Raw genomic sequence first — 57671 nt, forward strand, 5'->3', positions numbered from 1 at the left:
GGAGCACCCCACGAAAGCCGCAGCTCACCGGGCCGGCCTACGCTGCTGACACCCACTACCTTAAGGTTCGACCATCGTCAGTTGGATGCGCTCGCGTTGCAAGTCGACGGACTCAATCCACACCGTGACGATGTCACCAATCGCCACCACGGTCTTCGGGTCGCGGACAAACCGCTGTGCCATCTGCGACACGTGTACTAACCCGTCATGCTTTACTCCGATATCGACAAAGGCGCCAAAGTCCACCACGTTGCGGACGGTTCCCTCCAACTTCATCCCCGGCTGGAGATCCTCCATCGTCAGAACGTCCTGCCGTAAAATAGGTGCGGGCATGCTGTCACGGAGGTCGCGGCCGGGGCTTTGCAAGCCTGCCACGATGTCGGCCACCGTGGTTGCACCCACGCCGGTGGCAACGATGGGCGCCACGTCCACCGCCGCAACTTTCGCTGCCGCCGCGTCACTGCCCAGGTCAGACTCCTGCACACCGGCCGCCGCCATGATTTGCTTGGCCACTGGGTAACTCTCTGGATGGATATCCGTGTTGTCCAAGGCTCGCTTGCCACCGATAATGCGCAGAAATCCGACCGACTGCTCGTACGCCTTCGGTCCCAACCGCGGTACCTTCTTCAACTCGGCGCGGCTGTTGTACCGGCCGTGCTCATCGCGATACTTCACGATATTGACCGCAATCGTCTTCGACAGGCCCGATATCCGCGTCAGCAGCTGGTAGCTAGCCGTATTCAGGTTGACCCCTACCTGGTTGACGGCACGTTCAACCACCGCGTCGACTTCCGTTGCGAGGTCTTTGGCCGGCAAATCGTGCTGGTACTGCCCCACGCCGATGGATTCTGGATTGATTTTGACCAGTTCCGCCAACGGGTCCTGCAACCGGCGGGCGATGCTGATGGCACTACGCTGCTCCACGTGTAGGTCGGGGAACTCATCGCGCGCCTCCTGGCTTGCAGAGTACACCGACGCACCGGCCTCGTTCACAATCACGTAGTAGATGTCGCGATGGATTTGTTTCAAAGTTGCGGCGACAAACTGCTCCGACTCGCGGCTGGCCGTCCCGTTACCGATAGCAATCATCGTCACTTGGTACCGTTCAAGCAGGTCGATCAATTCCTGCGTAGCCGCACGGCGCTTGGCCTCTGGGGCTGGCTTGTGCGGGTAAATAACCGCCTTATCGAGAAACTTCCCGTTTTCGTCCACCACGGCTAGCTTGCAACCAGTCCGGTACGCCGGGTCGAACCCCAGCACAACTTTGCCCTTAATCGGGGCCTGCATCAGGAGGTTGTACAGGTTCTGGCCAAAGACCTTGATGGACTTAGCCTCGGCGTCCGCGGTCAACACGCCCCGCAGTTCGCGCTCGATGGCCGGTCCGATGAACCGCTTGTACGCGTCCTCGTACGCCTCCGTGATGAACGCCGTTGCCTCGGAGTGTGGGTGCTGACCAATAAACCGGAAACGGCAATAATTCATGACGGCGCCGGTATCAACTTTGACTTTGACGGTGAGAATCTTCTCCTTCTCGCCGCGGTTAATCGCCAGCGTGCGGGTGGAGGTCATCTTGCTGATGGGTTCCTCAAAGTCGTAGTACTGCTGGTACACACCCTTCTCGTCGAGCTCCTTCCCCTTGGTCTTCACCGTGACGCGGACGCTCCCAGTCCGCTGCGTGTAATTGCGCACCCAGTTACGCACGGTCGCCACCTCACTGAACGTCTCCGCCAGGATTTCGTGGGCGCCGGCGAGGACGTCGGCCACCGTCGCCACTTCTTTGGCTGGGTCAACGTACCCCGCGGCCTCAGTGGCCAAAGGTGCGGTGGGAAACGTCATGATCCATTCCGCAAACGGCTGAAGTCCGTGCGCGCGGGCGACCATGGCTTTGGTCTGCCGCTTCTGCTTGTACGGCAGGTAAATGTCCTCGACGTCTTGTAGCTGGGTGGCAGCGTTAATCTGCGCCTTCAACTTGGCCGTGAGCTTCCCCTGTTCGTCGATGCTCTTAATCACCGCGGCTTTACGATCCTGGAGCTTGGTGACACGGGCGTGCGCCTCCTCGATGGCCTGAATCTGCACTTCATCCAGGCTGCCCGTCATTTCCTTACGGTAGCGGGCAATGAACGGAACCGTGTTGCCGTCGTCCATCAAGTTCAGTACCGTGGTAATCTGGTGCGCACTGATGTCGGGCAGGTCGGGACGCATCAGGGAGACGGTTTGTGATTGTGCTTCAGTCAAAGTATGTTCCTCACTTACTGTTAAATTCTGGTTGAACGATAGTTACTATCATAACACTGGCAAAGGAATTGGTTGGGGGGTGCGGATACTCTAGCTCAACCTCTACCTACCAACACTACAAGAACGCCATGCAGGGACCAGCGCGTTGCTAGCCCCAGTCGCTGCCATTAAGACACGAAATGCCCATCACATGGTTAGTTATTCGCCAACTTGTGATGGGCATAGCATAGTTGAACCACCAATATCAGTAAGACGATACCACCAGCAGCATAAACAGGTACTAAACCGGGTAGAGCACCAATTTTTTGCTTATTCGACCATGACCCCATCAACTCGTCGCGGGCACCCCCACCGGGCCGCAACAGCTAATCCTGCATTCGGCCACCGATACCGTCGTGAACGGCTATATCTACTGGTTCCGCCACCCCGATGCCCTCGCGTACAAAGACGTCGTTGCAACCAACACGTGGTTGCTCGACACGCTGAGTACGTGTCTTTAAGGTGTAAAACACCCCCACACATAGCTGTCGAGGGTGTCACTATATAGTTTCCGGCCCACATAGACGCAAGGTTTAACCGCCACGCTTCTGGCTTTTTTAATCCATAACCACCCGCATTCAGGTTCACTGACCCATCCGTTTGTTGTACAACATGTGGTACAATTAAATTAAAAAAGGGGGGCATCAAGATGGACGCAGTTAGCTATAGCAACTTTCGCCAGCACTTAAAGACCTACATGCAACAGGTCAATGAGGACGCCGAACCAATTATTGTTACGGCCAGGGACAAAGAGGATAACGTTGTGGTCATCAGCCAGCATGATTATGACTCCCTGCAGGAAACGATGCACATTATGAGCAATCCGGAGTTAATGGCCAAAATCAGAAGAGGGGATGAACAGTTCGCGGCGGGCAAAGCAATTACACACGAATTGCTCACGGATTTCGACGATGATTAAATCCTGGTCTGACGATGCATGGACCGATTATATGTACTGGCACGATCATGCCGATAAATACATGGTTAAACGTATTAATCGGCTGATCAAGGCCATTGATCGCACTCCATTTACTGGTATTGGTAAACCAGAGCCACTCAAACACGACCTGACAGGTAAGTGGTCGCGTCACATCACGCAAGAACATCGCATCGTGTACTCAATTGTGGGTGCCAACGCGGGCAAAGCAATACAAATATATTCTTGTCGCGATCATTACTAGCAGGCCTAATTAAACGCACCCTTACTTTGGGTGCGTTTTTTTGACGAAAAAAGCCCGGGTCCCAGCCATCAATGCGTTACGACTTGATCAAATATCCGTTCTTCACTACAACTACACCAGTCCCGAAAATGTACATTGCTCCAATCGCCAGGGTGTGGCACCATTGGCCTTGAAGAAGATAAAATAACCTCAGGTAACGTTATTCTGGGAGGAAATCGAGCATGAAGCATAAAAAGATTCTCGCATTATTCGCCACGTTAATTGTCGCCGTCACCCTGTCGGCCTGTTCAGCCAAAGGCACCGCCGCACCCGCCAACGCTACGACCAGCACCACACCCACGTTCTACTTCCACGGTTACAGCGGGTCGGCCAACTCCACCAACCACCTCATTCAGTACGCGGTCACGAACTACCACGCCCACAAGGTCTACCAGGCTGTAGTCGATACCAACGGCGAGGTCACGCTCAAAGGTCGTTGGCCTAAGTCCACCAAGAATCCTATCGTTCAGGTAGTGTTCAAGGACAACAAGAACGCCAATCTCCAAACGGACGCCAAGTGGATTAAAAACGTGCTGCAGGCCGTCAACCGCAAACACCACTTTGCTAACTACAACGTCGTCGCACACTCCATGGGCAACCTCGGCTTCATGTACTACGTTCTGTTCCAGCAGCACACGTTCAACGCGCCCAAGCTGCACAAACAGGTCAATATTGCCGGTCACTTCGACGGTATTGTCGGTATGGACGATGAACCCAACCGCAACACGCTGACCAAGTCCGGCCGCCCCACCATTCTGGATGCGCGGTACAAAGAGATGCTGCGCAACCGCGATAACTTTCCCAAGCAGCAGGTCGACATCCTCAATATTTACGGCAACAAGGATGATGGTACCAACTCTGACGGCGACGTCACCAATGTTTCCAGCCGGTCGCTGCGTTACCTGCTGCGGAGCCGGTACAAGAATTACACCGAGATGATGTTCACCGGTGCCAAGGCGCAACATAGCCAACTACACGAAAACGATGGGGTGGCAAAGGCAGTGAACGATTACCTGTACTAACCACGACCACTTAACGCAACAGGGCACCACGGCAGCGTTCCCCTACGCAACCGTGGTGCCCTAATTATATTATCCGGCGTTACCTACCGCATCAACGAGCAACTTCGCCACCGCCCGCACGGAGAACGGGTTCTGCCCCGTCAGCAGCCGGCCATCCTGCACGGCATACTCACTGTAGAAACGCTTCTGATCAAAGTGGGCACCGTGCTCCGTCGCCACCGTCCGGTTCAAGAACGGGACCACCGACTTCTTACCGGCGATAATCTCCTCCGCGGTGGTAAAACCAGTCACGTGCTTGCCGGCAATGAGGTAGTTACCCGCCGCGTCTTTGATGTTCAGCAACCCCGCAATGCCGTGGCACACCGAGGTAACGTAGCCGCCCTGGTTGTAAATACTCAGGGCCAGCTGTTGCAACTCGGGATTGTCCGGAAAATCCCACATCACGCCGTGACCACCCGTGTAATAAATGGCCACGTAGTCAGCTGGATTAACCTGGTCCGGCCGCAACGTGTTGCGCAGGGCGCGGTCCACAAAATCGGCGTCCTCGTACACCCGCATAATGTCGGCATCCGTATACTTCATGCTACGGGGATCGAGCGGAACAAAGCCGCCGCGGGGGCTGACGTAATCAACGCCAATGCCCGCCTGCTGCATTGCGTCCACAAACTCGGCCGCCTCGCCCAGCCACAAACCGGTGGGGTCGTTGGTGCCGGCGTAGCGCGTCACGTTGGTTTCCACTACTAGTACTTTTTGCATAATTAGGCCTCCTGCTCTGCCAGTTATCGTGTTTATTTCACACTATTAAAGAATAGACGTTATTGTCTGTCAAGAGTCAATAACAGGCATTATTGGTGCCATAATTGTCCGCAACTCAACGTATAATCGTGCGCAGTTAACTACAACCATGCTCATATTGAATTGGTCGGCCATTATCCGTCTCAGTAGTCAATTCAAAACCAGGTCAACACGTATCGGCACCACCGATTGCTTTCCGGCCAGCAATACCGTATAACGAGAATAAGCTTGATTGTATGGGCCGGTCCAACGCCAGCCACCTTTGATCAGTTAAAACGCAAGCATGTACGGCCGGTGTTTAGGGCCATACATACTTGAACGAGGTGCATTGTATTGAGTAATCCCAAAGTGCCACTGGCATATTACCACCAACCGGACAAACGCCTACGCGCCACCCAAGAAAAATTGTTCACCGCGCTACGCCAACTGTACACCGCACAGACTCCTTATGCGGACGTCACCATTACTCGGCTTTGCCGACAGGCCGGCATCCCCCGCCAAACATTTTATCGCCATTACCAAAATGTGGGCCAAGTAATCGAGTACGACATGGCCGTGATGGTGAATGAGTTTCTCCAACAAATCGACCACACCGTCGGGGGTACGGCCCAGTCCGCCGAAATAGCGGTCAAGCTAATGCTGGCCAACCGTACTACCCTAGAGATGATGTTCTGGGGCGACGTGACCGAACAAGTGATTCAATACATCAAGAGGGATATGCACCGAGTACACGGCTACATCAAAACCGCCAAGCGCGACGACACCCTCCGTTTGGAAATGGATGCGCGGATCCTCATAGCATTCGCCAAAACGTTAACTTTGCATCCGGAATTCACTCGTGCTGACTTCGTTTCTTTGTTCAAACAAACCATACCGTCGCCACCCGCGGATATCTAGTGGCCAGCCGAGACGATGCATGACAAATACCGCGTTTTTGTAGCGTAACGGACCTGCCGCAGCGTTCCCTAGGCACCTATAATTGGTCTCATCAACTAGGAGGCCTCGAAATGAAATTAATTACACTTGAAGAGCATTGGGAATCTGACCGCGTCAACCAGGCTGCTAAGCCATACATGTCGGCACCATCCTACCCACACCAAAACCCCGACGACCATAGTATCGCGGAATTTGCGGCCAAGTCGCAGCGGGATAACACCGAACTGATTAGTGCCGGGCAGCAGCGGCTGGACTTCATGGACGCCAACAACATCCAAATGCAAATTATGGGTTATGGCGACAACACTCCCAAAAATCTGGATCCCAAAGTAGGCATCGAGCTATGCCAGATGGCCAATGATGACCTAGCAGACGCCATTAGCCAGCATCCGGACCGTTTCGGCGGCTGGGCAACGTTACCCGTCGGTGATCCGGAGGCCGCGGCGGCTGAACTGGAACGCGCGGTAACTCAACTAGGTCTCAGTGGGGCAATGATCCACGGCTATTACGACCACCGCTTCTTTGACGATCCCTTCTACGAACCAATTTTGGCGGCGGCCGAAAAGTTGGATGTGCCACTATACTTCCACCCCGCCTTTATTCCCGCAGAAATCAGTGAATACTACTACGAAGGCCAGGGTTGGTCCGAGCTGACCGCCTTCACGTTCGCTGGTGCCGGTTGGGGTTGGCATGAGGATCTTGGCGTGCAAATGATTCGCTTGATTCTCGCCGGCACCTTCGACCGTCACCCCAACCTCAAAATCATCACGGGCCACTGGGGCGAACTGGTCCCCGCATTCCTTGAACGCATGGACCAAACACTGGGCCTGACCGTCAACTTACAACGGAGCATTAGCCAGACGTACCGTGAAAACTTTTACATCACTCCAAGTGGCATGTTTTTCCCAGCACAGCTCCAGCTCATCTACACTGAAGTTGGTGCCGACCACCTGATGTACTCCCTCGACTACCCATACAACCACCCGGCAGACGCCGCAAAGTTCTTGACGGATTCCATTTTGACGCCGGACGAGCAAGCAAAAGTCGCGTACCAAAATGCAGAAAAATTATTACATCTCCGCAAATAGAATCGCAAAAGCCACCCCTACCTTGACAATGGTTGGGGTGGCCTTTATATACCGCAAAGGGCTGGCGTCGGACCAGACCATGTTGGTCCCAAGTGGACAGCCACTTGTCGGTGATTGTCATCTACGGGCAAAGCCATACTTTTCATACGGCCAAAATACTCAATCCCTCGGCGACGTCACCAAGCGCATGTTCTGCGTCGTCGGAATCAACCATACGAGGCTATTCACGCCCAGCCCGACAAACAGTAACGGCGGGGCAAAGATGACGGCTACAAGCGTGACAAAGTTGATGCCAAAAGACATGACCTCCATCTTGATTGCGAGGTTGATCAGATGCGGGTTCGAGCGTCGAACCACCGCCCGCAACAATAAGAACGAGAGGTTAACCGCAATGACGTTCAGCTGAAACAAAACCGCGGCCGGCACCGAATGAATATCCGTGCCGAACCAGGCGGTGACGGCTGGTGTGAGCGAGAGCCAGAACAAGAAATGCAGGTTCGCCCACAAAGCTTGTACGGTCACGTTTTCCGTTTGCAACATCAACGTGTGGTGCGATATCCAAAATCCAGCAATCACCAGAAAGCTGAGTACGTAGGCCGCGAACACGGGGGCCATACGCCACACCACCGTCCACGAATGCTGGGTATCAGGTAAATGGATTTCCAGAACTAAAATTGTGATGAGAATTGCGATGACACCATCGGTAAATGCCTCTAATCGTGCGCGACTCATGTTGCCCTCACCTCGAATAAATAGATAACGTTATTATACCGCAAATTTATGGTACGGATGAGTTATGCCGGGCAAGCAATGTGAATAAGATGGCGGGCCCGACAAAATAATCCGACATCATCGTAAAGGCCCGCAACCATAACAGTTGCGGGCCTTTGCGTTACCCTCTACAAAATATTCAACATCAACATTAATCCCGTGAGCAACCGGTGCCCACCCCACACAATGAGCGCGGGCACACCCAGGTTACGGCTGCGCCGGTAGCTCCATAGCAGTGGCAGTTGCGTGAAGATGGTGACCACCACGTTGGACCAGAGATCTGGCGACGACGGCGTGGTGGCAAACGCCCCGGCCAGAATACCCGTGATGAGGTACACGCATAAATTGCGCCAGTGGGGATGATGCTGCATCCGCCCGTCCAGCACCTGGATGATGGCTAGGAAGATCATCAGGGTCACCAAAACGTTAGCGGTCGTCGTGAATACTCCCTGCCAAGACATCAGCCGGTACGCCGGCCACGAGTATTGCTGCCACGAAGCGAGGCTCTCCTTAATGTTGGCACTCGGACCCGTTGCCACAAAGATGGTAGCCACGTGGCCAAGAATCCCGAACACGGGGTACAACAACCCGTACCCACAGTAAATTCCAAAGTCTCGCCACCGAATGCGCGGAAACAGTTGCCGGAATGCGCCGCGGCCACCAGCCCACCACAGGCCGGCGAAGATAATTGCGGCGTAAATGGCACCTCCGCCAATCACCTTCAATGCGGCCAACCACGGGGTGGTGTGAAGGTACGCCTGTTTCGTCAAGAACAATACTTGTGCTAAGGGATTGTTCGTATTGAAGAGTAGGTAAGCTACCCAGGCAGCCGCAAAGAAGCGGAGCCACTGATTAAGAGTCAAGCGCGGCGCGAAGGGCCACGGTAATGATTTGCGACTACTTTGCATGGCGCACCTCCTTCACTAGTGTTGCGAGGTCGAGCGACAGAATTCGGTCGACGTGGTCCTGGCTGGTCTTCCGGTACGCCGCTGCGCTCGATTCAAAGATGAGGTACATACGGCCTTGATACGTACTAATCTGCTCGAGGTGGCTCGGCATCTTGAGCACCAACACGGCATCACGTTCACTAAACGATTCCTTCAGTAGGTTCTCCTTGAACACGTACAGCTTGGATGGCCCCGGGCCAAACGATTGCGACAGGAACGCGTAGCCACCGTAGAACACCGCCCCCTGAACTTTGCTGAGGGTGTGCTGCTTAAACAAGGCCGTCGAAACCACGCTCACCTGGTTCTGCAATTGCTGGAGCGGCCCGGCACCAACAATCTGGCCCTTCTTATTCACGTCGTAATGCTGCATGTAGCCACTACTCTTTGGGTTGAAGAATCCGACGAATAGAATACCGGAGTGATACGTTATGAAGGAGGCGCGACTTTGCGTACCCAACGAAGTCCGGCTGTCATATTTAATCGGGCGCGCGCTCTTGTCGTCGTATGCCAACAGGCGCTTGAGCTTGATGCCAATGATTTCGGCCGTTCCCTGATACTCACCACACACAAACAACTGTTGGTGGTCGGCATCGTACGTAATGCCACCAACGTGTGGCCGCCCTTGCAGGACAACGGTTTTCACTAACTTGTTGGTCCGAATATCCTGAATGTACAGGGTCGAGTTGTACTGCTCCCCGTGATCGTACGCCGACGAAATCAGGTAATGCCCCGCAACGTCCACCCCTTGTGGCGTCATCATCGTGCTCATCCCCAGGGTGCCCTGGGCGTTACGCGTACGCGTGGCGCGCAGCCCCGGCACGATGGGCATCTTGGCCATATCCACGGCCCCGCCATCCATCGGCGAGGAGCCAGCCAGCACCGCGCCTTTGAGGTCAGGCGAAGAGTCAACGGCCCGGCTGACGGTTGCCAGAGAGTACACGCTACCAGTACTCGTCGTCGTCCGCGACGTTTCCGGTTCGGGATGAATAACGCGGACGTCAGGCTGCCCCCAGCCAAAGCCGCCCCAGAGAATGACGGTCAACGCCAGCACGACGCCGATAATCACCCAGTTTTGTCGATTTTTCACAGCTTCCAATTCCTTTCGTGGTACACAGTTATGTGTGGTCAAAATTGATAATTGCGGTAACGGGTGCGGCTAGGTAGCCTGACGCCGCTTGCGCCGGTCATCGGCCCAGTAGACCAGCTCACCCGCCGCGGCAAAGCCAATCCCGATGGCGTAAGTCACCGGGTTGAACTGCAGGATGAGGTACGCAAGCAGAACCAGCGACAGCGCTGGGATCGTCCGCCCGCCCCACAACCGGACGCCGCGCGGCAACGTGGTGTCATTGCGCAACTTGAAGGTCGCCAGTACGGTGGAGATGTACTGCACAAAGGAGCTCAGGACAATCAGGTTGACTAGGAACAGGTAGCTACCACTCAGCACCAACCCAGCGGCCAGCACCATGGTGGCCAACAGGGCGACAATCGGCGCCCCAAAGCGATTTTGCTGACCAAACTCGCGTGGGAGCAACTTCTTCTCGGTGGCGAGCGAGGCCAGCTCCACCGGAGTGTCGAAGGAAACCGCGATGGCGACCCCCAGAGTGGACACCAACATCCCCGCCAGGATCACGCCGCGCCCCACCGGTCCGACTACGCGCATGAACGCGGCCGCCACCGGCAACTTTTCCGCCACGATTTGCGACCCCAGCAACGTGACGGTTAGAAATTGCGTCAGTAAGTACAACACCGTCACGATGACCATCACCACGATGAGCGCGCGGGGCAACGTGAGCTCGGCGTTGCGCATCTGCTTTGCCGCCACCGGGAGGAACGAAAAGCCGGTGAACATGTAGAAAGCCGTGGTGAACGCCCCGACCAAATCGTGTCCGGACGCCCCCACCACGGGGCTGCCGATGTGCCCGTGGACGGCAATCATGAGCCCACTCCCGATGATGAAGAGCAGGATGAGGCCGACTTTGACGGCACTAGACAGGTCGTCGATCACCTTCATCGTGCCGGGGCCAAAGACGTTGAGGATGGTGATGCCGCCCAAAATAGCGAGCGCCACGCTAATGTAGATTGAGCGGTGCTGCGCTGCTGGCCAGAAGCCACTCAGTGTGGTCAGGAACGCAGCAATTTCAGTACTGATGGTGATGACGCCGAGGAACCAGCTGAACCATCCAATCTGGAAGCCGGCGTGCGGCCCAAAGGCTTGGTTGGCGTACACCCACGCCCCGCCGTCCTCATCAATTTTGGATGCCATCACCGCGTAGTTCATCGCAATCATCAGCGTGGCCAGGCCCGCCAACCCGATTGTTGCCAGGCTGGCCCACCCCGCCGCTTTGAATAGCGTACCCGGCAACAGGAATATCCCGGAGCCAATGATGCCGTTAATGCCCAGCAGCAGTACGCTACCGAACGAAAGTGTGGTGGACTTGGCCATGGCAGCGGCCTCCTTAGTGTCGTTATTTTTAATCCATTATACGGTATTCGGCCCCGAAAATGTAGGGACTAATTGACGTTGATTATAGGGTATGGGGTTAACTAGCTGACTTGGCATTGCGTGTATAGACACGGTTGGCGGCGTTATCGTTGGGTAAAAAAAGGACCGTGCTGACTGAGCATGGTCCTGCGGTTGTTGTGGGGATACTTTGCGTTGACAAGCACTCTCGTCATTCGGCACGCCTGCGCGTCGCCCACTCCTCTCGACTCAGGGTATACTGTGTCGCCATGATTTCCTGTCCATCCTTCGTGGTGAACGGCCCGATTTCACCAGCAAAGTGGAGTCCTAGCTTGGCCAGCACGCGACCGGACGCCTGGTTTTCGTTGGCAAATTCACCTTTGACCATCGTAATGGGCTGCGTCGCGAACATGGTATCCACGAACGCCCGGCCGGCCTCCGTGACGTAGCCATGGTTCCAGAACGCCTGGCGCACCGCATAGGTCAATACGCCACCGGTGTGCATCTCAATCAAGCCGATGACGGCGCCGGTCGTGGTGAGCTCAATCGCCGCCGCGGTGGGGTTATTCAAGAAATGGTCGGTGAACAGCTGGTCAAAGTCGCCGCGGAGTTTCACGTCGTTGTACCGCGTAAACCGCAACGTGTCGGGCTCCCGGAACAGCTGGAATAGCGCCTCAGCGTCGTCCGGACGGAAGTTGCGGAGAGTGAGGCGTGCAGTGCGGATACCGGTTTGTAATTCTGTCATGACATTACCTCAATTCTAACTACTAATCGCCAAAATCATGCTTTCGGGTGGACCAAAATGGCGCGGCAGGACAACATTTTGATCCGGTCGAAGGGAACCGTTTGCGGATCGATCAAGCCGTTAGCCACGGCCACGGCATACTCCACCACCGGCGTATATGCGTACGACATTAATACGTCGAAGACAACTGGCATGAACACCCCGGCCGCGACACCCCGCTCCGTTAACTGCACGATGGGCTCGTACCCTGCATACGCTTCTGCGCGGGTGACACCGAGTTGTTGAAGCACTGGTGACTGGTTAAACTCGCGGATGAGTAGCATATCCGCAAGGTGTTGTTGTGCGTAAGCATAGACCAAGTCCATGTAGTGGCGCAACTCACGCTCGGGGTCACCGGAAGGATCAAATTGAGTGGTTGCCTTTGCCATCGCCTCTTTGTGGTGTAAATACAAGGCCTTCAGCATGGCGTTCTTATCCTTAAAGTACGTGTAAAGCGTGCCCGAAGCGATGCCAGCGGCCTGCGCAATTTTGCTCAAAGAAACGGCGGCAATGCCCTCATCCATCACGATCTGACCCGCCGCAGCCAAAATTCGTCTTTGTTTATCATCGTCCCGTTCACGCATTAGTTACCTGCCTCCGTATGCTGTTGAATAAATTGCCATGCCGCACGCCGCGTTGTGACGGCCTCCTCCAGTTGGGGTTCCCAGTTGAAGCCGTGCCACATTCCTTCCTTGATGATGGCAGTGTATTCCACGCCAGCCGCGCGCAGCTTATCGCTAAATCGCGCCACGTTGCTCAACATCAGGTCCCGCGTACCAGTGCTCATAAAGGTTGGTGGAAACCACGCCCCCACCTCGCCGTACATCGGTGACACCAATGGGTCGCGCGGATTATTATCACCAATATACCGCTCTGCCAAACGTAGCGCCATCTTAGCGGAGCCAACGTCACGTTTTTCGTTAAAAATGGCGGAGTCGCCGTCACCCGAGATGTCCAAAGCTGGGCAAAACAAAATCATGGCGACGGGCAACGGTTCCTGTAAATTGTGCGCCTGCTGCACCACAGCTGCAGCAATTCCCGAGCCGGCGGAGCTGCCACTCATCACGATGGGGCGATCACCCACTACTGCCCGGACACCGCGATAAAAGTCCAATACTTCCTGGACCACCAGCGGGGCCTGCCCTTCAGGAGCTAGAGTATACTCCACTGAATAAACGGGCAGATTTGTCTCTGCCGCAGCCAGCAAGGCGGTCCGTTCCCGCGCGGTGCCCATGATGAAGCCACCGCCATGGACGTTCACAATAACGGGTCCCGCGTCGTCAGTATGGGGGCTGGTTATTTTCATTCCCGCCACGCCATTCACCTTAATGGGCTCCGTCGCCAGGTGTCCCGTATCGATAAGCCCTTCCTCTACCACGTTTTCACCGGCTTGAAATTGCGTACGAATGCGGTTAATCATTCTTGCTGTAATGGGCACAAAATTGGGCAGGTTAAAGTATTTAAAATCAGCAAGCATGCGCCGCGCCGCCGCTGAAATTGTATTACTTTGGGCTGATTGTAATTTAGTCATGATGTATCCTCTTTTATAATTGATTGGTCAATTAATTAACTTTGCTCAATATTAATTGGTCAATCAATTAAAGTCAAGAGTAAATTACATACGAATAGTGATTTAATGACCGCAACCGCTATAATGTAGTTATCACGAGGAGGTTTCGACGATGACGACCAAACTGGAGTTATTATTCACCCTTGATGCGGGCTACATACAACCTTTCAAAGTGGCCTTGAACTCGATTCACATGAACAGCAATGACGCCCCCATCCGCGTTTGGCTGATTCACGACGGTATCGACGAGGAGCTACTTGAGGAAGTGCGGCAACAAGCCGCCCTGTATGGCTGGGGCTTTGAGCCCGTTACGGTCAACGGCAATTTGTTTAACAATGCACCCACGGAAGCCCGATACCCGCGGGAAATGTACTTTAGATTGCTCGCCGGTAACATTTTACCCGATACAGTCCATAAAGTTCTGTACTTGGATCCAGATATTTTGGTCATTAATTCGTTACTGCCACTGTGGAACACCGACCTGAATGGGTACATGCTGACGGCGTCGACCCATACCGGTGTGATTGACGTCACCACGGCTTTGAACAACCTCCGTTTAAACACGGAGCACGGCTACTTCAACTCCGGCATCATGCTCATGGATCTGGACCAAGCGCGCAAAACCATCAAGTGGGACGACATCAAGCGCACCATCGACGAATACGGCGACTACCTGATGCTGCCGGACCAGGACATCCTCAATCACCTCTACGGTTCAACCATTCTGGAGGTGCCCGACGAGGTGTGGAATTACGACGCCCGTAATTACGTCACCTACCTCACCCGCTCATTGGGCAAGCAGGACATCCACTGGGTGATGGCCAACACCGCCATTTTGCACTTTAACGGCAAGCCCAAGCCGTGGTCGGACAAGCATGATAACCGGTTTACCGCGCTGTATTTGAACTACGCAAAGTTGACTGAGGAGCTGGGGAAGTGAAATTCGGTTTCAATCCAAGCGTCGATTAATCCAATCCAATATAAAGTATGAAGGTCTTCAGCCTGCCCACAAAAAACTTGCAAATACCATTCCGCCACTCAATAGCTCAGCCTTTGTCGGTTTTGGTTATGAACCATTTGACAGCGGATACAACGCCTGCTACCATGAAAGCAGTTACGATGTTATTGCGTCGGCTCTCACTAGGTGTGCGCAAGCATGAGTGACAAGCATATATTGAATCGATAAGGTGTTATCAAGTAATTGAGCATGACTTATCTACACGGGTTAATGTGTGGACAAGTCTATTTTTTTGGAGGGATTTACTTGCGAATCAAACGCGTTCTCAACAACAATACTTGTATTTCCACCAATCGCGAAGGTGTCGATGTACTGTTGATGGGCCCAGGAATCGCGTTTGGCAAAAAGCAAGGACAATCCATCGACATGGCCAAGGTCGAAAAAACCTTCTTCCTGAAGGATCCCACGACCATGAGTAAATTTACTGAGCTAGTCATTGACGTTCCGTTAGCCGAGATAGAGGTCGCCGAGCGCATTATTAACTACGCCAAAATCAAGCTCGGCCGTCAGATTAACGAAATGATCTACGTTAATCTCACCGACCACTTGTCGATGGCAATTAAGCGTAAGCAACAGGAAGGTATCAACCTATCTAACCCGCTAAAGTGGGACATCGCTCGCTTCTACCCAGACGAATTTGCGGTGGGTAAGAAGGCAGTCGCCGTCATTCAAGATGCCTTCAACGTTGATTTGGGTGACGACGAGGCAGCGTTCATCGCAGTCCACTTTATCAATGCGGAAAGCGATAGTCCCCGGGAACAAAACCTAGCCGTTGGAATCACCACGATTATTAAGGAAGTCGAAGACCTGGTTAAAGATTACTTCCACACCGAATTCGACGAACAGTCACTAAACTACTACAGATTCATTACCCACCTAAAATTCTTTGCCCAACGTATTCTACTGGGTAAGCACTATGACGACGATGAGGACGAAGAGCTATTAACAGTGCTGAAGTCCCGTTACTCTAAGTCTTACGCCTGTACGCTCAAAATCCAGTCGTTCATTATGGACAAGTACCACTTCGAAATCAATAATTCCGAACTGTTATACCTAACCGTGCACATCAACCGGTTAGTCCGCAATTTATAGGGTGTTATCGGGACAATCCCGAGCATGACCTAATGGGTGCCGTTATGGGCATTCGTTAGGTTTTTTTATTCAAAAAGGAGTGATCATCATGAGCACCAAGGATTCTGCTGAACAGATTTATAACGCCGTTGGTGGCGAAAGCAACATCAATTACTTAACCCACTGTGTCACGCGGCTACGCTTCCGCCTGAAGGACGAAAGCAAAGTTGACGACGCCAAGGTAAAAAACATTGCTGGCGTCATGGGCGTTAACCACCAAAACGGCCAGTACCAAGTTATCATCGGTAATGCCGTTTCTGACTACTACAACGCAGTCGTTAAGCTTGGCGACTTCCCCACCGATGAGGACGCGTCCGCAACCACAGCTAACGCAGACACAAAATCGGGCAATTTATTCGACCAATTTGCCAACTTCATTAGTTCCTGCATGTCGCCCCTAATTCCTGCACTAATCGGTGGTGGGATGATCAAAGTCATTTTGATTCTCCTCACCACTGTCGGCTGGATGAGCGACAAGTCGCAAACTTATACCTTGCTATCAGTATTCGGCGATGCGCCCTTCTACTTCCTGCCGATTGAGCTAGCGATTACCAGTGCCAAGTACTTTAAGGTCAACACCATTCTGGCAGTCACCGTTGCCGGCATCATGATTCACCCCAACTTTACCGCCCTGGTAACCGCCGCCAAGCCAGTGCATCTGATGGGTCTACCAGTCACGCTGGCAACCTATTCCAGTTCCGTTATTCCGATCCTGATGGTGGTTTGGGCCATGAAGTACATCGAAATTGGCATTGATAAAGTTTGTCCGGCCAGCTTAAAGAGTATCCTGAAGCCGCTGCTTGAAATTCTCATTGTTGGTATCCTCGCCCTGATCGTTATTGGCCCAATTGGCACCTATGCTGGTAAGGGGCTATCGTGGTTAATCCTCCTGATTCAAAAGCACGCCGGTTGGTTAGCGATGGCCCTAATGGCCGCATTCATGCCGCTAATCGTTATGACCGGGATGCACTGGGCATTCTCCTCAATCTTCCTCATTGCGAGCGTGGCGACCCCAGACTCCTTAATTTTGCCCGCAATGTTGGCCGCCAATATTGCTCAGGGGGCTGCCAGCCTCGCCGTAGCCGTTAAAACTAAGAACAAGCAAACCCGCGAAGTTGCGTCAGCCGCTTCCATTTCGGCATTGCTTGCAGGTGTGACCGAACCGGCGCTTTACGGGGTCACCCTCAAGTACCGCAAACCACTATATGCAGCCATGATTTCTGGTGGTATTACCGGATTGTTCATGGGTATTGTTAACCTCAAGGCATACGCCTTTGCGGTGCCATCCGTGATCGCACTACCGCAATTCATTTACAACGGGGCACCGAAGAATATTGTTTACGCCGTGATTGTTGCCGTCGTTTCAGCAATTCTATCCTTTACTTTGACCCTGATTCTCGGTTTCAACGAGGATGCTCCGGAAGCCGCCAAGGATAACGCACAACCTGCGACTACTGCCACCACCAGCATGGCCAATATTGACGGCGGCGCGAAGGATACTAAAAAGGTCTTCGCCCCCGTTGCCGGAGAGCTGATCAACATTGAAAGCGTCTCCGATCCCACCTTTGCCCAAAAGATGATGGGTGACGGTGCCGCCATCATCCCAACCGACGATCACTTATACGCGCCCTTCGACGGTACCGTGGAGACGGTCTTCCCGACGAAGCACGCGATTGGTCTGAAAAGCAAAGACGGTGTGGAACTCTTGATTCACGTCGGGATTGATACGGTTGACCTCAAGGGTGCGCACTTTACCGCGCACGTTAACCAGGGTGCCACCGTTAAACAAGGGGACCTGCTACTCGACGCCGACCTGGACGCCATCAAGGCTGACGGGTATGACACCACGACGATGTTAGTTGTGACCAACACCAAAGACTTTGTTGATGTCGTGCCTAACGAGGTGACCACGGTCGACAAGAATGCAGTCGCCCTGTATGTCATCTAGCGTGTGTTGGCGCTAATAAATTTGGTCACGTTTTGATGATCACAACACCATACACAGTTATTCATCACAGTGAAAGGAGCATTTATGATGCAACAATTTCCCGAAGGATTTCTCTGGGGCGGCGCCACCGCCGCCAACCAACTTGAAGGTGCCTATCAAGAGGGCGGCAAGGGCCTATCTATCGCCGACGCCCTCCCCGGTGGCCCTGAACGATTCAAAATTGTCGACCAACCCGACTTTGATTGGTCCATCGATGAGGACAAGTACACCTATCCTAACCACAAAGGCATCGATTTTTACCACCACTACCAGGAGGATATCGCCCTTTTTGCCGAAATTGGGTTCAAGTGCTACCGTTTCTCCATCGCCTGGTCGCGTATTTTCCCGAACGGGGATGAAACGCAGCCCAACGAGGACGGCCTGCAGTTCTATGACCGCGTCATTGACGAGTGCCTGAAGTACAACATCGAACCCGTCATCACCATCAGCCATTACGAAATGCCGCTAAACTTAGTAACCACTTATGGCGGGTGGAAGAACCGCGCGCTGATCGGCTTCTATGAGCGGTACGCTCGTGTGGTGCTGACTCGCTTTGCCAGCCGGGTTAAGTACTGGATGACATTCAACGAAATCAACTCGGCTTTGCACTTCCCGGTCATGGGCCAAGGGCTCGTCGCATCAAACGGCGGCAACGAGATGCAAAACCGTTATCAGGCTTGGCACAACCAGTTTGTTGCTGGCGCCAAAGCCGTGGCTATCGGGCACCAATTGCGATCCGACCTGCAAATTGGTTGCATGTTGCTGTACGCAACTACCTACGCGTACGACGCTAACCCTGTTAACCAGCTGGCGGCGCTCAAAGAAAATCAGGCCATGAATCACTTTTGTGGGGATGTCCAAGTACGGGGCCAGTACCCGCTGTACACGGAGTCGTTGATGAACCACTATGGTTTCTCGTTCAAAGACCTGGAAGTGACTGACGAGGACCTCGCCGTACTCGCCGCGAACCCGGTAGACTATATCGGCTTCTCCTACTACATGTCTACGGCGGTCAATGTAACTGACAAGTCGCTGGCCACTGCCAACGGCAACCTCGTGGGCGGCGTGACGAACCCATTCCTCAAATCGAGTGATTGGGGCTGGCAGATTGATCCAACTGGACTCCGCATCGCGCTGAACGAATTAGCCAACCGATACAACAAGCCGGTCTTCGTGGTTGAAAACGGCCTGGGCGCAGTTGATCAACCCGACGCCAACCACTTTGTTCAGGACGACTACCGCATCAACTACCTGCGCGAGCACATCGAAGCCATCCGCGGCGCTATCGCCGACGGGGTGCAGGTGATGGGCTACACGCCGTGGGGATGCATCGACCTGGTGAGCGCGTCGACCGGGCAGATGTCCAAGCGGTATGGGTTTATCTATGTGGATCTGGATGATGAGGGTCACGGGAGCATGAAACGGTACCGGAAGGCCTCGTTTGAATGGTACAAGCGGGTGATTGGGTCGAACGGAGAGAAGATGAAGTAGAGCCAACACGAGAAACGCCTGACATTAGGGGAGTTATGGTTTCCCCTTATGTCGGGCGTTTTTTTTGTGGATTAATGTGTGGAAAAATTACTACTCAGGCCGTCAAACACAATTCTTCAACCTTATAATCGTTATACATTCTTCCGTGTCACCTTATGAAAGTGCTGAACTTTCTTCTCATAGTCGTCAACAACTGCGCGAACATTCTGCTGACCTTTCCATCCCGAATAGCCAAACGCCAACATTCCCAATGCACCCAAAACCAACAGAACAGTTCCGAAGATTTGCAACCAAATTATCTTTCCATGGAAGAAGTAAATCAAAACAATACCAACGCCACTAAGAATTGTGGAAAGTTGAAACCAGTATCCTAAATTTTTCAGCATGTGCTTCTGATAAGCTACTTCCTGTTCGTACCCCTTAGTCATTTCGTCAATAGTCATGTGATTCTCCTCCCTCCACAGACTTTTTCTTTAGTAGGACAGGCCCGGGTTGAAGAAGCCAACGATAACCCCGAGAAGAGAGATAACAACTAGTATCAGCATGGTCCAGATTGCAGAAACATGCTTCTTTGTCATCAACCACCAGCAGAATAAGGTCACGATAACTGTTAGCAATCCAGGAAAGATACTGTCCAGTTTTGCTTGTAGATTGAGGAATACTTTGCCATCTGCTCCGTGCAATTTAAGCGATGTTGTCACGTTAACCCAAGACGCCAAAACACCACCAACAACCATACTACCCACAGTACCAATCGCACGACGAACTGCAGCCCCCTGCTTGCCAACCAAAAAGCTAACTGCCTGATCACCAAAGCGATAACCACGGAAATACAAGAAACGTTGGCCAAAGTAAGCAATTAATACCCAGGCAATAATGTAGAAAATGGCCCCCACCGGCGAACCACCCGTGGACATCCCCAGGGAAATTCCTAACAGAATAGGAATTAGAGTTCCATCAATCAGCGAGTCACCAATACCGGCAATGGGGCCCATAAGGCCTGCACGCATATCGTTAATGGTTTCCCCGTCAATTTCCTTACCGTTCGCACGCGCCTGTTCCATGCTGGCAGTGATGCCAACAATCACCGTCCCCAGCATGGGGTTAGTGTTAAAGAACGCAGTATAAGCATGAATTGCCTTAACCTGATCATCGTGTTTGGGGTAGAGCTTTCTGAGGATGGGCAGCATTGATGCCATGTAACCAAAGGTCTGCATATGTTCCTGTGAGAAACAGGTCAGTGCGCCCCAGAACCAACGGTGAAACGATTTTGTCAGTGTTTTACGATCAAGTTTTTTCATTTCGTTTGTTGTTTCCATGATCAAATATCCTCCTCGTCATCATCGCTTGGGCCTTCTGCAACAGCCGTAGTTCCACCCTTAGATGAAGAATTTCCAGACATCTCAATCTCATAAATAATAACCGCGAACAATAGCGATACGACCGTGACGGAAACTAGGTTTAAATGAAGTGAGGCGGCGAGTGTGAACCCAACTAAAAACGGAATAAAGTCAGCCGCCCGGCCAATAATCTGTCGAAGAAGAATTGCAATCCCCACACATGGCAGCATACCGCCAACAGTGAACAGAGTCTTCATTGCCAGGCCGTCCATTGGTAGTGCACTCCGCAAAGCGGAAACCGCGGTTGCACCATAGTACGTGAGCAACATTGTTGGCAAGAATGAGAACAATGCGTGTGAGATCCAAGGCCAACCAAAGTTAACTGCTGTTAATTTATCTAGTTTGCCATTGTGAACGTCCTTCCAACCAAACGATTGCCATACAAGATTCATTGTTGCAACGGCGTAGTACAGAACAGTACCAACCGTTCCGACTAGGGTACCAACCGACTTAGCCAAATTAGCGGCGCCACCACTCAGGGGATTCAGTCCCTGCGATGTAATCGCGACCATTGCCAGCGGGATGCCGATATAGGAAATAGCACGAACGTCTGCGGAAACAGTCCCACCAGGAGTAACTAATGCAATATAAACAAGTTGCATCGCGACCCCACACGCAATACCAAGCTGAAGATTCCCTAAGATAATGCCACAAACGAGTCCACCAACTAGCGGGCGGCCAATTGTATAATTACCAACTGCTTGACCAGCCATACAGGAGTTGGAACATAAGCAAGCAAATAGCCCTAAAATAGCTGCTTGAAACCAACTAATCGTCATTCTCCTTACCTTCCTTCTTAAGTAAGAACCATTGCTGATTTAATATTTAACTTTCAATACCCAAAACGTGATTTAAACTTATCCCAACTACCAATGCGCTGATCAGGCAACAAAGCAAACTCAACTTTGTAACCCGCCTTCTCAATAGCTTCGAATGAAGCAGCCTCTTCAGGCGTGAACGACTGATTATCGCCAAGCTTAATTGCGTTCTCCCTGTCATTACCCGGACCAACGACAACCGTTTTAATATCACCAGGCACAAAACTTAAATCAACCAAAATCTTTTCCATATCCTGTGGATTCTTAGTAATGAGGAAATACCTAGTACTTGAGTTCAAAACCTTATCCTTAACGCTATTGAAGTGGTCCAAGGTCCACACAAAGGTTTTCTTATCAGACGCAGCCATGTACGCTTCCTTTAAAACTGGATTGTTTGCTGCTTTATCGTTTACAGCTATAATTCCATCCATTGGGTATTCTTTGCCCCAGCGAACGGTAATCAACCCGTGAATCATACGGTCATCAATACGTACAAATGAAATTGCCATGTTACCCACCCCCTTAAATATCTTCATCCTCGGAACCCGCTTCTGGGTCCGTCTGAAATTCCTTAATTGCTGCAGTAGCTTCTGTAAAGGCCTTTTCCCTTAATGCCGCGTTATCCAAAGTATCCTTCGACATTAGAATTGTCAGTGCCATTGAAAAATTCATTCCGCCCAGAACCAGGGCGTTTTTCAACTTACCGTGCTCACTCAAAACGTTGCACACAGTTGTAAGTGGACTGCCGCCAACGATGTCCGCCAAAACGACAAACTCTGCATCCGCTGGCAATGTCTTCAACAATGCATTGAACCGCTCACCAAATGTTGAAGCAGCTTCATCGGTTCTCAGGCCAACTGCAATCAGAGAACCCTGCATATCATTACCCGCAAACATTCCCAGTGTTTGCTTTAAGCCAATTGATAGCTCCCCATGACTGACAAGAAGCAGATATTTCATCTAAATCATCCCTTTATTAAAAGTTTTGAAATATGGATTCGCCGTGAGAGACGACAGTCAACCAAATCACACCTTAGTTCAATCCATTTTCGTTATATCATCAACGCGTCTGCTCAGCCGTGTAAACTACCCTCCTTCCTATAATTTCAACGCCAACCGCTTTGTATATTCTGCTGGACGTCATAAAGGCTAGCGCTTACAATGATTATGTTAAGCACAGAAGCATTAAAAGTCACGAAGTTGTTGTGCTTAAATTACGTAAATAGTGATTAAAACGAGGTGACTTTCTTGAACGCAATAGACAGAATTTATGGTCAGCTTTTGGAACAATTTCCAACTGAGCGAATTACGACCACGCAGGCAGCCGAGGCAGTCGGCCTGACTCGTGGTGTAACCAGTAATTATTTGTCCAAACTGCATAAGACAGGCAAACTGATCAAAACTGGTAGTCGTCCAGTTTACTGGCAAATTAAGCGAGAACATTCAGCATTTGACGACCTAATCGGAAGTAATGGCAGTTTGAGCACTAACATCCAGCTAGCCATTGAAGCCATCGTTTATCCCAGACACGGTCTGCCAATCTTTATTACCGGACCATCGGGAAGCGGCAAGCTGCCATTTGCGCAGGCAATCTACCACGAATCTATTCGTCGAAATGTATTATCCACAAACGCTGTGTTCAAACTTATCGACTGCGCAAACTATAAGGATCAGGTGGGTACACTAAAAAAGAAGTTGCAAAGTGTGAACACTACTACAGCTTCAGATATCGCGACCGAGGCGGTTTACATATACGTTAAAAACATTCAGATGCTAAGCACATCGGATCAACACTACCTTTTTACACACACTAGCCAGCAGCAGAGCGAGAGCTTCCGCTATATCTATTCGGGTACTGATGATATTTTCGAGACCGCTCGTGTTTGGTTCAAAAGCGCGGCGGTCCAACTAAAGCTTAATTCATTCAGTAGTCTTCCGCTCAACGAACGCGTTGAGTTCGCTGCATTTTATCTTCAACAACAGTCTGACCAACTTAATACGGATATTCAGATTACACCAAGTGAATTAATCAATTTAGCTAATTTTGAGCACATCAACAACATTACGGCACTAAACAACCGTGTACAGTTACTCTGTGCTGATGCATATGCAAAGGCTCCAGATCACACACACTTATTGTTAGGATCATCGTCTGATGCCGCAATTTTGGTGACCCCGCATCAACAAAATTTACGAATAGGAATCAAATCGTTAGTAACAAGCGCGCTGCAGCTTGGTCCAACGACCGATTCCATGCTAAAAAAGCTTAATGATTCGCTAACCAATGGCGAGTCAATAACCGAACAACAATTTATTCTTAGTAAAGTGCTTAACCAAATCGATACTATATCGAATGACAAGATTCTATTTTCGGTTGCACAAACTGTGCAAAAGACAATTACAAAATGTATTAGTCACAACTATGGAATTAAATTTCCTAGAGACGAGACCTTCTGGGAAAACGTAGCACTGGGATTCGTCTTTGCTGGGATTTGCCGGGATAACCTGACCGATACTCAGTCAGCTAGGCAAATGCAAAAGGCCATTAAGCATCGCTATCCAAGAAGTTACTATCTTTTCACACAGCTTTTAAACAATTTAAATGAACAACAAGAACAAAATCCATACTGTTACTTACCTTTTTTCATGATAATGACCAACTGTGCAAGCTCAATTGAGTCTGTAAAGTATAATGCAATTTTGCTTTCGCACGGCGAAAATACTGCGTCAAGTATTCAGCAGGTAGCAAATTCATTGTGTGGTAATTACGTATTCGAGGCATTTGATATGCCGATTGATGTAACAATTGATCAAATTAGTAGTCATGTTAGTGAATATCTATCTAACCAAAGCCCATCGGCTAAAGGCAACATTGTTTTATTTGACATGGGTTCTTTACGACAAATGTTTAGGGAGATTAAGTCCGTTTCAGATCAAGAATTACTAGTAGTGAACAACGTGACAACGGCAATGGCCTTAGATATTGGTCTGCGAATCCAACGTAACGATGAATTCCAATCTATTGCTGAAGCAAGTGAACATTATGGAGAAACAACGGAAACACAATATTTTGAAGGTCTATCAAACAAGAAGAATATTATTGTCTCCTGCATGTCAGGCGTAGGTCTTTCTGAGGAGATTAAAAAGTTAATTAACACAACACTTTCGTCTGATATTGAAGTGATTACAGTTGATTACAAAGAACTAAATACTCTGCTCACCAATCATGATCAAAAGTTTTTTTCCAATACCCAATTAATTATGACAACCACTGATGTCGCCAGCGATATTGGTATCGAAATAATGAATGTGTACAATATCTTCGATAAATCCGCCGCTTTAAAAATCCAAACTATTCTTCGCAATTGCGGTGAAAGCACGCATTCCATAAACGAGCTAGTGGATCGTCTAGTACGCTTTCTGTCAATTGAAGGTATTCGTGGTCGTCTTCAAATACTGAATCCTGATATTGTTATTCAAGAAAGTCAGCGCATTGTTGACCACTACGAAGACTTTTACAGCGTCAAATTCAGTTCTAGAATCAAACTCAACTTGTACATGCACCTATCCTTAATGATTGAACGTATGATGACCAGTAGGCCGAGCAATAACTCAATTAGCCGAGCGACGTTAACAAAGCAGGAACAAGAATTCTTCGCTATATCTAGTGGCATCTTTCAGCCAATTGAACAGAAATTCAATATCCAGGTGCAAGACTATGAGATTGCTTTGCTTTACGAACTAATTAAGGACTTTGTTCTGAAATAGTAATCAATTATATATTCAAATCATTCTAACCCATCCCAATGAAAGTCAAAATAAGCCCTCCAGCTAATGCCAGAGGGCTAGGGATACCTATTGAATTAACATCAAATATCTACTTGTTAATCACCCGATACCCCTCACCAGTCTTCATCACGTGGCTCTTAAACACGAGTGCACCGCGGTAGTCATGCCCGGAAACGGCCTGCCAAACGGCACCCACACTTAAAGTGTCATCACCAATATTAATCAATCGGTGGGCAACATTGCCGGGAATGTAGCGCACAATGCCAGGGCCAATGGGTAACAACTTTTCGTTACCGTCGTCAAAATGCAACAGTAGTAGCCCGTCACCGGCTAATCCCCAGTAGTATTCGCCCGTATCGCGGGCCTCGTGGTAGTGTCCGCGGGTAAAGATAAACTCATCCCCCACCGTTCCCGCATGCAAGTGTGATACCCCAAAGAACAGCCCGCCACTTTGGCCCTGCTCAACACCGTTGTGGTCAGACTCCACCCAGTAGGCAATGTCATCCTGTTCACCGTCACGAAATGATTCGGGGGCCAACATCAGGTCGCGCAACGCACCTTTGTGAGTCTCGCCAGTAGTCACGTCACCCACTAAATCACCATCCGTATTCAGTCTAGTATCCATGAACTTTTCCCCTTTTATGGTTCATAATTCCGCCACACATCCATGTATTCTTGCGGCCGGGTGACAAAGTTGAACTGGTCGTGGTTCTCACGGTACTGCTGATAAATCGGAGTGCCCGCGACCATCCCCAACGCGTGATAGTCCTGTGGCCGCTTTTCAATGAGCTGGACATCATCATAATTGTCGTTATGTTGCCAGCTGATAGCACCACCATCATCTAAAATAGGATAAAACGCCAAGCCGTGGTGTGCCCGTACATCGGCATATTCAAAGCCATAATCACGAATACACCAAGCACCAAAGGACAGCGGGGTATCAGGATCACCATTAATGGTCGCGTGCGCCCACCCAGGCGGGACAATCAGCACTTCCCCCGGGTTAGCCGTGACGGCGTACACACGCCCCGGAATGTCCTGCGCCGTTTCCTGCATTAACACAATACACTTACCCGACCACACCTCGTAAACCTCGGCCGTCGAGTAATTACATGACGGCGAGATGGCGTGGATATGGCCCTGACTGCGCACGGGTTCACGCCCGATTCTACCCGCCGCATAAGTGACCGCACCAAACAGGAGCATCCGTTGCTCAAGGTCCGCACGGTCTGCATCCAGGCCGATATCCATTGCAATTGAGTACACCACATCAGGGCCCTGGGCATGCGGATCCAGCAGACTCGGCCGAATATCGTCCAGGTGCCGTTGTTCCACTTGGGGACCAAAGACGCCTGGCCCGTACTCAAACGTCATTAACTGGTGGTTCACACTGACTGGAAATCCCGGATTAAACACATTAACACGTCCTTCACTTGACGAATGCCTGAATGACCTTGATTGGTCGTTCTGGATACATATTGCGAATCTCATACTCGTTGACGCTGGCCGGCACGATGAACGTCTCGCCAAAGTGCACGGTAAAATCATCAAACGAGCCGTCCTGACTAACCACTTTGGCCTCCTGCCCATCAACCATATTCAACATGTTGACGCTATGGTGATTACTCAGGTGCGCCACCGTATTGATTTCGTGTCGATACGTCTCAATAAACTCCGTGTCCGTCGCCAGACCAGTCTTATCCACCCGTTCGTACTGGTTATGACCCACCGGTACGAACTGATTAATCAGGTTGTCCTGCACCCACTGCGTGTCACGTTCAAGCCGAATATTGTCCAGCCCCTCCTCAACGTGGAGTGGCCGCGGCTTACCATCCAGTCCAATCCGCCCCCAGTCCCACATCTTGAAGGTAAAGATGTACGGTGTCGCACTAATTTCCAGAATGACCGTGTTACCACCGCCGCAGTGCACCGTGCCGGCGGGAATCAGAAAGTGGTCACCCGTCTTAGCGGGAAACTTATTGATGTACTTATCGTCGGGAAACTGCTCGTCGCCTCGCTCCGCCGCACGGAGAACTTCGGCCAGCGCTGCTTTGTCCACGTTGGGCTTGTTGCCCAGGTATACGGATGCACCCTCTTCAGCGTGCAGAATATAGTAACTCTCATCCTGGGTGTAATTCATGCCGTACCGATCCTTGATGTACTGCGTGAGCGGGTGCACCTGTAGACTCAGATTGCCACCACCAACGGTATCGAGATAATCAAAGCGGATGGGGAACTCCGCCCCAAAACGCGCATACACCTTTGCACCCAGGATGGGTTCCGGATCGTTCAGTAGTAAATCCGTCGCCGGCACCTCGATAGGCACATCGCCATAACGCAGGATGATGCTATTCTCCTCCGGTACCCCGTCAAATGCCCAGCCGTAATTGGGTACGTCGTCTGGCAGGTCAAAGTGTTCCTTCATCCACTGCCCGCCCCATACGCTCTCATCAAAGTAGGGTACGGTGCGGTAAGGCTGGGCGGTTAACTGCTCCAGACCAGCCACGAGGCTCGGCCCATCAATCATTTTGGGTTCGTGAACCACGTTCGAATCGACCAGATAATCAACGTGCGGTAGTAGTTGCTTCTTCAACCGGTCAGCAATGCGCCATTCGAAGAAGTATCCCCGCTTGAACTTACGCAGTGCGTCCTCGTCAGCATTATCTTGCCGCCAGTTGCTCAAGCCCGCACGGTAGCGGAGCTGAACCTCCCACCGCGTCAAATCAAAGTACACTAGCAGGTCGTGCCGTGGTGCCAATAAGCTAGCACCAGTACCGTACACCACTGTCAGTCCGTGCTGGGCACCAATTGCGGCACGGTCACCGTCCAAGTTCGGGAAGAATTCGTGCATCCTGTATTGCGTCATGCGGCCCAACACCCGGTCATCCGTGATGGAATCAGCAATCTTAGCGTTGACCCGCTCTGCTGGCAAAGCGTAATCATCAGCATAAACCATGTTATCCGCGCCCAACTGACTAATAATGGTGTCCTCAACTTCGTGCCGGTTGACGCCAGGATAAAACTCCAGCACCACCGTTACGTCACGAGCATCCACTTTGGCAATCCGTTGACGCAGCGTGGTCACAATATTTTCAGCACCCTGAATACCAACCGTTTGCCCGGCCACCTTGGTTTCTGGCCTTAAATTATACTTCATCCGTTTCACCCTCAAATCATTGTTCCGCCTAAAAATCTTCGTCGTCCGCGCCATCATTACCGGTATCACTAACGATAGCCAAAGCCTGCTTCCCGGCCTGTACCGCCTGCTCCAAGTCTCCAGTCAGCACAAACTCCAGCAGAAACGCCAGGTTAATGCCAGACACATAGGTGACGTTAAATCCACCACTTTGCAAAGCCGCATAGGCCGCACTACCAGCAGAGCCCGCCGGAATATCCGACAAGAGCGTGACCGGCTCTGACCGTGAATAGGAATCAAGCACCCGCGCCAAGCGGATCTGGTAATCGGCCAACCCCGCGTCGTCCATTTCGAGGACGTCGGCTTTGACAACGTCTCCCGCGACGAACTGGGCAGCACTCAGCATTCCGGACGCCAAGCCTTTATGACTCACCATGAGTAATTGCATAATTAACCTCCAACTACATCATTGCCTTGATGCCGTACGCAATCCCGTAACCCACAAAGGCGAGGACAAAGTACGCTAGAATCAAGCGTAATGGCGAAACGTGCTTCTTCGACATGAAGTACCAGGATACAACGACCACCAACAGCGGCATTAATGCAGGGAAGATGCCATCCAAAGTTTTCTGGATATCAATAGTGGAGTGCGACATCTTGATGACGATTGGTAGTGGCACCTTGACGTAAGACGCCGCCACACCACCAGTCACCACCGTGCCCAAAACCGTAATGGCGGCAGTTACCTTCTGCGCTGTCTCACCAACGAACAGGTCGACCGACTTCGCACCCAGCGAATACCCTTTGTAGAACAAGAACCGTGAGCCCAACACCATAATGAGGTTGTAGGCCACAATGTAGAACAACGGGCCCAACACACTCCCGCCACTAGCCAATCCCAGACCGATGGATAGCAGGATAGGAATCAGCATTTCCGGGATCATGGAGTCACCAATCCCGGCTAGGGGACCCATCAACCCAATCTTCATGGAGTTGATGAAGTCGCCATCAATATCAGAGTTGCCCTGTGCGCGCTGCTCTTCCAAACCAACGGTAATCCCGTTTACCAAAGCACCCAACTGCGGCTCGGTGTTGTAAAAGACTGAGTGCCGCTTCATCGCGTCCTTGAATTCCTGAGGATCCTTGGCGTATAACTTCTTGAGCACCGGCTCCATCGCGTAGGCGAACCCGAATGCCTCCAAAAATTCATAACTAGTGGAAGCCAGGTTGTACATCATCCACCGCACGTAGGACTTGTTGAGGGTCTTTTTGTCTAGAAGTGATTTGTTCTCGTTTTGAGTCATCAGAATTCCTCCTCGTCGTCATCATTACCGTCCTGACCGTCATCTTTGGAGTTCGACTTGCCGTTGCTAGAAATGGCAAAGAAGTAAATCACCGCGACCATAGCTGCCACCATGGCGAGTGCAATCATGTTGAGCTTCATGAACACTACCGCCACAAAGCCGAACAGGAAGAACACCCACATGTAGTTGTTCTTGATGACCACGTTCAGCAACATCACAATCCCCAAGGCCGGTAAGGCGCCACCAAGGAAGGTCATCACGTCCAGCAGGTACTGTGGCATTGCAGCCAACATCTGCTTGGCAAAGCCAGAGCCAAAGTAGATAACCAGGAATGACGGCACAAAGCGGAGCACGAAACTGAAGATTTGTGGACCCCATATGGCGTTAAAGTGGAATGACCGCTCGTTGCCCTCCTCGATTGCTTTTTCAGCCCGGTGGTTCCAGTACGAATTGGCCACCTGAAAGAAGTTGAAGATGACCGTACCCACAATCCCAATCGTGGTAGCCATCGTTACGGCCACACCAGTCGACGCGTGTGACAGCACCGCCAACGCAATTGCTGGGTAAGCAATGTAGTTCAGGTCGGCAGGCATCTGGCCACCAGGCGTTACCATGGCGATGTATACCGCCTGAACAGCCGCCCCGATGATAATCCCCTGCTGCACGTCACCACAGATAATCCCGATTAGTAGCCCAGACACCAGTGGTCGGGAGATTGTGTACCAACCACCAGTTAACCCGAATAGCCACGGGGTTCCTAACGCCCCTAAGTAACACAAAACTGAAATAAGAAACGCTTGTATAAATAGCATGCTGTTCCCTCCTCACGGAAAATCAGCCAAATACCTTCTGTGCCTCTGCCCAACTCGTTTTTTTGGAATCTGGAACCAACTGGAAGTATATTTCCATGCCATGGTTGCTGAGAAATTCAAAGGCATCCATGTCGTCAGCACTGACGTTCGCACCCGGACCAACGCTCTTGGCTTCGGCCTTTTCACTCATCGGACCCACGTTGATCTTGGGGAAGGCTGCCTTCATATCAACACCCGCCTCAATTAACCGCTTGTACGTCGCTGGCGTCTTGGCTACCACCATGTACTTCTTGTCGCTACCAACAATGTCGTCCCAGCGTTTGGCCACACGTTCCACCGGCATGACGAAGCCTTTAAGGCCATGTGGCACGGCTCCCTTCAGCACCTTGGAAATGATGGGGTCGTTCGCGGCTTGATCATCAATTGCGACGATTCCCTGTGCGTCCACCTCCGAAAGCCACCGTGTGATGACTTGTCCGTGAATAATACGTTCATCTACCCGAAAAAATACAATTGCCATACCGAACATCTCCTCTGTCAGATTGTTATAACATTATTACAAAACTCAGTATAGGTACACGGGGCGCACGTGTAAAGGCTTACAATGTTATGTTTTTAGCGGTCTTGGTATGTTCCGTTTGTATTTGTTATACGTAAAGTTATAATTGTCATATCAATATAACCAAGAAGCTGGAGGCACGCCTATGCTTAATAACGGTCAACCACTATATTCGCAAATTGAAGATGAACTACGCTTTAAAATTGAGAGCGGCGAATGGGACGTCGGCAAGCGGATTCCCACGGAACAGCAACTGGGTCAAACGTACGGTGTCAGCCGCATTACGGTACGCCGCGCCTTAAGCTCCCTCGTCGAAGCCGGCTATTTGGAACGGTTACGGGCCAAGGGCACCTTTGTTAAATCCACCAACGATAATGCCAGTAAGTCGAGCTTCACGATTGTCAAAAGTTACACCAACGAAATGCTGGAGCTGGGCCGCAAGCCTGTCACCATGTGGGTCAAGGTCGAAAGGATTCCCGCCGATGAATCGGTGCGGCGCCACCTACACGTCGAAATCGGCACCCCCGTCCTCCACCTATTGCGTCTCCGTGGTGCGGACAACGAGGTCATTACCCTTGCGGATACGGTCACCCCATTTCGGGCCGGTTACAGCCTCAAGGAAGAGACCTACATGGGCTCGCTGTACGAATACCTCAGCAACTTTGGCATTCACGTTTCGGACCAGTCCGAGTACGTTGAGGCCATCGAGCCGGACAGTGAGCTAACGCGCCTGTTGCGGATTACTAAGCCCGAGCCGCTGCTCAAGCGCGTGCGGAAAATTTCTGATAAGGCGTCGGGCTACGTGGAGTATAGTGTTAACTACTATGTGGGCTCACGGTACCGGTATTATGTGGCGTTTTGATATCGCATTGTCCGCACGACGTATCCCTGGTGCCTCTGATTCACTTTTAGTCCTAGTACCATGCAGTTTACGGAGGTAACTCGCGCAAAGCGGCGGTACACTAGCAAAAATGTGGAATCAACAAACACACTAGGTTACACTTACCTTGAAAACGTTGTGGAGGGTGTCCCAAAATGGGTGAGCCAAAGTATGCACGCATTATAAAAAAAATTAAATCAAGAATTGCCAATAAAACCTACAAGCCGGGAGAATTGTTACCCAAGCAGGAGGAGCTGGCCAGTGAACTGGCGGTTAGTCGGATGACCATTAAGCGGGCGATGGATATTCTTGCTGAGGACGGTGTGGTGATCCCCCAGCGCGGAATCGGTACGCTGGTCAGAAAGCAACCTGGTCGCCCCGCCGGTCAGTTGCCAGTCAACGCCTATGAGGGTCTCAGTAAGGACCTCGGCGTGCCGGTCACCAGTAAGGTCTTGTACTTCGACATCCACTTTCCGGACGCCAAGGTACAGGAGGCGCTAGAGCTGGAAGCAAATGAGCCGGTGTACGAAATCAAGCGGCTACGCATTGTCAATGGCGAGCCTTACGGTTTGGAGCATACATTCCTCACAATGAAAATCATCCCCAACCTGGATAAGGATGCGTTACTCGGATCCTTTTACACCTTCCTCAAGGAGGAACGCGGGCTAAAGGTTGGTAGTCAGTACCGGATAATTTCAGCGGAAAAAGCCGGCGATGATGACGTTAAATATCTCGGCTCCGCTCCGGACGAGCCCGTTCTGCAGGTAGAGCAGACGACATACCTCGAGGACGGCCGCCCCTTTGACATGTCCATTGATCATCATCCGTACAGTGTCCACCATAAATACACGTATCTAAGCGGTAAGAGCATCTAGAAGCTGGCAAATCGCCGGCTTTTTATTCATTCCTTCATGTATATACCTGACGATGTTCATGTATTGACATGAAAGTAGAACGAGCATACACTATCCTTGTAAGCGATGCCAATAGAATTAGTTGAACGAGGGTTCTCACATGGAGGAAATGCTATGACCAAAACAATTATGCTCGCATGTGCTGGCGGTTTTTCGACCAGCCTCATCGTAAAACACATTCAAGCAGCCGCAGCTAAGGAAAAACTGGACTACAAAGTGTTCGCAACTGCGGCAGTGAATGCCGAAGAGGAGCTCGAAAGCGAGCATCCATCAGTATTAATGCTCGGGCCGCAAGTACGATACATGCTACCAGACCTCAAGAAACAGCTAGACATTCCGGTACAAGTGATTAACATGCAGGATTATGGGCTAATGAACGGGGCACACATTCTGCATGACGCCATGAAGTTGATGGGGGATGAATGATTGTGCAGACCCTGGTCAAAGATACCCTGCTTGCGCCACTGTTTGGTGACGGCGCAATTTTGCAGGCCAATACTACCGTCAACATTTTCGGTCACGCCCACCCCTACCAGCAGGTGCGGGTGTCACTGGCCCAGGCAAACGTACAGACAGAGGCCAGCGAAGATGGAGCCTGGCTCGTATCAGTGCCTACTGGCAAAGTTGGCACAAGTGCTCAACTGCACGTAGAGACCTCGGACAATACCACCAGTACGGAGGTACGCTTCGGCACCGTCATACTGGCCGCGGGTCAATCCAACATTGAATTCACCCTGGACGAGGAAAAACACGCTGCCGAATTGCGTCAGGCTTTCCCAACTACGGAAATCAGTTGTTACCAGGTGGCGTCAATTGATACGGAGGACGAGCCGGCATACAACGTACCTGGCTCCCCTGCGCCTGCATGGCACCAGCTATCCGCCAGCAATTTTGGCTCCCATTCCGCCATTGCCTTCTACGCGGCTTTGGAACTACTACGGAATGGGCAACGTGGCCCTATCGGTATTGTGGAATGCTATCGCGGCGGCACCTCAGCGTCATGTTGGCTACCCGCGGATGCGTTAAACCGGGAACCAACGCTAAAGGCCACATACATGGATGCATATCACCGAGCAGTTGATGGTGTTGCGCAAACTACTTTTGACAAGGAGAATGCTGAGTACGACGCCGTGTTCAATGCCTACCAGCAAAAGAAGGCTGCCTACATGCGTGCACACCCGTATTTAGGGCAAAACATCGTTAAACAAAGGGTTGGGCATACCCCATGGCCACCGCCGATGACTCCAGCCGCCTTTTTCCGACCATCAGGGCTATACCATACTGAGTTCAGTAAGATTGTGCCGTTCACATTTGGTAGCGTCATCTGGTATCAGGGCGAGAACGATGCTCCCCACCCGCACGCGTATACGGCGTTGTTGAGTGGTCTGATCAATCGCTGGCGGGCTGACCTGAAACAGCCGCGGCTCCCATTTTACGTGGTACAGCTACCCCAGTATAACGACGAACCTATCGATGCCTGGCCACTGCTACGTATGGCGCAGGCAAAGGTAGCACGGGAATTACCTAACGTGCACTTAGTCTCCATTGTCGACACGGGTGAGCGCCACAACATTCACCCGACTGACAAACGTACTCCCGGCACACGGATTGGGGCGGTGATGGCAAATGCGGCAGGATACTGCGATACTCCTCAGGTTCAACAAATAACCACGGAAGACGGACCCACAGACGGATTACGCCACGTAACCTTCTGCGTTGGCCAATCACACCAGCTGCAAGTTAACGGTCAACTCGAAGTTCAAGTATTAGTTCAAAAAGGTTGGCGTACGGTCACCGCAACAAAAGCCACGGTTACCAGCAACGAATTGACAATCGACCTACCGGCAAATGCAGCCGCCGTCCGGTACTGCTGGGACAATGCGCCGGTACCGACCTTGTATAATGATGTTGGGTATCCCGTGTCACCGTTTAGTTTGCGGATTCGTTGAGGGAGACGGAGAAACCGTAGATAGTGAAATTAATCGCCATTTTAAAACCGTCGTACACATTGGTTGTGTGCAACGGTTTTTATCCTTGATGACGCATTTAACGGTCAAAAAGTATGATGCTATTTTGCGAGTCCACCTTGCCTAAGTTAAATGTGTCAATGATATATTTGCTAGAGCTAAAATCAACGACTCCGCTAAAACCAAATCACTTAACATTGTGAACCCACCATTAGTTACAGCCGGCGATAGGATTATTCTACGTGGTATCAATAATCCACATTACATCATAGAGTTATTTATCCTTGCCGCTCAATGTACATGATGTAAACTATGACTATATCTGTAGTATAACGACAACATTTCTACTAGCGGGGTACAAAAATGATTACAAGTAAAAAATTAGCCGATTACTATCTACAAACCCTTCGACAAAGTGTATTAACTGACAGTCCCGCCAAGCCGCAAGGATCCGTCGACATTGAACCAGAAGATTTTTTTGCAGGAAAGATTCCATCCCAGTCCGTGGGAAAATTTTTTGGTAGTCACACTCATCCAAAAAAACAAACAGATCATACCCTAAGCGTTTTAATAATGCCCATAATTCGCAATAACACTAGAAATCCTGCGCCGATGGTTATTCCAGCAAAAATATCATCTGACGGCGAGCTCACACCAATAGAACACAATTTCCCATGGATTCCCAGAAAGTTATTAAGCCCCGTGTTAGAAGATTCTGAACAAAATCAAGGTCAGCCTCCTATCGCGGACCTAGCGCAGTTTAATACACAAATTGAGGTTAATCCTTTTAGCACTGATGATTGGAACACCTTTGCAGTACAATCAGCAGAGCTGTTTGAAAAACTCACTCATCAATCACTTGTAAATTTTCACTTTAATAAAAATCACTCATCAGACGACAACGAAACCAATAAATTCAGAATTGTATTAGGCGAGCAAAATTCGGGTATGTCCTTTAGCATCCAACGCACATATGAAAAGATTATTGATACCAAGAAAAACTTACCGTTATTCTCCTCAATGGTTCCTAACTCTTCACATAAAAGCCAACATGTTCTAACTGCGCAACAACTATCTGAGGAACACGTGAACCATCTCGGTCAAATGAACCCAGAGCATGGACTCACTGACACTCAAAGACAAGCATTGGCAAACTATACTGCTCTAAAGCCGGGACAAGTGCTTGCCATTAGCGGCCCTCCTGGGACAGGAAAAACATCATTACTGCAAAGCGTTATAGCCACTGAGTGGGTTAAGTCAGCTGTTATGGACGAATACCCTAAAGTGTGTGTAGCCTCATCAACCAATAATCAGGCAGTTACGAACATTATTAGTAGCTTTACCCATGCTGCCAGCCTCCCCGAGGACAGTCAAATTATCTGGCCAGCAACTAAGATATACAAAAATTTTACGGACAAGCAAGCTATGTTTGCTGACCATTGGTTGCCTGGTAATAAAACATTTGGGCTCTACCTGGTATCCCCTGAAAAATATAAAAGCACAAGTGGTATAGATGCTAAAATTACAGCACGGGAGCATCAGTACCTCAATAATTTAAGCACACCAGAATCCTTAGCGGAAAATACTAAGGCATTCCTTTCAAATTGCCAACAATTGTTTCCAGAGCTCAACGCATCTGTTGAAGTCTATCGTGACGAACTGCACCAGGCATTAATGGATGTTGTTGACGATATCCAGCTAATACTAGATGGTGATAAGCGTGACTTTGATGGTCAAGTTAAGAAAGAAGAATCTTTACTGGTCCAAATAAAGGAACATCTTCACCAACAGCAAACTCTATTCGCTACTAACAAACAATTGTTGGAGTCTTGGTATGACTACGATCATAAAAACACCACAATACTCGACTACTTACCAGTCATAGGCAAAAAGCAGGCCAAAAAGCGGCGTCAAAACTTTTGCGAACTACACGGTCTAGACGAAAAAGTAAACTTGGTGGCACAATTTAGGCGTTCAAGAAAAGCCGTGCCAAAGGCACAGGACAAGTATGCCCAACAAAAGGAGAAGCTTAATCGACTATACCAAGCGAAAGGTGAATATACTGATGCGATATTCAGAAACCACATCGTGAAAGGCGAGCCACTAGATGCCCAAATTGACACTAACATGAGATACCTAGCGTTCATGCTATCCACTCATTACTGGGAAGCACGATGGTTGTTAGAACAAGAGGATTTACCTCAAAAAGAAACCAGCCAAATTACTAAAAAGAGAGATTGGCAAATCATTTCAATGCTGATGCCTTGCATTGTTGGAACATTTTATCAAGTGGATAATTTTTTCAAAGAAGACAGTAAACGGCCGATGTTTAACGATATCGACCTGCTAGTGGTCGATGAAGCAGGCCAAGTTAGTCCGGAAATAGCCCTAGCCAGCTTTGCTCTAGCTAAAAAGGCACTTGTAGTGGGGGACACTAAGCAAATTCAGCCAATTTGGGCCCTCGAAAAGAATATTGATCGGGTCAACATGCGCCACCTAATTAACTTCAGCGAAGATGACATAGAAACCATCGAAAATGATGGATTCTCTGTTGCTAGCGGCGACCTTATGTCAGCAACTCAGCATCAATCATCTTTTATCGCTAATGAGAATAACAGACAAAGCATAATGCTGAAAGAACACTTCCGCTGTCTGCCCGACATCGTTGACTATTTCAACAAAATGTCCTACGACAACCAATTAATTCCCAAACGTTCCACGCCAAAGGGCTCATCAGGATGGTCATTGCCACAGTTCGGATATGCTACTCTGCTTGGTAAAGCAAAAACAAAAAATGGTAGTCGCTACAATGAGCGAGAGGCACAGGCAATTGCAAGGTGGATTCGCGAAAATAAAACCCGGATAGAATCTATGGATCATGGCCATAAAACTCGGTTAAAGGATACAATCGCAATAGTGACCCCATTTAAGGAACAATCGAACACAATCAAACGTGAATTACAAAAAGAAGGGCTCAAAGATGAGGAGCTCACGTGCGGAACAATTCACGCTCTACAAGGTGCTGAACGGAAAGTGATCATCTTTTCCCCCGTTTACGATAGTGATAAAACGGAATTTTTCTTTGATAGAAACACCAATATGCTCAATGTTGCCGTTTCTAGAGCCAAGGATAGCTTTTTGTATTTCGGTAATGTAGACATTTTACCTGTGAAGGAATCCCTGCCATCCGGACAACTCGCGCGAAAACTGTTTGCGCATAAAAGCAATCAAATCGTGGGAGTATCAAGTTTCCAACCCGACGAAATAATTGCAAATTTAACAGGTGCAAAGGCTCATGATGACTGGCTAATTAGACAACTCTCTCGGGCCCAGGAAAGAGTGGATATCAGTGCTCCTTACATTTCCAATCTTGTACTTCAAGATCAAGCAAAACCGGTACTTGTGGCCATGGAAAGCTGTATTAACCGAGGCGTCTCGGTGGTTGTTCACCCAAGTGCAGAAATGAATACTGAAAAAAATAAATTGCAAAATTTCCAGTCTGGTATTAATACTCTTTCGTCACTGGGTGTGACTATCAAAATGACACACAGGCGTATACACTCAAAGCAAATACTGATTGATCACCACATTCTTGCAGACGGCTCCTTCAATTGGTTGTCAGCAAAACGCAACAAAGAAGATAAATTCTATAATATCGACACCACAATGGTTATAGATAATGCAAATCTAGCTGAACAGTTTGCTCTGGATGTTTTTCGAGACACACCTCAAAAACAAGCATAATAAAAGTAGGTTCAACCCTCTGCCCCCACCGGCAACTGGGTTGAACCTATTTTAGTACTGCGTAAAATCAGCTTCCGTTGTTTCAACAAATTCGATCGAAATCAATATCTGCCTACGCTTGATTAATCAAACCAAGCGCGGTCTGCAAAACCTTTTCGCCATTCATAGTCCCGTAGTCACGAATATCAATTACTTCAACGGGAATATCCAGCCTGCCCTTCAAATCCTTCTCCATAAACCGGACTTGAGGTCCAAGCATCAGGACATCCGGGTTCTGTTCCTCCATTGCGTCATCAATACCACTCGATGCCGTAGCAAAGATATCAACGTCAATATTGTCACTGGCCGCGGCCTTCTGCATATTTGCGACCAACATGCTGGTGGACATACCTGCGGAGCAAGCTAACATAATTACCTTTTTTGCCATAATGAACCATCCTTTCAAATTCCAGTGTCCATGCATTAACTACGCTTGTTGTTCTGCCTGTTGCTTCTGAAATACTCGGTTAGATGCAATTACAAATGGTGCGTAAATGAGTGTACCGATGACAATCGTAATGATTTGCATCAGTGATGCACGCCAGTCACCACCCGTTGCCAGATATCCAGAGATAACGGGAGGAGTTACCCAAGGAATCAGAATATAGGTTTTAGCAACAAGGCCAGCTGCTGTTGATACATAAGCAATCAGCGTTGCTACTAGTGGCGATAACACAAACGGAATTGCGTAAACCGGGTTAAAGACAATTGGAACACCAAACATCATTGGCTCACTAATGTTAAACAGACTAGCAACACCACCGATGTTAGCAATCATCCGTTCATCCTTACGACGAGAGAAAATAATGATTGCTAACACCAGGCAAATCATTGTGCCACCGCCGCCCATGTACACATACGCATCCAAGAATGGTTGAGTAACGATGTTTGGTGCCGAAGACCCAGCCTTAATTGCATCAATGTTCTGCTGCAAGGAGGTTAATAGAATTGGTCCAGAGATTGCGCCAAAAACAAAGGCACCATGGATACCAAAGATAAATACAACGGTAGCAAGGAATACGTATAACAGAATACCTGGTAATGACTGGAAACCACCAACTAGTGGTGCTTGCAGTACCTTCACGATAACATCGGCCGGGGACATTCCTGTTAACGTCTGCACCAGTACTTCAATAATAGCAAAGAACGTAATGGTTAAAAATGCTGGGAACAGTGAGCTGAAGGCCTTCGATACTGCTGGTGGAACACCGTTGGGCATCTTGATCTGTAGTCGTTTACTCTTCGAAAGTTTTACCAGGATGGTCGTGCCAACTAGACCTGCGATGATGCCCATCATCATGGCGTTAGCCGATGTTTCGTTCTGGCTCAGTGCACCCAAGACGGATACACTTTTACCAGTTGCACTCTGAATGGTGAGTTGATTAGGCACCAACGCGATGTAACTAGCTACCGAAACCATCCCTCCGATTGACCCATCGGCCTTGAGGTACTTAGCGAGTCGGTAACCGATGAGAAAAGTAATCAGAATCGTCAAGAACCCCAAAGTACCGTTGTACGCCTGAGTCCCAATTGCCATAATCTGCTCATGACCAGGCATTGACCGTAATAATCCAGTTTTCGGCGCCAATAGAACGTTGTTTACCAAAAGGAAAAACGCTGCTGTAATGGTTAACGGAATGCTTCCGGCAAAGGCATCACGCACGGCCATGATGTAATTGTTAGATGACAGCTTACCAGCGAAAGAAGATAAACCGTCGATAAATTTGTTAGACTTCATTGTTGTTTCTCCTTTGAGGATGATTTGAGGAGTGTGGCAATCACCGATAGCCACCGACCACTATTACTAATCCAAACTTCCTTGTAAGTTGCATTATTAAACTGCGGCCAGTATGGTGCATCTTCGTCATCACGAGTTTCAATACCAACCGGCAAAGCTCCAACTTGGGGGCCGCTAGATACCGCGTACAAATCATCAAACTTGTGACCCAAACCAAGCATTAAAGATTTACCGAATGGATTTTCTCCGGCTATCCAGTAAAGCTGGTTTTCAGCTAATTGTCTTAATTGTGCGTCGTGTAAAACGTCGCCTAGGGTTGCGGCCCCTAATGCAGTCGATAGAAGAATTCCGTTATTACCACGGAAGGAGAACCAAACCGGAAAACGCTTGACGTACAGATGATCGGCTATCTTTATCCCCTTTTGCAATTGTTTGCCATACTCAGATTCGGCCGTTGCGTCGGTCAGCAGATGCTGAATGTGAAAACTGTCTTTATCTTGTTGCTCATCGTCAAAGTACAATCCGGAAGATATCATCGGGTACGGGGCTGTATATTGCTGTAGCCACAGAAGATAATCGCCGTACATCCGTGCACCATCTTTAAACAATTGCTGCTCATCAGCAGTAGTAATCTTGATCAGCTCTGCTAACGCAAAGGCAAATAAGTGTTCACGTGACTGGTGGTTAAAATGCTGAAAAACAGTGTGTGTTTCATCGCGATAAAACACGCCTTTAACCACTCTACCGTTAACGGTAATTCCACCACGTTCCTGATAAGTTAACAGCCTTTTACCGGCACTAATGGCTTTTTGTTGGTAGGTATCGTCATGGGTTAATTTAAAAAGAACTGCAGCCGTCCATGCAATAGTGGAATCATAAGAGGACTTTGACGTGTTATAGGTGTGCTCCCACATAATTGGTTCGCGCTTATACGGGTGTTCCATGAAGACGGCACTCGCAAATTCAAAGTCGCTGATTGCGGCCTGAGTAAGCACCCGCTTTAATTGAGTGTTGTTGGTGACCAACGCGGCTTTGCCCTCAATACCCGCAAACAGGAAATTATCATACGCGCTGTTGTGTGTACGAGCACGAACGTCATCAAAGTTGCCGATTTGGTTATCCGTCCACCGGGAGGTACCAGCACTAGTAGCGCGGTATCCATCCCCAAAACGCGTCTTCAGAATGAAGTCCAGACCCCATTCGGCCTCTTCCTCGAGCCGAGCAGCAAATGCCGGTTGTTCTTTTTGATATACACTCGACACCTCCAACAGGCTCAATGCGACTTCACCGGTCTGCATGCTCTGTTGTGATAGGTCGCCAGCATCGTGCCAGCCACCGTTAAACGGAACTGTCATGCCGTTATGCTCTGCAAACACATCCGTATGGCACGTTCCGTGTACTCCTGGTACCGGAGCACCGCAACGTTGACTATAGATAAAGTTCAGGCTATCAAGCACTGATTCAGACCAAATTTTGTTACTAGGAAGAATCTGAACGGTTTCCGGTCGGCATCCCGATACCCTAATCTCATATTTTCCGGGCTGACTTAGCTCCGAAAAGTCACCACTAAATAATTGCCGCCCGTCAACACTCTGCTTGGTTAATTTACCGTCCAGAACAATGCGGTTCGTACTTTGATCGATAACCTCAAAACTCGCTTCTGGGACGTTATCACTAACGAGGATGGATTTACGACCATGTTGGTCATACCCCAGTTGCGATGCAATAATCACGCCGTCCGTTGGCCGCCAGCCGACATTTTTTGATGAATTTTGGGTAACTCCCAGGATGATATCACTAATCTCAATGTCGATTTTGCCCGGCATATTCATGTATGAACCATTCGCCGCCGAGCTAAAACTAATCTCAGTAATAGCATCACGAGGCAAATCACTAATGTCTAGATGGTATTGGTGCGGTTTGTGATCGTTAGCTAGGTTGATGGAATGAAACCCATCGCGCATGTACTTGTCCGGAATCTTAACAACACCATCATTTTTAAACGCAACGGTCACGTTTGAGTTAATGACGTTCACATCGTTAGAACAAATCGTAAAGATAATCCGGTTATATCCGGCCCAGTCGAGCCGATTCAACGTTTTATACCCGGTGACCGTCCCATACTGAATATAGTCACCATCAGTCGGAGAACCTTGTGGCCAGCTTGAGTACCTCGTTGGTGATTTTAGCGCGACGACCCCGACACCGTGTGAAGTTATAGATCCCCGGTCACGATGTTGCCAAACAGACGTGGTCATACTCGTCAGGTCAACCGCCTTGCTTAAATGCTTCTCACTTGGAGATTGCTGTAGTTTCAATAAGTGGTGCAGATTATTTGTCCTCTGCAATACCTCTTGAATTGACATCGACTTTCACCCCCGTTTCAAAACCACGTAAACCTGCGCCAACAATCGAAATATTATTAGGATTAATCTGACTTTTTACGATACCCATTTTCATTAGACGTGTAGTCTCCGGGGTAATTCGAGCACAGATACGGTCAATCAACCAATTTCCGTTGCTGGTGCCGCCACCAATTACAACTGCGTCAGGATCACTAGTACGAATTAGGTTCTCAATCAAAACGGCTAGGGCAATTAACGCTTCGTCCATGACCTCAATTGCCACTAGGTCACCATTGTCATAGGCACTAAATAATTGTTCTGCCCCAACACGGCCGTTTTCTTCAACCTTTAATTCAGTCTTGGCACCTTCCTCGATAAGTACCCGCGCCTTAGTACTGATACCCAGTCCCGAAGCAATTGGCTCAACACAACCATAACGGCCACAAACGCACTTATCGGTACTATGAATATCGACCGACATGTGTCCCACCTCGCCGGCATCAAAATGCGCACCGGTTAAAATTCGGTTGTTCTCCACAATCCGTCCCGCGATACCCGTACCAAGATTAAGATAGATAAAATCAGCTGTTCCTCGGCCAATACCGACCTTGTTTTCTGCATATGTAGCAGAATAAACGTCATTCGCAGCTATGGCTGGTATTCCAAACTGTTCGGTTATCGCACCAGCGAGGTCAATTGGTTCGCACCTCCCTGGATCAATCTCGTACCAATATCCCGTATCAGCGTTAATCCTGCCAACCGTACTAACACTAATTTGTTGAATTTGTCCGTAATGCGGATGGCTGAGATAGTTATCTATCGCGTTAATGATTTGTTTTGTTGCTAACGCCTGCGTACCGACGTCGGAAGCAAACTTCATTTGTTGATGCAGGTGGCCTTGTCTATCGACTTCAGCAACCACAATTTTTGTTCCGCCTTGATCAATCGCCAGGACGGTCGGTATATTTGTTGTCATAGCTCATCCCTCTTTGGTAACGTTCCCACATACGTGAAACCGCTTTATTTATCTTTCGACACCATGCTATCGCGGCTTATCTCGACTGTCAAGCACAAAACACTAATTTGGTAACGTGCCCAAAAATATCTTGCAAGCCCTTACTTTATGTTTTAAACTGACTGTAATCGTTGATGAGCAGGGGGAGTGCTAACATGGACGCTAATAATTTAACTATCAAAGAAATCGCGCAAATGGCCGGCGTGTCAACCAGTACCGTTTCACGCGTACTAAACAAACAGGCACATGTCGCACCGGATAAACGTGATCGGGTCCAGAAAGTTCTGGACCAATCGGGTTTCCAGCCAAGTGCAATTGCGCGCGGAATGGTGTCCAAGCACACCAACACCTTTGGGGTGGTTGTTTCTGATATTGCTAATCCGTACTTCACTACCTTGGTCTCACACATTGAGGCACCGGCGAAGGCCGCCGGATACAACATTCTACTGTTCAACACCATGACTGCTGGCGAGACACCCGTAGATGCAACTCAGGTAGAAATCGACGCATTTGCCCGACTTGAAGAAAAAAAGGTGGACGGAGTTCTAATTCTTGGTGGTGAAATTGATCGGTCGGAACCGCGACCGGAGTATTTAGACGCGCTCACCAGAATGGCCGGCAACCTGCCAGTTGTTATTATGGCCCAGCCTCTGCAGAATCACGACTTTCAGTACGTTTCACGGTATCAGCAGCTAAGTGGTTCTATCATTACTCAACACCTGCTGGCTAGTGGGTATCACGATATCGGTTTTATCGGTGGCGAGCCAGGAATTACCATTACCACACAGCGACTAGCCGGATACAAGGATGCCATGAACACCTACAGCAAGTTACGTGATGACCGAATTTTTCTCAGTAACTACTATGTTGAAGACGGATATAGCAGTATGCAGAAGCTATTGGAATCTGATACACGACCGGAAGCTATTGTTGCAATTAACGACCAAGTAGCGTTAGGGGCTGTTCGCGCCCTGAATGACAACAGCCTGAGCTGTCCTGCTGACATGGCCATTGCCAGTTGCGATGCTTTTCCGGACAGCAACTACTTCACTCCACGTATTACTACAATCAATCATCACAACCGGTTATTGGCAAATGTGGCGGTCCGCAAATTACTGCACCAAATATCACCAGAAAAATACGATTTAGGTGACCTAACCATACTGCCACCAGAATTAGTGGTTCGTGAGTCATCCGGTTTAACCTCGAGGAGTAATCGAAATGAGTAATAACTACGCAATCTTCAGTGATATCGACGGTACGTTGGTTGATAATCAACAGCAGGTGTCACCAACCACAATCCGGACGATTAACTCGTTAATTGACCAGCACCACCACTTTTCCATTGCTACAGGACGAATGCTCGAATCGGGTATTGCTATCGCCCAACAAATAGGGACTCAAGTTGATGTCATCGCAAGTAACGGAGCCGTTATTCACGCTAATGGGCAAACGAGCTTGTCACTACTAGGTGCTAATGCCCTGCGTACCATCTATCCAACTATCGAGAAGTATCGCCTATCGACGTTCTTCTTCACTACCAACCGGGTTTTCTATACCAACCTGCTACCAGATTATTTTTCGGCCGATGCACAGCAAAGAGTTGCCGGGACTGGTCAACCTAAATACGCAAAAGTGAATAACGTTGACGAACTAGTAGACCACCAGAAAGAAATCGTTAATGGTATTGTCATCAGCGACGAAAATCCCCCGGCGTTGGCCGCAGCGAAGACCGCATTGTCCTCTTCCAACCACTTTGACATCACCAGTTCTTCTCCCAATAACATCGAGATACTACCCCACGATGTCACGAAGGCGACGGCAGTACAAAGATACTGCGAGTTAGTCGGTGTACCGCTCAACCGATCAATAGCATTTGGGGATGGTCTTAACGACCTGCCAATGCTCAAAGCGGTGGCGGTTGGCGTGGCTATGGGCAACGCACAGAAGCAAGTTCAACAATCAGTTCCTAACCATACCCAAAGTAACCTAGATGATGGTGTGGCAAACTTTCTCAATAAATATTTCGAGGTATAAAAATGACTCCAACTATGTATACGTATATTAACCAGGAACACTCAGCACTCACAAAAATACTAGATAATTACCCCACACAGGTTGACGCCGCGCTCAAGGACATCAAATTGGATGCACAGAACTGGCTAGTGCTAGCCACAGGATCCAGTATTAACGCATCCCGTAGCGCCAAACTCTACATGGAAAACATCGCCAATATTCACGTGCAGATTGAGGAACCCTTCAACTACACAATGTACGAATCGGTCAGTCGCAATACCGATCTGGTATTAGGTGTATCCCAAAGCGGCCAAAGCACCGCCACTATTGATGCAATTGAAAAGGTGTCGCGTCAACGCTCCGTTAACCGTATCGCGGTCACGAGCCGTCCCGATACAGAACTACCCGCGGCGTGTGACACTACTTTGGACATACTCACGGGCAAAGAACGGGTGGGCTACGTCACGATGGGCTTTAACGCAACAGTTTTGTCGTTAATGTTGCTTGCACTGCGTTTTGCCAAGCAGTCCGGTACCATCGACTCAACACAAGAAAAGGCCGAACTGAACGAGTTCGCCAATGTTATCGGCCGTATCCCCGACGTTATCAAAAACAGCGAAGAGTTCTATGCCCAACATAAGCAGAACATGCTGACCCCGCGGCAATACACGGCTATTGGCTATGGGGCAACAGTAGGCACCGCAATGGAATTTCAAACAAAATTTGTGGAAGTAGTACGGTATCCTGCGGGCGGCCATGACCTAGAGGCCTTCATGCACGGTCCCTACCTAGGCATCCACAAAGATGATGTGCAATTCTATTTGGTCACCAACGCTCAGCAGGTAGTTCTAGAAAAGATGGCCGCACTACGTAACTACGAGGCCAATTACATCGACAACATCTTCACCATCAACCTTGGCAGGAATCAGGATACCGGTCGTCATAATTCGCTAAATCTAGGAGCCGTGGACGACCCATTTAAGGCCCCTATCCTAGCCGTCACTCCCATTCAACTATTTGCCTGGTTGATTACCAATGATCATGGCGTTGATCTTGGTCATCAAATATTTACGGACTTCTCGGAGGTTGTTCATAACAAGACGACTGTGCAGGATTATGTTTGATGCTTTCTTCAGTTACAAAGACCGCCCGGACAAACTTTAATGTCCGGGCGGTTTTACTATCCATACACAATTTTGCGCGTGGCTAGGTTTTATGCGTTTTATCTTCCATGTTTTATGGTCACTACAAGTCGCCAGTAAGGAACTGTGCCTTCCCGTAGCCAAAACTCCAGTCCTCATCCGCATTAACGGTCAGGTTGATGACCACATCGCTCGTCGCGATACCTAACTGCTCATGCAGCGCGCTCACCAGCTGGTTGTAGAACGCCTGCTTCTGCTCGGTAGTCCGCGGCCGCGTCGTGAGGCTGAAAATCAGGACATCTTTAGTCCGTTCAATGCCCAGCCCGGTATCCAAAATCTGCATCTCGTAGGGTTCATGCTGCGTAACGACCTGGTACCGATCGCCCTCGGGTGCGTTAAAGGCGTCAAGCATCACGCGGTACGAGATATCCAGAATGTCGCGAATTTCCTGCTCAGTGCGGCCCTTGAGCATATCAATTTTCATTAATGGCATGTGTGTGACCTCCAATATTTTTGTTAACCCTAGCTATCGACTCTAACTGGCGAGTGCTGACCCCGTCACCCGGTTCTAATAACCCTTTTTGGTACTGAATATTACTTAACGGTAACTTTATCATAAACTTCTTCGAACGATTTGTGACCTAGTGGCCCACGTACTTTTACATCCAGTGTGGCTAGCACTAATGGACGTGGACAATGACATGCTACTAACTGTTCACCTAACAAACACAGTGTTAGGTGAACAGTGTGTTTGTTAGGTGAGCTACCCGCATAACCACCCGCCAAATCAAAATGACAAAGCACATTCAAAGGTCGCAATTAGGTGCCTAGCTACTAAATATTTATACTCGTGCTTTTACATCTGATTAACACTAAATTTGGCGGTAAATTTTTGAAAAGTTGCAATTAGTGGGCCTTGTGTACAGGCGGTAATAACAGTCCCTATTCCGATAACCCCACCCAGTCTCCAGCCCACAATACACATTGATATATCAAAAACATATCTGATCATGGGATACGAAACTTTCAGTCGTTTTGTCATACGCATTATAACCACATCCAGTGAAAATGGTCCCAATCCACATGAAATCAACAGCCCAAATGCAAGTGAGCATGCGCATTGTCCAACCAAAACAATGATCATTCTGACGATAACGTTAGTGCTTACCGCGGTAACAAGGGGAATCAAACCTTCAAACTGATAAATTGTCATACTGACTAAAAACGGATTAATGACGGTTGCCATCCCAATTTTGTGAATGTTTACGGCCGCCGCCGCACTTAACAAAATGCAACTTACGAGAAAGACCGTCATCGCAAAGTTGATCCCAAAAAACCGGCTCAGTCCCTGCTCAAGGATTGTTAAGGGATCCGAGCCTAAATTTGCCGCGACAATCAGACTAACACCCAACCCTGTAAAGTATGCAGCCGCCACGACTTCAAATATCCTTCCAATCAGCTTCATTACGTACACCTCACGCTATAAAAAGAGTGACAATCAGTATCGATTGCCACTCAATGCAAAACACCATTGACGCTGTATTAATTTACAGATTAGCCCCTCTGGCATCAATTACACCCTTATACCAAGTGCCCGAATCCTTCTGATAAAGTTTACCGTCGCCTTCACCAAAATCGTTGTAGTCTACGTACACGAACCCATAACGCTTGCTCATCTCTGCCGTCCCGGCGCTGATAATATCGAACGGGCCCCAGGAACAGTAAGCAAAGATGTCTGCACCATCATCAATCGCATCCCGAAGCGCCTTGAGATGATCGGCCGTATAGCTAATCCGATAATCATCATGAACCTTTTTATCATCCGTCAAAACGTCGTTGAATCCAAAACCATTTTCGCCAATCATCATTGGCACACGATAACGATCCCAGTACTTAGACATGCATACGTACAGTCCGCTCGGGTTGACGCCCCAGCCCCACTCGTTGGCCTTAATATACTTATTTGAAGTCGTTGTACCAGGATCCATCGTGTCTTTAGTGGCATCAACCACGCTTGAGTAGTAGTAACTAATGCAAAGAAAGTCAGATGTATTCGCCTTAATAACCTCTAATTCTCCGGGACGAATATCCAGCTTAATACCCTCATCGGCGAAGAAGTTCAGCGCGTACTGGGGGTATTCACCCAGAATAGGGACGTCACCAAAGAAGTACTGCATCCGGTCCCGCTTGTAGCTAAGCAGGACGTCTTCTGGCGATGGCGTGTTTGGTTCCGTGTGCGAATCCGCCAGCATGACTCCCATCTGCAAGTTACTATCAATTTTATGTGCATACTCGGTGACCTCGGCTGACGCAACAAATTGATGATGAACGGCCTGAAATTTGGTCTGCGTATAGTTTGCTACTTTGTCCTCGAGGATACCTAGTGATGCAAATGCTTCGAAGTGAATCAAATTAATCTGGTTAATAACAATCCAGTACTTCACTTGCTCGTGGAAGTTGTCCAACAGTACTTTGGAATACTTAACAAACAAATCAATCAATTCGTGATTAGCCCAACCGCCGTACTTCGTGACCAGGTTGAGTGGTAGTTCATAGTGATTAATTGTGATAATTGGTTCAATGCCCTTTTCGTGCATGTAGGTAAATAAGTCACGATAAAACTGTAACCCCTTTTCGTTCGGTTCCGCCTCATCCCCATTAGGAAAAATACGTGTCCATGCAATGGACAAACGCAACGTTTGAAAGTCCATATTCGCTAAGGAGTCAATGTACTCCTTATACCGAGCGTAGAAGTGTACCCCGTTGCGTTTTGGGTAGTAATAATCACCATTGACGTAGTCTTCAAACGTCTTTGAATCCATGTTATTGAAATGCAGTTCCGTCTTAGGAACGTTGGGTAAATACGGCTGGATATCCGCAGTACTTAAACCTTTCCCATCAACATCGAATGCACCCTCTGCTTGATTAGCCGCGATGGCCCCACCAAACATAAAACTTTTAGGAAATGTCTTGTTCATTAGCTACTCCTTCTTGGCAAGCATTAACTTCAATACATCAATCAACTTGTTAGTGGTCAGCAATTCAGAAGTAATGGTCATCAATGTATCTTGCGCATGGGCAAACAGTGGTGAGTACTCGTACTCAACGCCCTGTGCTTCGCCCTGAATGACACTAGTCTGCGAATTATGGGCCAAAACCATCTCCTTATCCGCTTCGTCCATCTTCTGGGCAGCACCGTCGAAATCCTGTTGCTTTGCTAACTTAAATGCATCGTCGGCAATATTGCGAGCATTCCCCGCATGTAGAATAATTTCCATCGAAACTGGTATTAACTCTTCAGCTTTTTTCTGTTTTCCCATCATCGTCACCTACTTCAAATTTTCGCCATTACTATTAATAACCTCTTGGTACCAATAGAACGAGTCCTTCTTGATCCGGGCCAAATTCTTCAAATCATCATCAGTCCGGTCCACATAGACAAAGCCATACCGCTTTTGGTACCCATTGCTGGTACTCAACAAATCAATATACGACCAGGGGTTATATGAAATGACCGGAACACCTCGTCCGATTGCACGCCCAATGGCAGCGATGTGGTCAGACATATAGTCAATGCGGTATTGATCGTGCACCTTCCCATCAACCAGCTCATCATGAGCGCCAATACCGTTTTCGGTAATCATCAAGGGTTTATTGTACCGGGAATACAAATCTTCAAGCGCATACTCAAGACCTGATGGGTCAATTGCCCAATCCCAGTCAGTCGTATCAAGGTTAGGATTCCGACAAATTTCGTAATAGCCTGGTTGGGTCTCGTAGCCCGAAATATCGCCCTTCTTACCACTCAGGTTAACCCCTGACCAACGGCGCTTGGCTCCAGTCTCTGGCCACTTAGCCGCATCACTGTTGTAGTAGTTAATGGCCAAGAAATCGGAGATACCCGCCTTCATGATGGCCTCATCACCTAATTCCATGCGTGGTGCAAGGTTATTATCCTGTAGATATTTAAGTGCTGATTCATTGTAGAAGCCCTTGAAGTAAACGTCCGTGTAGAACAAGTTGCGCAGGTTATTGGCATTTTGCGCGGCCAACGCGTCCTTCGGTTCTGAGGTCAATGCGTAAATGGGCGAGTAGCCCAACGCTGCACCGGCCATGGCGTCAGGAAAGTACTTGTGGACCAAAATAACCGAATACGCCTGGGCCAAGTTCATATGGTGATTAATTTGATACTTAATTTGCTCATCATTTACATAACGGTCAGGAATGTGGTTCTTTTGCTTCCAATACTGAACAATAATGCTCTGCTCATTAATGGTGAGCCAGTACTTGATTTTTGAACCGTATTCGCGAATCACAAAATCCGCATAGTGAACATAATCGTCAACACTTTGCCGCCCAATCCACCCATCGTATTTTTCTACCAGTGCTTCGGGCATGTCATAGTGATACAAAGTCGGAATCGGTTCAATACCGTTAACTACCAGCTCATCAATCAGATTGTGGTAGAACTCTACCCCTTTGGGATTGGGCTCCCCAACCCCCTCGGGAAAAATGCGGGACCACGCGATAGAAAAGCGATATGATTTTAGTCCCAGTTTCTTCATCAACTGCACGTCTTCCTTGTAGCGATGGTAATGATCACTGGCCACTGAGGCATCGGCAAAACCCGTCTTGCCCTTATTCACCACATCCTGTTGGGACAGGCCCTTACCATCTTCTAACGCAGCGCCCTCAACCTGGTACGCACTGGTAGAAGCACCCCACAAAAAATTCTTTGGAAATACTGCCATTATTCTTCTGCCTCCTTAACCAGTAATTCGTGATCGTACACCTTCAAGAATGGGTACCATGTAGCCATATACAGCGCGAACAGCACAACGTACCAAATAACTGCCCGCCAGTCTTCCGTGATCATAATCGACGAGAACGGTGCCGGAATCTGGCCAACCTGAATCATCTTGGCAGGAATGTTCAGTAGGCCAAGACGCATAACCGTCCACACAATTAGTGGGCCTGTAATCGAATTAATCCACATCGGAATCATCAAAATTGGGTTCATAACAACTGGGCCAGAGAACATCAGGGGCTCATTGATGTTGAAGATTGACGGGGCAATACAGATACGTCCAATCGCCTTCAAACGCCGAGATTTAGCAAACAGCATGAGGATGTTCAGGGTCAAAGTTGCTCCCATCCCGCCCATCGTAATCAGCGCAGAAGTAAACATTACTTCACTAGTAGAAATATTTGTTGCAGCCCCACCAGCGGCCACCGCAGCAATGTTCGCCGAGATTCCGGCCATAAAGATAGGTGTTGATACCGCGTTGAACGCCCAAGAAGAAATACCCATCGTGTACAACAATGACGGAATAAGACTAATGAGGATGAACCCGGGCAAGGTCTGTCCAAACGACTGTAGCGGGCTAAAGAGCCATGCAACCAGGTTAAATAAGTCAACGTTGCCAATAAACACGATGGTTGTAAAGATTGCAACACTGATGAGAATTGGAATGATGGTATTAATCCACCCGACCACAAAGTCCGGAATACTGGAATCTTCAAGGATGTGCAATTTACTCCATAAATGGAAAACCAATGCGACAGCAATTCCCGTTAACATCCCAATAAGTAGGCCGGTAGCACCAAACCGACCAAACTCAACGGTCATCAGCCCCTTTGCATTAATTTTAGGGTTAATGTTGATGATGAAGACCGCTACTGAAGTCAGTCCCGCCATCTGTAAATACTGCGGATGCTTCAGATTTTCCATAGCTTCACTGGCAATCAAGTAAGAAACAATGATGCCCAGCATGCCAAACGTAAAATTGCTAATGTTTGTGAGGTCGGGTAGTACAGGTACATATGACCGGATAACGTTATAAAGGAAAATCATCGATCCAGCAAGAATGAACGGAATGATTTTCTGCATTGAATCCGCGATGGCAGCAATCCATGGACGAGAAATAAATTTCTTCATCGCCGGGGCCGCCTTAACGGAAAGCCAATTGACTAGCTTATTCATAGTATGTGTCCCCCATTACTGAGCTAACAGGCTGTCGTTGATGAAACCAACGAGCCCCCTACCATCGAGCGTGCCGTAAATCTCTTCAGGAATGACGTCAACCGGCACGTTGAATTTGGACGCTGCCTCCCGAAAAGCAGGTAGCTTCTGTGCGTAGTGCGGGCCAATTAACAGCCCATCAATAGAGGATAGAAAGGACGTTGCTTCCGTTTCACTGCGAGCCTCAATTTTATAATCTTGCCCCAGTTTCTTAGCCGCTTTGCGAGCACTCGTTGCTAAAAAGCCACTCGACATACCCATTCCGCAGACAAGGAGAATACGCTTCTGTTCTGCCATAATAATTGCCTCCAATAGTGTGTTTGAATTACCCATAGTTCAAAAATGTTTGATCAAGTAAGCTTACTTTATGCCTAAACTATATTCGCAACTTCGATTACGCTCGACTCGATTTTTGCCGGCGCTGCGGAAACAGTGATTGCCTTACTAGCGGAAAAGTTAATTTCCCCGCCATAGGCAAACTATGAGTTGACCAGCCTTGCCATAACCCTAATCATTAAGTGTGGGTTAGTGGTTATTACGTAGAAACGGAGAAGAATCATGAAACAAAAACTGGTTTTGCTTATTCGCTTACTAATGAAGACGGATGGCGCGCTGACAAGCCGTCAAATCGCAACCGAACTTAACATATCGACCCGCACAGTCCGCAACTATGTCCACGAAATTAACGGCCTCAGTCCCTCGAAAATCATCGATTCTTCTGATCAGGGCTACCAGGTACTAGACCGACTTGCAGCCACTGAGTTACTACGTATCAGCAATGAGGTCGGGGACCACATTCCACAGAACGATGAAGAACGGTATGCCTACATAGTAAAAAAGCTGTTGCGTTCAGCAACAGCAGACATCTTTGATTTAGCAAACGAACTATACGTTTCCTACCAAACGTTAAGAAGAACCATTCAATATAGTAACCAACAACTAGCCAAGTGGTCGCTTACAATAGTTTCCAATAAGGACCGTCTATCCATAACCGGCGCCGAAAGTAGTAAGCGGCAATTATTTAGCCATTTAATCTACCGCGAAAACACGGGCAACTTACTGAGCGTGCGTTACCTAGAGGAAGCATTTGGCAAAAGAAGAACCAGCGTACTGCAATATGCCGTTGACGAGATGATTAACAAATACAATCTCAACGTTAACGAATTCGCCTACAATAACTTACTACTACACCTACTGATTTTGATTGCCCGATTATCATCAGGCAATACGGTATCGTCATCCAGTGAAACTAAGCGGAGCTTAATGTCAGACTATACTGAATTCTTCATTACCTCGATCGAGCATGAACTAGATATATCAATCAGTAATTCTGAAGCCACGGAGATTGAAGTGCTGATTAAATCAAACGCAAACATTCCGCACGACGATACGGATACAACCAAAGTAGATGAAGAACTACGCAGCAACATTCTGACAATTGCAAAGTTGGTGCGGAGTCTGTACATGGTTGACCTCAGCTCAAATAACTTTGTTGAACCCTTCACCATTCACGTGCACAACCTGGTTTACCGCATCCAGCATGAGCACTCTATTCGCAACCCTATCAGACCCAACATCCGGAACAATTTCCCACTGATATTCGATATCGCAACCTATGTAGCTTTTCAGATTGGCGAGTTGTGGAACATTCATATTCCGGAGGACGAAACTGCCTTTATTGCCCTGCACATTGGGGCAGAAATCGAGCGGCAAAAGCATACACCGCAGAAACTACGGGCGATCCTAATTGCACCCAACTACCTAAACCTTGCAAATCGCGTTCATGATTTTCTAAGGGTTAATTTTTCGCGCGATATTACCATCATTCAAACAGTCGAAAAGGTCTCGCCAGACTACGACACATCCCCATACGACGTCGTCTTCACCTCGTTCACAAATGACTCGACGCACTATTCACCAAAATATAGCATCGAGCTCGACCCGTTCAATCTCGATAACCAAAAATCAGAAATTCAGGACAAAATCGACCGTGCGTTCATGCACAAAAAGAAAAATGACGTGCGCAATCAGTTCTTCACCTTCTTTGAACCTAAGCTGTTCTGGCATCTATCCGGGCACACAACAAAAGATGAAGTCCTCAAACCAGCAATAGATGAAATGCGCAAACAGCAGGTTGTGAACGATAACTTTTACGACGAAATTTTGGAACGAGAATCGATGGGCTCGACGTCATTCAAGAATATTGCGATCCCACACCCGATGAGCTTTAACTCGCCCAAAACAAAAGTAGCCGTCATTCTCAACGAAGACGGCATTACCTGGGATGGTGCTGAAGTAAATATGGTGTACATCATTTCAATATCGGAAAAATATAAGGACGAGTTTCGGAGCATATACGAGAATCTCATGGACTTTCTGTCGGATGATCAGAAGTTTAAGTCTATTTTGGAATCCCGGGATTTGAACTCGTTTTATGAGCGGCTGTTGTCGTAACGGAATAATGTGGAAATATCCGTCGTAAATTGTAGGACATCTTACATTCAAAACTGCGCTTGTCAGGGACTGTGTTCGCAGGAAATTATTCGAATACGCTAATACCTCGAACCAACACTTTCGTCGGTCGGTCGCCTTTAGTCTGATCAACCAGATGAGGAAACTGGAACAAAAGCGGCGTAATCTACTAGGCAATCAGCTATAACAAGCCCGCCAGAACTCGTTGCAGTACCAATCAGGTATCGATCATGTCATTAAAGAAACCAGATAGATCAGCCTATTAAAACATTGAATAAGTATAATACACAAGTAGTTGATGAAATATATGTGTACTAAAATGGCTTCCTTGAAGGTATTAACAGCACCACGAAGAAGATTAATAATACAGCATACAGTTAAACTAGCGTGAATAATTTCATCAATCGTAAATTCCTGGAACGGGTTTGATTCATAGTTCAGTTCAGTAAGGCGGAAAAACAATAAAGATCCATCAACTCTACTTGACGAAAAAACCTTTTCCCAATACGGTTGGTCATTGGATGCTTACACTAGAACAATGAATATATCAGAATAAAACCAGCCGATTTGACACCAGTAGGATACTAGACCATGCCCGCAAGTTAACTGGTCAATATTTACTTCAACTATGGGAGGGCAGTTCAGTTTCCCTATTTTGCCGGTTTCAGCTTAATCTTCATCGTCCCGGACCCACCTACATTAATCACCCACGCCTTGACGTCCGATGAAAATGAAATTCCTAGTTCAATTTGTTCAATTGTCCACCCATCGATTGGATTGTCAGCCAACGAACCCACAAAATTTCGAAGAGATTCCTTCAAGTCGCGCATCATTTCTGAAGTAAATTCCACTCCTGCCTCACCAACGGATGATGGCATGTATAATTCGCCAACAGCTGAATTATCATTCTCCCCGGAAATTGGTTGAATGTATATTTTACTCGTCATTTTCGTCCTCCTCATATAGTTTACCTTCATGATTAACAGCAATAAAGTTTTCAATATTGAATCGGTTAGTAGCTTCAATTTCGCTGTACAAATCGACATTATTTCCACTAATATCTTCAACAGAAATTAGGACAACGTAATCAATCTCATCGTCATCAGGAATGCTTGGCCGTGAATAATATTCAAGGGTGAGTTCCCAATCACCTGATTGATAGGCATTGAAATCCTCTGAAAAATGATGAATATTTGTCCATTTTTGCCGTCCCTGTTTAGCTGATGGGTTACGAGTTTGAGCATTTCCTTTTGAATTTACACTATGAAAACTAGTATCGACATATCCATCAAGATAGTCCTTACCATTAATTCTTCTTGCACTTGGAAAATCAACAACCGTTACTGCAACGCGTAAGCTTGCCACTCCTCGTTTTCGAATGCTCTCCAATACCTTTGGCACTAAGAATTTAACAGTTAACACTTGCTTTCGTTTCAAAGTACCATATCGAATGTAGGTTGCGTTGTCATTGTCGGATGATAGGACTCGTTCAATATTTGTTTCTCCAAATCCAATTTGCGAATTAAATGGCATGGTGTCGGCTTCGCTTCCACGGTGATACATTAGCGCTTTAGCTTCAAATGAAGCGGTTCGGTTTCGATCTTTATAAAGTTGTGCTTTAGCAAAAGTGTTAAGGCAATACGCTTGAACTATAGCTAAGTCAGCTGCCGCTAATGGCGAGCTGAAACTCGTCCCCGAGTCACGTGTGAGAAATCCCTCACGATCAGTTACCTGGACAAACTCTCCTCCGTTCTCGTTGTTCAGAGGTAAATTACCACCAGGATAAACTAACCCAGGCTTCATGGACTCATTGAATCCGGTGCCCACACGGCTGAAGGTCGATAGGTCTCCGCTTTGCGATATTGATCCCACGCTGGTTATTAACAGCCCATCAGCCGGGGCACTAATCCTTGCCCCCGAATCTGATATCACATCACTCATGGATTGATACCGATTACGAAGCTTGTGATTTCCTGTTGGTGTCACAAAGTTGACTCCATATTCATAGATCAAGCTATCTAACTCGGCTCCGAGCAGACTAACACTTTTTTGTGTAAAAGGCAC

General features: G+C 48.8%; 53 protein-coding genes (1 of these 53 running past the window's edge). 19 read left to right on the forward strand and 34 right to left on the reverse strand.

Features of this window, described 5'->3' with window-relative positions:
• Window positions 1-60: 60 nt before the first annotated feature.
• Window positions 61-2202 carry a Tex family protein gene (locus tag LPA02S_RS00720; protein ID WP_056956832.1) on the reverse strand — a complete coding sequence of 714 codons (2142 nt, stop codon included), beginning with the start codon at window positions 2200-2202 and terminating at the stop codon, window positions 61-63.
• Window positions 2203-2923: 721 nt separating this feature from the next.
• On the opposite strand from LPA02S_RS00720, the gene LPA02S_RS00725 reads away from it, so the two are divergent.
• The 3 genes from LPA02S_RS00725 (at window position 2924) to LPA02S_RS00735 (ending at window position 4516) form a co-directional block, all read left to right on the forward strand.
• On the forward strand, window positions 2924-3193 hold the full coding sequence (locus LPA02S_RS00725) for a type II toxin-antitoxin system Phd/YefM family antitoxin (RefSeq protein ID WP_054649129.1): 270 nt from the start codon (window positions 2924-2926) through the stop codon (window positions 3191-3193).
• Window positions 3186-3455, forward strand: a complete 270-nt coding sequence (locus LPA02S_RS00730) for a Txe/YoeB family addiction module toxin (RefSeq protein WP_054649127.1) — start codon at window positions 3186-3188, stop codon at window positions 3453-3455. Before LPA02S_RS00725 ends, LPA02S_RS00730 begins: the two co-directional genes overlap by 8 nt.
• Before the next feature lie 221 nt (window positions 3456-3676).
• The gene (locus LPA02S_RS00735; protein ID WP_054649125.1) at window positions 3677-4516 is read left to right on the forward strand and encodes an alpha/beta hydrolase; all 840 of its coding nucleotides are present in this window, start codon (window positions 3677-3679) and stop codon (window positions 4514-4516) included.
• Between the two features lie 69 nt (window positions 4517-4585).
• Here LPA02S_RS00735 and LPA02S_RS00740 read toward each other — a convergent pair whose 3' ends face one another.
• Complete coding sequence (locus LPA02S_RS00740) at window positions 4586-5272, reverse strand: type 1 glutamine amidotransferase domain-containing protein (protein ID WP_054649123.1); 687 nt, start codon at window positions 5270-5272, stop codon at window positions 4586-4588.
• 372 nt (window positions 5273-5644) lie between these two features.
• Between LPA02S_RS00740 and LPA02S_RS00745 the strand changes: the two genes are divergently transcribed.
• The gene (locus LPA02S_RS00745) at window positions 5645-6208 is read left to right on the forward strand and encodes a TetR/AcrR family transcriptional regulator (RefSeq protein WP_054649121.1); all 564 of its coding nucleotides are present in this window, start codon (window positions 5645-5647) and stop codon (window positions 6206-6208) included.
• Window positions 6209-6318: 110 nt separating this feature from the next.
• Entirely contained in the window at window positions 6319-7335 is a 1017-nt protein-coding gene (locus LPA02S_RS00750) for an amidohydrolase family protein (protein WP_156302015.1), read from the forward strand.
• Between the two features lie 159 nt (window positions 7336-7494).
• Here LPA02S_RS00750 and LPA02S_RS00755 read toward each other — a convergent pair whose 3' ends face one another.
• The 7 genes from LPA02S_RS00755 to LPA02S_RS00785 all read right to left on the reverse strand — a co-directional run bounded on the left by LPA02S_RS00755 (window position 7495) and on the right by LPA02S_RS00785 (window position 13829).
• Window positions 7495-8067 (reverse strand): TMEM175 family protein, encoded by a 573-nt coding sequence (locus tag LPA02S_RS00755; protein ID WP_054649119.1) that lies wholly within the window; start codon window positions 8065-8067, stop codon window positions 7495-7497.
• Between the two features lie 167 nt (window positions 8068-8234).
• Window positions 8235-9014 carry a hypothetical protein gene (locus LPA02S_RS00760; protein ID WP_056956696.1) on the reverse strand — a complete coding sequence of 260 codons (780 nt, stop codon included), beginning with the start codon at window positions 9012-9014 and terminating at the stop codon, window positions 8235-8237.
• Window positions 9004-10140: a DUF6454 family protein gene (locus LPA02S_RS00765; protein ID WP_056956697.1), complete on the reverse strand. Its 1137-nt coding sequence runs from the start codon at window positions 10138-10140 to the stop codon at window positions 9004-9006. Before LPA02S_RS00765 ends, LPA02S_RS00760 begins: the two co-directional genes overlap by 11 nt.
• A gap of 69 nt (window positions 10141-10209) precedes the next feature.
• A complete protein-coding gene (locus tag LPA02S_RS00770) occupies window positions 10210-11496 on the reverse strand; it encodes an APC family permease (RefSeq protein ID WP_056956698.1) in 1287 nt (428 codons plus the stop codon).
• Window positions 11497-11725: 229 nt separating this feature from the next.
• Entirely contained in the window at window positions 11726-12259 is a 534-nt protein-coding gene (locus LPA02S_RS00775) for a GNAT family N-acetyltransferase (protein WP_056956699.1), read from the reverse strand.
• A 35-nt stretch (window positions 12260-12294) separates the two neighbouring features.
• The gene (locus tag LPA02S_RS00780) at window positions 12295-12882 is read right to left on the reverse strand and encodes a TetR/AcrR family transcriptional regulator (RefSeq protein ID WP_056956700.1); all 588 of its coding nucleotides are present in this window, start codon (window positions 12880-12882) and stop codon (window positions 12295-12297) included.
• Complete coding sequence (locus LPA02S_RS00785) at window positions 12882-13829, reverse strand: alpha/beta hydrolase (protein WP_056956701.1); 948 nt, start codon at window positions 13827-13829, stop codon at window positions 12882-12884. Before LPA02S_RS00785 ends, LPA02S_RS00780 begins: the two co-directional genes overlap by 1 nt.
• A gap of 151 nt (window positions 13830-13980) precedes the next feature.
• Here LPA02S_RS00785 and LPA02S_RS00790 point away from each other — a divergent pair, with 151 nt between their 5' ends.
• From LPA02S_RS00790 to LPA02S_RS00805, 4 genes are all read left to right on the forward strand, one after another.
• Entirely contained in the window at window positions 13981-14808 is an 828-nt protein-coding gene (locus tag LPA02S_RS00790) for a glycosyltransferase family 8 protein (protein ID WP_054649109.1), read from the forward strand.
• Between the two features lie 324 nt (window positions 14809-15132).
• A complete protein-coding gene (licT, locus tag LPA02S_RS00795; RefSeq protein ID WP_056956702.1) occupies window positions 15133-15978 on the forward strand; it encodes a BglG family transcription antiterminator LicT in 846 nt (281 codons plus the stop codon).
• Between the two features lie 88 nt (window positions 15979-16066).
• Window positions 16067-17965: a beta-glucoside-specific PTS transporter subunit IIABC gene (locus tag LPA02S_RS00800; RefSeq protein WP_056956703.1), complete on the forward strand. Its 1899-nt coding sequence runs from the start codon at window positions 16067-16069 to the stop codon at window positions 17963-17965.
• A gap of 87 nt (window positions 17966-18052) precedes the next feature.
• Entirely contained in the window at window positions 18053-19495 is a 1443-nt protein-coding gene (locus LPA02S_RS00805; protein ID WP_054649107.1) for a glycoside hydrolase family 1 protein, read from the forward strand.
• A 131-nt stretch (window positions 19496-19626) separates the two neighbouring features.
• Here the strand turns inward: LPA02S_RS00805 and LPA02S_RS00810 are convergent, their stop codons facing one another.
• Genes LPA02S_RS00810 through LPA02S_RS00830 form a run of 5 tightly spaced genes read right to left on the reverse strand, consistent with a single transcriptional unit; the run spans window position 19627 to window position 22673 of the window.
• Window positions 19627-19938 carry a hypothetical protein gene (locus tag LPA02S_RS00810; RefSeq protein WP_054649105.1) on the reverse strand — a complete coding sequence of 104 codons (312 nt, stop codon included), beginning with the start codon at window positions 19936-19938 and terminating at the stop codon, window positions 19627-19629.
• Between the two features lie 30 nt (window positions 19939-19968).
• Window positions 19969-20814 carry a PTS system mannose/fructose/sorbose family transporter subunit IID gene (locus LPA02S_RS00815; RefSeq protein ID WP_056956705.1) on the reverse strand — a complete coding sequence of 282 codons (846 nt, stop codon included), beginning with the start codon at window positions 20812-20814 and terminating at the stop codon, window positions 19969-19971.
• A gap of 2 nt (window positions 20815-20816) precedes the next feature.
• A complete protein-coding gene (locus LPA02S_RS00820; RefSeq protein WP_054649101.1) occupies window positions 20817-21674 on the reverse strand; it encodes a PTS mannose/fructose/sorbose/N-acetylgalactosamine transporter subunit IIC in 858 nt (285 codons plus the stop codon).
• A gap of 53 nt (window positions 21675-21727) precedes the next feature.
• Window positions 21728-22222, reverse strand: coding sequence for a PTS sugar transporter subunit IIB (locus LPA02S_RS00825; RefSeq protein ID WP_054649099.1), 495 nt, complete (start codon window positions 22220-22222; stop codon window positions 21728-21730).
• 13 nt (window positions 22223-22235) lie between these two features.
• The gene (locus tag LPA02S_RS00830; RefSeq protein ID WP_054649097.1) at window positions 22236-22673 is read right to left on the reverse strand and encodes a PTS sugar transporter subunit IIA; all 438 of its coding nucleotides are present in this window, start codon (window positions 22671-22673) and stop codon (window positions 22236-22238) included.
• 288 nt (window positions 22674-22961) lie between these two features.
• Between LPA02S_RS00830 and LPA02S_RS00835 the strand changes: the two genes are divergently transcribed.
• Window positions 22962-25481, forward strand: a complete 2520-nt coding sequence (locus tag LPA02S_RS00835; RefSeq protein WP_056956706.1) for a PRD domain-containing protein — start codon at window positions 22962-22964, stop codon at window positions 25479-25481.
• A gap of 109 nt (window positions 25482-25590) precedes the next feature.
• On the opposite strand, the gene LPA02S_RS00840 is transcribed toward LPA02S_RS00835, so the two are convergent.
• Genes LPA02S_RS00840 through LPA02S_RS00870 form a run of 7 tightly spaced genes read right to left on the reverse strand, consistent with a single transcriptional unit; the run spans window position 25591 to window position 31274 of the window.
• A complete protein-coding gene (locus LPA02S_RS00840; protein WP_054649095.1) occupies window positions 25591-26127 on the reverse strand; it encodes a glucose-6-phosphate isomerase family protein in 537 nt (178 codons plus the stop codon).
• A gap of 14 nt (window positions 26128-26141) precedes the next feature.
• On the reverse strand, window positions 26142-26918 hold the full coding sequence (locus tag LPA02S_RS00845; RefSeq protein ID WP_225350204.1) for a glucose-6-phosphate isomerase family protein: 777 nt from the start codon (window positions 26916-26918) through the stop codon (window positions 26142-26144).
• Between the two features lie 13 nt (window positions 26919-26931).
• Entirely contained in the window at window positions 26932-28659 is a 1728-nt protein-coding gene (locus LPA02S_RS00850) for a class I mannose-6-phosphate isomerase (RefSeq protein ID WP_054649093.1), read from the reverse strand.
• 28 nt (window positions 28660-28687) lie between these two features.
• Window positions 28688-29086, reverse strand: coding sequence for a PTS sugar transporter subunit IIA domain-containing protein (locus LPA02S_RS00855; protein ID WP_054649091.1), 399 nt, complete (start codon window positions 29084-29086; stop codon window positions 28688-28690).
• A 13-nt stretch (window positions 29087-29099) separates the two neighbouring features.
• Complete coding sequence (locus LPA02S_RS00860; RefSeq protein ID WP_054649089.1) at window positions 29100-29942, reverse strand: PTS system mannose/fructose/sorbose family transporter subunit IID; 843 nt, start codon at window positions 29940-29942, stop codon at window positions 29100-29102.
• Window positions 29942-30754, reverse strand: coding sequence for a PTS mannose/fructose/sorbose/N-acetylgalactosamine transporter subunit IIC (locus LPA02S_RS00865; RefSeq protein WP_054649087.1), 813 nt, complete (start codon window positions 30752-30754; stop codon window positions 29942-29944). The genes LPA02S_RS00860 and LPA02S_RS00865 overlap by 1 nt, the downstream gene beginning before the upstream one ends.
• 22 nt (window positions 30755-30776) lie before the next feature.
• Window positions 30777-31274, reverse strand: coding sequence for a PTS sugar transporter subunit IIB (locus LPA02S_RS00870; protein WP_056956707.1), 498 nt, complete (start codon window positions 31272-31274; stop codon window positions 30777-30779).
• Window positions 31275-31458: 184 nt separating this feature from the next.
• Here LPA02S_RS00870 and LPA02S_RS00875 point away from each other — a divergent pair, with 184 nt between their 5' ends.
• The 5 genes from LPA02S_RS00875 to LPA02S_RS00895 all read left to right on the forward strand — a co-directional run bounded on the left by LPA02S_RS00875 (window position 31459) and on the right by LPA02S_RS00895 (window position 38818).
• Window positions 31459-32175, forward strand: coding sequence for a GntR family transcriptional regulator (locus LPA02S_RS00875; RefSeq protein ID WP_054649085.1), 717 nt, complete (start codon window positions 31459-31461; stop codon window positions 32173-32175).
• A gap of 173 nt (window positions 32176-32348) precedes the next feature.
• Entirely contained in the window at window positions 32349-33068 is a 720-nt protein-coding gene (locus LPA02S_RS00880) for a GntR family transcriptional regulator (protein ID WP_056956708.1), read from the forward strand.
• Window positions 33069-33221: 153 nt separating this feature from the next.
• Window positions 33222-33533, forward strand: coding sequence for a PTS sugar transporter subunit IIB (locus tag LPA02S_RS00885; protein ID WP_054649081.1), 312 nt, complete (start codon window positions 33222-33224; stop codon window positions 33531-33533).
• Window positions 33530-35056, forward strand: a complete 1527-nt coding sequence (locus tag LPA02S_RS00890) for a sialate O-acetylesterase (RefSeq protein WP_054649079.1) — start codon at window positions 33530-33532, stop codon at window positions 35054-35056. Before LPA02S_RS00885 ends, LPA02S_RS00890 begins: the two co-directional genes overlap by 4 nt.
• 381 nt (window positions 35057-35437) lie before the next feature.
• A complete protein-coding gene (locus tag LPA02S_RS00895; RefSeq protein ID WP_056956709.1) occupies window positions 35438-38818 on the forward strand; it encodes an AAA domain-containing protein in 3381 nt (1126 codons plus the stop codon).
• Between the two features lie 112 nt (window positions 38819-38930).
• Here the strand turns inward: LPA02S_RS00895 and LPA02S_RS00900 are convergent, their stop codons facing one another.
• From LPA02S_RS00900 to LPA02S_RS00915, 4 genes are read right to left on the reverse strand one after another with little or no spacing between them, the layout of a single operon-like run.
• On the reverse strand, window positions 38931-39245 hold the full coding sequence (locus LPA02S_RS00900) for a PTS sugar transporter subunit IIB (protein ID WP_056956710.1): 315 nt from the start codon (window positions 39243-39245) through the stop codon (window positions 38931-38933).
• Window positions 39246-39284: 39 nt separating this feature from the next.
• Window positions 39285-40595 carry a PTS sugar transporter subunit IIC gene (locus LPA02S_RS00905; protein ID WP_054649069.1) on the reverse strand — a complete coding sequence of 437 codons (1311 nt, stop codon included), beginning with the start codon at window positions 40593-40595 and terminating at the stop codon, window positions 39285-39287.
• A complete protein-coding gene (locus LPA02S_RS00910) occupies window positions 40592-42961 on the reverse strand; it encodes a glycoside hydrolase family 9 protein (protein WP_056956711.1) in 2370 nt (789 codons plus the stop codon). The genes LPA02S_RS00905 and LPA02S_RS00910 overlap by 4 nt, the downstream gene beginning before the upstream one ends.
• A complete protein-coding gene (locus LPA02S_RS00915) occupies window positions 42927-43916 on the reverse strand; it encodes an ROK family protein (protein WP_054649061.1) in 990 nt (329 codons plus the stop codon). Before LPA02S_RS00915 ends, LPA02S_RS00910 begins: the two co-directional genes overlap by 35 nt.
• 194 nt (window positions 43917-44110) lie before the next feature.
• On the opposite strand from LPA02S_RS00915, the gene LPA02S_RS00920 reads away from it, so the two are divergent.
• From LPA02S_RS00920 to LPA02S_RS00930, 3 genes are read left to right on the forward strand one after another with little or no spacing between them, the layout of a single operon-like run.
• Window positions 44111-45184: a LacI family DNA-binding transcriptional regulator gene (locus tag LPA02S_RS00920; RefSeq protein WP_056956712.1), complete on the forward strand. Its 1074-nt coding sequence runs from the start codon at window positions 44111-44113 to the stop codon at window positions 45182-45184.
• Window positions 45177-45992 (forward strand): Cof-type HAD-IIB family hydrolase, encoded by an 816-nt coding sequence (locus tag LPA02S_RS00925; RefSeq protein ID WP_054649059.1) that lies wholly within the window; start codon window positions 45177-45179, stop codon window positions 45990-45992. The genes LPA02S_RS00920 and LPA02S_RS00925 overlap by 8 nt, the downstream gene beginning before the upstream one ends.
• 2 nt (window positions 45993-45994) lie before the next feature.
• Window positions 45995-47095, forward strand: coding sequence for an SIS domain-containing protein (locus tag LPA02S_RS00930; RefSeq protein ID WP_054649057.1), 1101 nt, complete (start codon window positions 45995-45997; stop codon window positions 47093-47095).
• 121 nt (window positions 47096-47216) lie between these two features.
• On the opposite strand, the gene LPA02S_RS00935 is transcribed toward LPA02S_RS00930, so the two are convergent.
• From LPA02S_RS00935 to LPA02S_RS00965, 7 genes are all read right to left on the reverse strand, one after another.
• Complete coding sequence (locus LPA02S_RS00935) at window positions 47217-47606, reverse strand: tautomerase family protein (RefSeq protein WP_054649055.1); 390 nt, start codon at window positions 47604-47606, stop codon at window positions 47217-47219.
• Window positions 47607-47969: 363 nt separating this feature from the next.
• Window positions 47970-48578 carry a YczE/YyaS/YitT family protein gene (locus LPA02S_RS00940; RefSeq protein WP_056956713.1) on the reverse strand — a complete coding sequence of 203 codons (609 nt, stop codon included), beginning with the start codon at window positions 48576-48578 and terminating at the stop codon, window positions 47970-47972.
• Window positions 48579-48660: 82 nt separating this feature from the next.
• The gene (locus tag LPA02S_RS00945; RefSeq protein ID WP_056956714.1) at window positions 48661-50091 is read right to left on the reverse strand and encodes a glycoside hydrolase family 1 protein; all 1431 of its coding nucleotides are present in this window, start codon (window positions 50089-50091) and stop codon (window positions 48661-48663) included.
• A 3-nt stretch (window positions 50092-50094) separates the two neighbouring features.
• A complete protein-coding gene (locus tag LPA02S_RS00950; RefSeq protein WP_056956715.1) occupies window positions 50095-50436 on the reverse strand; it encodes a PTS sugar transporter subunit IIA in 342 nt (113 codons plus the stop codon).
• A gap of 6 nt (window positions 50437-50442) precedes the next feature.
• Window positions 50443-51864, reverse strand: a complete 1422-nt coding sequence (locus LPA02S_RS00955; protein WP_056956716.1) for a glycoside hydrolase family 1 protein — start codon at window positions 51862-51864, stop codon at window positions 50443-50445.
• The gene (locus tag LPA02S_RS00960; protein ID WP_056956717.1) at window positions 51864-53096 is read right to left on the reverse strand and encodes a PTS sugar transporter subunit IIC; all 1233 of its coding nucleotides are present in this window, start codon (window positions 53094-53096) and stop codon (window positions 51864-51866) included. Before LPA02S_RS00960 ends, LPA02S_RS00955 begins: the two co-directional genes overlap by 1 nt.
• A 15-nt stretch (window positions 53097-53111) precedes the next feature.
• The gene (locus tag LPA02S_RS00965) at window positions 53112-53432 is read right to left on the reverse strand and encodes a PTS sugar transporter subunit IIB (protein WP_054649047.1); all 321 of its coding nucleotides are present in this window, start codon (window positions 53430-53432) and stop codon (window positions 53112-53114) included.
• A gap of 261 nt (window positions 53433-53693) precedes the next feature.
• On the opposite strand from LPA02S_RS00965, the gene LPA02S_RS00970 reads away from it, so the two are divergent.
• The gene (locus LPA02S_RS00970) at window positions 53694-55589 is read left to right on the forward strand and encodes a BglG family transcription antiterminator (protein WP_056956718.1); all 1896 of its coding nucleotides are present in this window, start codon (window positions 53694-53696) and stop codon (window positions 55587-55589) included.
• Between the two features lie 668 nt (window positions 55590-56257).
• Here the strand turns inward: LPA02S_RS00970 and LPA02S_RS00975 are convergent.
• Window positions 56258-56554, reverse strand: a complete 297-nt coding sequence (locus LPA02S_RS00975; protein WP_054649041.1) for a hypothetical protein — start codon at window positions 56552-56554, stop codon at window positions 56258-56260.
• On the reverse strand, window positions 56544-57671 hold the 3' portion of the coding sequence (locus LPA02S_RS00980; RefSeq protein ID WP_056956719.1) for a S8 family serine peptidase. 1110 nt of this gene lie beyond the right edge of the window; the window shows 1128 of its 2238 coding nt (coding positions 1111-2238); its start codon lies off the right edge, out of view — the gene reads right to left on this strand; the stop codon is at window positions 56544-56546. The genes LPA02S_RS00975 and LPA02S_RS00980 overlap by 11 nt, the downstream gene beginning before the upstream one ends.

Source organism: Lacticaseibacillus pantheris DSM 15945 = JCM 12539 = NBRC 106106 (assembly GCF_001591865.1).
Taxonomy (GTDB): Bacteria; Bacillota; Bacilli; order Lactobacillales; family Lactobacillaceae; genus Lacticaseibacillus; species Lacticaseibacillus pantheris.

What these genes read in the sequence shown, in the direction of transcription:
- LPA02S_RS00755 (WP_054649119.1), bottom strand. Translation starts at nt 8,067, where the DNA reads ATGAGTCGCGCACGATTAGAGGCATTTACCGATGGTGTCATCGCAATT.
- LPA02S_RS00905 (WP_054649069.1), bottom strand. Translation starts at nt 40,595, where the DNA reads ATGAAGTCTAACAAATTTATCGACGGTTTATCTTCTTTCGCTGGTAAG.
- LPA02S_RS00970 (WP_056956718.1), top strand. Translation starts at nt 53,694, where the DNA reads ATGAAACAAAAACTGGTTTTGCTTATTCGCTTACTAATGAAGACGGAT.
- LPA02S_RS00805 (WP_054649107.1), top strand. Translation starts at nt 18,053, where the DNA reads ATGCAACAATTTCCCGAAGGATTTCTCTGGGGCGGCGCCACCGCCGCC.
- LPA02S_RS00900 (WP_056956710.1), bottom strand. Translation starts at nt 39,245, where the DNA reads ATGGCAAAAAAGGTAATTATGTTAGCTTGCTCCGCAGGTATGTCCACC.
- LPA02S_RS00810 (WP_054649105.1), bottom strand. Translation starts at nt 19,938, where the DNA reads ATGACTATTGACGAAATGACTAAGGGGTACGAACAGGAAGTAGCTTAT.
- LPA02S_RS00975 (WP_054649041.1), bottom strand. Translation starts at nt 56,554, where the DNA reads ATGACGAGTAAAATATACATTCAACCAATTTCCGGGGAGAATGATAAT.
- LPA02S_RS00740 (WP_054649123.1), bottom strand. Translation starts at nt 5,272, where the DNA reads ATGCAAAAAGTACTAGTAGTGGAAACCAACGTGACGCGCTACGCCGGC.
- LPA02S_RS00850 (WP_054649093.1), bottom strand. Translation starts at nt 28,659, where the DNA reads ATGAAGTATAATTTAAGGCCAGAAACCAAGGTGGCCGGGCAAACGGTT.
- LPA02S_RS00870 (WP_056956707.1), bottom strand. Translation starts at nt 31,274, where the DNA reads ATGGCAATTGTATTTTTTCGGGTAGATGAACGTATTATTCACGGACAA.
- LPA02S_RS00915 (WP_054649061.1), bottom strand. Translation starts at nt 43,916, where the DNA reads ATGACAACAAATATACCGACCGTCCTGGCGATTGATCAAGGCGGAACA.
- LPA02S_RS00800 (WP_056956703.1), top strand. Translation starts at nt 16,067, where the DNA reads ATGAGCACCAAGGATTCTGCTGAACAGATTTATAACGCCGTTGGTGGC.
- LPA02S_RS00950 (WP_056956715.1), bottom strand. Translation starts at nt 50,436, where the DNA reads ATGATGGGAAAACAGAAAAAAGCTGAAGAGTTAATACCAGTTTCGATG.
- LPA02S_RS00875 (WP_054649085.1), top strand. Translation starts at nt 31,459, where the DNA reads ATGCTTAATAACGGTCAACCACTATATTCGCAAATTGAAGATGAACTA.
- LPA02S_RS00910 (WP_056956711.1), bottom strand. Translation starts at nt 42,961, where the DNA reads ATGTCAATTCAAGAGGTATTGCAGAGGACAAATAATCTGCACCACTTA.
- LPA02S_RS00890 (WP_054649079.1), top strand. Translation starts at nt 33,530, where the DNA reads ATGATTGTGCAGACCCTGGTCAAAGATACCCTGCTTGCGCCACTGTTT.
- LPA02S_RS00790 (WP_054649109.1), top strand. Translation starts at nt 13,981, where the DNA reads ATGACGACCAAACTGGAGTTATTATTCACCCTTGATGCGGGCTACATA.
- LPA02S_RS00885 (WP_054649081.1), top strand. Translation starts at nt 33,222, where the DNA reads ATGACCAAAACAATTATGCTCGCATGTGCTGGCGGTTTTTCGACCAGC.
- LPA02S_RS00920 (WP_056956712.1), top strand. Translation starts at nt 44,111, where the DNA reads ATGGACGCTAATAATTTAACTATCAAAGAAATCGCGCAAATGGCCGGC.
- LPA02S_RS00730 (WP_054649127.1), top strand. Translation starts at nt 3,186, where the DNA reads ATGATTAAATCCTGGTCTGACGATGCATGGACCGATTATATGTACTGG.
- LPA02S_RS00770 (WP_056956698.1), bottom strand. Translation starts at nt 11,496, where the DNA reads ATGGCCAAGTCCACCACACTTTCGTTCGGTAGCGTACTGCTGCTGGGC.
- LPA02S_RS00720 (WP_056956832.1), bottom strand. Translation starts at nt 2,202, where the DNA reads ATGCGTCCCGACCTGCCCGACATCAGTGCGCACCAGATTACCACGGTA.
- LPA02S_RS00785 (WP_056956701.1), bottom strand. Translation starts at nt 13,829, where the DNA reads ATGACTAAATTACAATCAGCCCAAAGTAATACAATTTCAGCGGCGGCG.
- LPA02S_RS00945 (WP_056956714.1), bottom strand. Translation starts at nt 50,091, where the DNA reads ATGAACAAGACATTTCCTAAAAGTTTTATGTTTGGTGGGGCCATCGCG.
- LPA02S_RS00865 (WP_054649087.1), bottom strand. Translation starts at nt 30,754, where the DNA reads ATGCTATTTATACAAGCGTTTCTTATTTCAGTTTTGTGTTACTTAGGG.
- LPA02S_RS00935 (WP_054649055.1), bottom strand. Translation starts at nt 47,606, where the DNA reads ATGCCATTAATGAAAATTGATATGCTCAAGGGCCGCACTGAGCAGGAA.
- LPA02S_RS00960 (WP_056956717.1), bottom strand. Translation starts at nt 53,096, where the DNA reads ATGAATAAGCTAGTCAATTGGCTTTCCGTTAAGGCGGCCCCGGCGATG.
- LPA02S_RS00760 (WP_056956696.1), bottom strand. Translation starts at nt 9,014, where the DNA reads ATGCAAAGTAGTCGCAAATCATTACCGTGGCCCTTCGCGCCGCGCTTG.
- LPA02S_RS00750 (WP_156302015.1), top strand. Translation starts at nt 6,319, where the DNA reads ATGAAATTAATTACACTTGAAGAGCATTGGGAATCTGACCGCGTCAAC.
- LPA02S_RS00825 (WP_054649099.1), bottom strand. Translation starts at nt 22,222, where the DNA reads ATGGCAATTTCATTTGTACGTATTGATGACCGTATGATTCACGGGTTG.
- LPA02S_RS00855 (WP_054649091.1), bottom strand. Translation starts at nt 29,086, where the DNA reads ATGCAATTACTCATGGTGAGTCATAAAGGCTTGGCGTCCGGAATGCTG.
- LPA02S_RS00965 (WP_054649047.1), bottom strand. Translation starts at nt 53,432, where the DNA reads ATGGCAGAACAGAAGCGTATTCTCCTTGTCTGCGGAATGGGTATGTCG.
- LPA02S_RS00815 (WP_056956705.1), bottom strand. Translation starts at nt 20,814, where the DNA reads ATGGAAACAACAAACGAAATGAAAAAACTTGATCGTAAAACACTGACA.
- LPA02S_RS00775 (WP_056956699.1), bottom strand. Translation starts at nt 12,259, where the DNA reads ATGACAGAATTACAAACCGGTATCCGCACTGCACGCCTCACTCTCCGC.
- LPA02S_RS00830 (WP_054649097.1), bottom strand. Translation starts at nt 22,673, where the DNA reads ATGAAATATCTGCTTCTTGTCAGTCATGGGGAGCTATCAATTGGCTTA.
- LPA02S_RS00820 (WP_054649101.1), bottom strand. Translation starts at nt 21,674, where the DNA reads ATGACGATTAGTTGGTTTCAAGCAGCTATTTTAGGGCTATTTGCTTGC.
- LPA02S_RS00955 (WP_056956716.1), bottom strand. Translation starts at nt 51,864, where the DNA reads ATGGCAGTATTTCCAAAGAATTTTTTGTGGGGTGCTTCTACCAGTGCG.
- LPA02S_RS00860 (WP_054649089.1), bottom strand. Translation starts at nt 29,942, where the DNA reads ATGACTCAAAACGAGAACAAATCACTTCTAGACAAAAAGACCCTCAAC.
- LPA02S_RS00780 (WP_056956700.1), bottom strand. Translation starts at nt 12,882, where the DNA reads ATGCGTGAACGGGACGATGATAAACAAAGACGAATTTTGGCTGCGGCG.
- LPA02S_RS00880 (WP_056956708.1), top strand. Translation starts at nt 32,349, where the DNA reads ATGGGTGAGCCAAAGTATGCACGCATTATAAAAAAAATTAAATCAAGA.
- LPA02S_RS00895 (WP_056956709.1), top strand. Translation starts at nt 35,438, where the DNA reads ATGATTACAAGTAAAAAATTAGCCGATTACTATCTACAAACCCTTCGA.
- LPA02S_RS00925 (WP_054649059.1), top strand. Translation starts at nt 45,177, where the DNA reads ATGAGTAATAACTACGCAATCTTCAGTGATATCGACGGTACGTTGGTT.
- LPA02S_RS00840 (WP_054649095.1), bottom strand. Translation starts at nt 26,127, where the DNA reads ATGGATACTAGACTGAATACGGATGGTGATTTAGTGGGTGACGTGACT.
- LPA02S_RS00930 (WP_054649057.1), top strand. Translation starts at nt 45,995, where the DNA reads ATGACTCCAACTATGTATACGTATATTAACCAGGAACACTCAGCACTC.
- LPA02S_RS00940 (WP_056956713.1), bottom strand. Translation starts at nt 48,578, where the DNA reads ATGAAGCTGATTGGAAGGATATTTGAAGTCGTGGCGGCTGCATACTTT.
- LPA02S_RS00735 (WP_054649125.1), top strand. Translation starts at nt 3,677, where the DNA reads ATGAAGCATAAAAAGATTCTCGCATTATTCGCCACGTTAATTGTCGCC.
- LPA02S_RS00725 (WP_054649129.1), top strand. Translation starts at nt 2,924, where the DNA reads ATGGACGCAGTTAGCTATAGCAACTTTCGCCAGCACTTAAAGACCTAC.